Below are 57,148 nucleotides of genomic sequence, written 5' to 3'. Positions count from 1 at the left end.
CGGGGCACGAGGCGCTGGACTCCCGTGCGGATCTCGCCGACGGTCAGCACCGAGAGGTAGATCTGGTGCGTCCGCAGCCCGCGGAGCCAGGTGACGACCTGCTCGTCCGGGCGGGTTCGGACGAGCTCGGAGACGACGTTCGTGTCGAGCAGGTACCTCACGCGTCGGCCCCGAGATCGAGCTCGCGCAGCGGAGTCCGGTCACGAGTGAGGTCGAGGTCGTCCGTCGTGGGTGCCTGAAGGAGGTAGTCGGCGAGCTCCACGCGGACCCCGGCGAGCTCGTGGTAGAGGTCGATCCCGACGACGACGGCGATCTCCTTGCCGTGCCGGGTGATGACCTGTGGACCGTTCTCGGCCTCTCGCAGGACCTCGCTCAGGCGTTGCTTCGCGTCCTGCACCTGCCAGCTCATGGGACCCCCGCTCCTCGTCCTGTCTGGACAGACTAGACAGGACCGCGCTCGGGATCAAGGGTCCTGGCATGCCTGGGAGAATCGACGACGTGAGCGAGACCAGCACGCGAGCCGGCCTGCGGGTCGTGCACGTCACCGACCCCACCGACGACCGCCTCGCGGACTACAACCGCCTGACCGACGTCGCGCTGCGGTCCAAGCACGAGCCGGAGAAGGGGCTGTACATCGCGGAGAGCTCGACGGTGATCCGGCGCGCGCTCGCCGCCGGGCACCGGCCGCGGTCGTTCCTCATGGCCGAGCGCTGGCTCGACGACCTTGCCGACGACATCGCCGCGCTGCCGGTCGACGACGCCCCGGGCGGCACGGGCGAGCAGCTCGCGGTCTACGTCGGCGCACCCGACGTGCTCGAGGGGATCACCGGGTTCCACCTGCACCGCGGGGCGCTCGCGGCCATGCACCGCCCGCCGCTCGCGCCCGTGCACGACCTGCTCTCGGCAGCCCGTGGCGGGACGGGCGCGCGGCGCGTGGCCGTGCTGGAGGACGTCGTCGACCACACCAACGTCGGCGCGGTCTTCCGCTCCGCCGCCGCGCTCGGCGTGGACGCGGTGCTCGTCTCGCCGCGCTGCGCCGACCCGCTCTACCGTCGCTCGGTGCGCGTGAGCATGGGCACGGTGTTCCAGGTGCCGTGGACGCGGTTCGAGACGTGGCCGGGCGGCCTCGACCTGCTGCGCGACGAGGGCTTCGTCGTCGCCGCGCTCGCCCTCGCCGACGACGCGGTGAGCCTCGACGACGTCGTGGCCGACCCGCCCGAGCGGCTCGCGCTCGTGCTCGGCACGGAGGGCGACGGTCTGTCGCGCGGTGCGATCGAGGCGGCGGACCGGGTCGTCACGATCCCCATGGCCGGGGGAGTGGACTCGCTCAACGTCGCCGCGGCGTCGGCCGTCGCGTTCTGGGCGACGCGCCTGCCCTGACCTCCCTGAGGTCCGAGGCGGCGCGGCCGGGAACAACGGAGCGCGGCGACGCGTTTGGGCCCGTGTCCGTACGTCGTACGAGAAGAGGTCCCGTGCCGGTCCAGCCCTCCCCGTCCCTGCCTGACACCACTCCTCCCGACCGCGTCCGCGATGTCGCGACGCATGCCGTCGCCGAGGAGCAGCAGCACCTCGACGCCGCGCTCGCCCGCCGCGCGGAGCTCCTCGCGGAGCTCGACGCGCAGCTCGCCGCTCCTGCCGACGACGTCGCCGACCGGGTCCCGGCCGCGGGTCCGGTCGGGGCCGAGACCGTCGTCGAGCGCGCGCGGCGCGCCGGGCTGCGCCGCCGTCGGACCGAGCTCGAGCGCGCCGGGAGCGGGCTGGTCTTCGGCCGGCTCGACACGGTCGAGGGCGTCACGCGCCGTGTCGGGCGCGTCGGGATCGCCGCGCCCGACGGCGACGCCGACCCGCTCGTCCTGGACTGGCGCGCCGACGGCGCCCGCGCCTTCTACACCGCGACGGCGCGCGAGCCGCAGGGTCTCGCCCGGCGTCGGCACGTGCGGACCACGGGGGAGCGGGTCACCGGCGTGGACGACGAGCCGCTCGACGGCTCGGGGAGCGGGGCGGGCGACGAGGACGGCCTCGTCGGCGAGGGCGCTCTGCTCGCCGCGCTCTCCGAGCGTCGGACCGGCCGCATGGGCACGGCGGTCGCGACGCTCCAGGTCGAGCAGGACGCGATCGTGCGCGCCCCGGCCGAGCAGACGCTCGTCGTGCAGGGCGGCCCGGGGACGGGCAAGACGGTCGTCGCGCTGCACCGCGTCGCGTACCTGCTGTTCACCCACCCGCACCTCGCGGAGCGAGGGGTCCTCCTGCTCGGGCCGTCGTCGCGCTTCCTCGAGTACGTGGCGCAGGTGCTGCCCGCGCTCGGGGAGACGGCGGTCGTCTCGGCGACGTGCGACACGCTCGTGCCCGGCGTCGCGCCGGAGCGGGACGAGGGGCGCGACGTCGCGGAGATCAAGGGGCGCGCGCTGTGGCACGACGTCGTCGCCCGGTACGCGGACGCCTTCGTCCCGGACGCGCGGGACCTGACGGTCCGCCTCGACGGCGAGCCGCTGACGCTCGACGCGGCCCGCGTCGCCGAGGTCCTCCGTGCCGCCCGCGCAGGCGGTCGGAGCGTGCTCGCCGCGCGGGGCCGGGCCGTGGACCTGCTGCTCGACGCGCTCGTGGACGAGGCCGCGGCACGCCACGCCGAGCTGCTCGCCCGCGTCGAGGAGGGGTTCGAGGACGTGCTCGGGAAGCTCGACGCCGGGCTCGCCGCGCGCGACGACCGCGCCCCCACGACGGGGGCGCGCGGCAGCGACGTCGACGGCGAGCTCACCGAGGACGACCTCGACCGGCTGCGGGACGACCTCGCGCGCGACGCCGGGTTCGCGGCCGCCGTCGACGCCTGGTGGCCGGTCGTGGACGCGCGGGGCGCGCTCGCGGACCTCCTGGGCGACGCCGCGCTGCTCGCGCGCCACGCCCCCGACCTGACGGCGGCCGAGGTGCGCCGCGTGACGAGCGAGCCGGCCGCGCTCGCGCCGAGCGACGTGCCGCTGCTCGACGCGCTCGCCGACGCGCTGGGGGCTGCCGACGCACCCGGCGAGCAGGGCGAGTTTCTCGCGCAGCGCGCGGCCGCGCGCCGCGACTGGGTCTACGGGCACGTCGTGGTCGACGAGGCGCAGGAGCTCTCGCCCATGCAGTGGCACATGGTCCTGCGCCGCTGCCCGACGCGGTCCGTGACGGCCGTCGGGGACGTCGACCAGACCGAGGCGCCGCACCGCCACACGGACTGGGCGGACGCCGTCGGCCCGGTCCTCGGGGACCGCTGGCGGCGCGCGGACCTGACCATCTGCTACCGCACGCCGCGCGAGGTCATGGCGCTCGTCGGGCCGGTGCTGCGCGCCGCGGGCAGCCGGAACGACCCGCCGCGCGCGGTGCGGGACGCGGGGGTCGAGCCGCGGGACGTCGTCGTGCCCGGCGGTGCGCCGGGACGACTGGGCGAGACGGTCGCCGCCGAGGTCGCGCGCCTCGCGGCCCGGTACGACGGCGGGACCGTCGGCGTCGTGGCCCCGCTCGCCCGCCTCGCGGCGCTGCGCGCGGCGGTCCGGGACGTGCCCGTCCTCGGGACGTCGGAGGCGAAGGGCCTCGAGTGGGACGCGGTCGTCGTCGTGGACCCCGACGGCGTCGCCGCCGAGCCGCGCGGGTGGAACGGGCTGTACGTGGCGATGACCCGGTGCACGCAGGAGCTCGTGCGCGTCGCGGTGGGCGAGCGCGCCCGCTCAGCCTGAGGGCCGCGCTCAGTCCGCGGGCGCCGACCGGGCGAACCGGTCGACCTCGCGGACCACGACCTCGACGAGCGCCGGGTCGCCGAGCGGGAGGAAGTGCCCGGCGAGCGGCAGCTCGACGTTCCGTCCGCCCTCGAGCCGGCCGGTCTCGGGGATGTGCGGGTCGAAGCGCGGGTAGACGGCCGTGATGCGGGCGTCGACGCCGCGCTCGGCGGCGAGCGCGAGCAGCGCGGCGTCGCGCGGGGAGAACGCGCGCAGGGTGCGGCCGAGGAGGTACTGCGCGTAGCGCGAGCCGTGGAACGGCGTCGCCACGGCGACCATGCCGGCGACGCGCGGCCCGGCGGCCGACAGCATGACGCGCTTGCCGACGAGGCCGCCCTTGCTGTGGGCGACCAGGACGACGTCGTGCAGGGCGGACTGCTCGAGGAACGCCGCCGTGCGGTCGGCCGCCTCGGCGAACGGGCGCCGGTTGTAGCCGAGGCCGGGCACGGCGTGGACCGGGTGCCCGGCCCGGGCCAGGGCCGTGGCGAGCGGCCCGAGGAGCTGCCACGTCTCGTAGACGCCGGGCAGGAGCACGACGGGGCTCGCGCCGCCGGGGCCGGTCGGGACGGGCCGACGCGCGCGCAGGACACCCTGGACCTGGCGCGCGGCGACGTACGCGTAGTCCACCGCGCGGTCGCGCAGCCGCAGGGAGCGGGGCCAGCGGGGCACCCTCACGGCAGGTCCCGGGACAGGTCGTGCGGCAGTCCACCGGCGTCCCGCACGGCCGCGACGATCGCCTCCGGGTCGCCGTCCATCGCGTGGTGGCGTCCCCGGACCTCGCGGAACGTGCCGCGCGGCGCGGCGAGCGCGAGCTCGCGGCACCACCGGCGCGGCGCGATCGGGTCGTGCGCGCCCCGCACGACGACCAGGCGCCCCGGCACGCGCCGCACGACGTCCTCGAGCCGGTGCGCCAGCATGTGCCGGACCTGGCGCGCGTAGTGCGGCAGCGAGCAGCGCAGCACGTAGTCGACGGCGAGCGTCGCGAGTGCGCGCGGCCGCTCGCCCACCGCGTCGCGCACGAGCCGCAGCGCCTGGCGCGGCGCGCTGCGGGCGTGGCGGTCCGCCGTCGGCCCGACGAGCACCCCGGCGGGTGCCTCGCGGGGGTGGTCGGCCATGGCCTGGGCGACGACCTGCGCGCCCATCGAGTGGCCGACGAGCACGACGACGGGGCGCGGGGCGCCGTCGGGCAGGTCGAGCACGTGGCGGCGCACGTGCTCCGCGACGACGGCCGCGTGCTCCTCGATCGACACGTCGCGCGGCGCGCGGGGCGCCGCGCCGAAGCCGGGCAGGTCGATCGCGTGCACCGCGACCCGGGGGAGCGCCTCCGGCCGCAGGAGCGCGCGCCGCACCGGGTCGAACGCGCGCGCCGACGACCCGACGCCGTGCACGAGCACGACGACGACGTCGGGCGCGTCCGCCCCGGACACGTGCACGACGGCGGTGAGGTCGCCGACCGAGCAGCGCACCTCCGCGGTGCCCGCCGACGCCGTCGACGGCGCGGACGACGCGCCGGAGCGGGCCCGGGCGAACCGGACCCGCTCCGTGACGCGCTGGGTGTCGCCGGCCGTGGCCGGCGACGTGCTCCGGGTCGTCAGCTGACGTCTCCTCGCCACGCGCCCGTCTCGGCCCCGCGGGACTCGATGAACTCCTTGAACCGGGCGAGGTCGCCCTTGACGCGGCGCTCGTCGAGCTGGAGGACGTCGCCCACCTTCTCCACGACCCCCTCCGGCGTCCAGTCGAGCTGGACCGTGACGCGGGTCTGCGTGTCGTTCAGCCGGTGGAAGGTCACGACGCCCGCGTGGTCGGGGCCCGACGTGCTGTTCCACGCGACCCGCTCGTCGGGGTGCTGCTCCGTGATCTCCGCGTCGAACTCCCGCTCGACACCGCCGATCTTCGTCTTCCAGTGCGTGTGCGTCGCGTCGAGCTGGCGGATCTCCTCGACGCCCTCCATGAAGCGGGGGAACTCCTCGAACTGGGTCCACTGGTCGTAGGCCGTGCGGACGGGGACGTCGACGTCGATCGACTGGGTGACCGTGCTCATCGGTGAGACCTCCTGTGGTTGGCGGGCGGTACGACCACACCCTTGCCGGGGTCCGTCCCGCTCGCGCGGCGAACGGGGGTCGGGCTCACTCGAGCGCGCTCGACGGGTCCCCGGAGGCCGGCTCGGCCGCGTCGGTGCGCGAGCCCAGGGAGTCGTCGCCCATGTCCTGCGCGTCCACGACGGCGAGCTCGTCGAGGAGGAACAGGAAGGCGCGCGCGTACGGGTTGTCGTCGACGCGCTCCCGGACGTCGGACCAGTCGATCTGCTCGCGCATCGCCCGCGCGACCGGCAGGAGCCGCGAGAAGTCGCAGTAGTGCTCGCCGAGGACGCGCAGCTTCGACGCCATGATCTCGGTCGCGGACAGCACGGGCATGCGGACCGCGAGGACCTCGAGCTCGTCGGTGCGGGCGAGCAGGTCGTCGTCGATCGGCTCGCCGACCATCCGGTACAGGACGTCGATGAGCTCACCCCCGTGGTACGCCTTGAAGAGCCAGTTCTCCGTCGGCTCCGTGATCTCGAGCCCCGCCTCGCGCAGCACCTCGCGCGCACGGTCCACGTCCACCTCGCGGATCGCGAAGTCGGCGTCGTGGCTCGGCTCCGGCGCCCCGCGGGCCCACGCCGCGTAGCCGCCGACGAGCGCGTGCGGGATCTCGGCCTCGGCCAGCGCCGCGGCGGTCATCCGGAGGCCGTCGTGCAGTGCGTCCCTGTCGTCCACCATGCCCAGGGTCTACACCACCCGCGATGCGCTGGCACGTCGCCACGGGGGAGCGGACGCCCGGCCGAGCGCGTGCGGCCCCGGGCCGCGGTCCCCACAATCGGGAGGGTGCGCCTCGCGACGTTCAACATCCTGCACGGGCGGTCGCTCGTCGACGACCGCGTCGACGTCGGCCGCTTCGCCGCTGCCGTCCGCGCCCTCGACGCGGACGTCCTCGCGCTCCAGGAGGTGGACCGGGACCAGCCGCGCTCGCACCGGGCCGACCTCACCGCGGTCGCGGCCGAGGCGGCGGGCGCCGTCGACCACCGGTTCGTCGCGACGCTCGTCGGCGAGCCGGGCGTGTGGACCGCGCCGACGGGCGAGCACCAGCCCGGCCGGGCGGCCTACGGGATCGCCGTCGTGAGCCGGTACCCCGTCACGGCGTGGCGCACCGTCCTGCTGCCCGCGCCCCGCACGCGCGTGCCCGTGCGCTTCCCCGGGCGCCGGCTGCCGACGCTCGTGCGCGACGAGCCGCGCGCGGCCCTCGTCGCGCGCGTCGAGGCGCCGGGCGGGCCGCTGACGGTCGTGTGCACGCACCTGACCTTCGTGCCCGGGCGCAACCTCACGCAGCTCGTGCGGCTCACCCGGGAGCTCGCCGCCGACGTGCCCGACGGCGAGCCCGTCGTCCTGCTCGGGGACCTCAACATCGAGGCGCCGCAGGCCGCGCGCACGAGCGGGTGGCGTGCGCTCGCCTCCGCGCCGACGTTCCCCGTCGGCGAGCCCGCGCGCCAGCTCGACCACGTGCTCGCCCACGGCCCGGTCCGGGCGACGGGGCCCGCCGTCGCGGTCGACACGGGGCTGTCGGACCACCGGGCGCTCACCGTGCCCGTCGCGCCCGGCGGGGAGCGGCACGCGTCCCCGACGCGCGCGCACGCGGCGGACGAGGACCACGCGCCGCCCACCGCGGGCGCGGGAGAGCCGCGACGGCGGGCCGGTCGGGCCGTCGAGGGCTGACCGCGACGCTGTTCGTGAGCCCCGTCACACGCGCGCGAGGGGCTGGTTCCGGGCGGGCGGCATAGATTAGCCTCACCTTTGTGAGTGGAACCTCAGCTGCCTCGGTCGCGCCGGGCCTGCCCGGCGCCCCGGCGCTCGCGGGTCACGACCTGCGGCTGTCCTACGACGACCGCACCGTGGTGCACGGCGCCGCGCTCGAGCTCGCCCCGGGGGCCGTCACGGCCCTCATCGGGCCCAACGGCTCGGGCAAGTCGACCCTCCTGCGCTCGCTCGCGCGCCTGCACCGGCCCGACGCCGGGACCGTCGCCCTGGACGACGAGGCCGACGCGCTCGCGCTCCACGCCAAGGACTTCGCGCGGCGCGTGACGCTCCTGTCGCAGAGCCGGCCCACGCCGTCGGGCGTGAGCGTGCGCGACGTCGTCGCGTACGGGCGCCACCCCTACCGCGGCCGGTTCCGCTCGAACGACCCCGACGGCCCGCGGGCGATCGCGCACGCCATGGACGTCACCGGCATCACGGCGATGGCCGACCGCGGCGTCGACGAGCTCTCCGGCGGCGAGCTGCAGCGCGTGTGGCTCGCGACGTGCCTCGCGCAGGACACGAAGGTGCTCCTGCTCGACGAGCCGACGACGTACCTCGACCTGCGCTACCAGGTCGAGCTGCTCGACCTGGTCCGCGACCTGGCGAGCGAGCACGGCGTGGCCGTGGGCGTCGTCCTGCACGACCTCAACCAGGCCGCCGCGGTGGCCGACCACGTCGTCCTGCTCCACGGCGGCGTCGTGCGCGCCACGGGCCGGGCCGAGGACGTGCTCACCACCGAGCTCCTCACCGAGGTCTACGGCATCCACGTCGACGTCTACACGCACCCCCTCACGGGGCGCACGTGCTGCGAGCCGCTCGGTCGGCACGCGGCCCGGCTGGACGCGGCCGTCCTCGTCTGACCGCTGCGTCCGGCCGCCCGACGCGCCATCTCGCCGTCCCTCTTCTTCGCACCCCTCCGTACCGACCCCGAAGGACACCCATGCGCTCGACCACCCGTTCCCTCGCCGCGGGCGCCGTCGCGCTCGCGACCGCGCTCGCGCTCACCGCGTGCGGCACGACCGAGGAGCCCGCGAACGACGGCACGTCCGACGGCGCGACGACCGACGCCGCGTCCGGCCCCGTCACCGTCACCGACGAGCGCGGCGAGGTCACCCTCGACGCCCCGGCCACCGACATCGTCTCGCTCGAGTGGGGCCTCACGGAGAACCTCGTGGCGCTGGGCGTCGAGCCCGTCGGCCAGGCGGACGTCGAGGGCTACAACACGTGGGACACCGTCGCGCCGATCGACGCGAGCACGCCCGACGTCGGCACGCGCGGCGAGCCCAGCCTCGACGCGATCTCCGCGCTCGAGCCGGACCTCGTCGTGACGACCACGGACCTGCCCGAGAACGTCATCGCGCAGATCGAGGAGGTCGCGCCGGTGCTCGCGCTGCGCGGCTCCGACGGCGAGGACCCCATCGGCTACATGCGCTCCACGGTCGAGACGCTCGGCACCGTGACGGGCCGCGAGGACGAGGCGGCCGCCGCGCTCGAGGAGTACGACGCGAAGATCGCCGAGGCCACCACCGCGCTCGACGAGGCGGGCCTCGCCGGGGCCGAGTTCACGATGGCCGACGGCTGGGTGACGAACGGCGCCGTCTCGATCCGCATGTACACGCCGGGCTCGTTCTTCGGCGCCATCGGTGAGGAGATCGGCCTCGTCAACGCGTGGACCGAGGGCGGGGACCCCGACTACGGCCTCGCGCAGACCGACGTCGAGGGCCTCACCCAGCTCGGTGACGTGAAGTTCCTCTACGTCGCGAGCGACTCCGAGGCGAACCCGTTCGAGGAGGGCCTCGCCGGCAACGCCGTGTGGGAGCAGCTCCCGTTCGTCACGGCCGGTGACGTGCACCGTCTGCCCGACGGCATCTGGATGTTCGGCGGCCCGCTGTCCGCCGCGGCCTACGCCGACGCGGTCGTCGAGGCACTGACGGCCTGACGCGGCCCCCGGGCGCGCACCCCGCCAGGACGACGAGAAGGCTGACGAGACCCACTGTGAGCAGGCGAGAGCAGCGCACGACGCCGGAGCCGGACACCCTCCTCCTGGAGGACCCGGCTCCGGCCGTCGTCCCCGGCGCGGACCTCCCGGAGGGCGGCGTCCCCCCGGGCGCCGACGCTGCCCCGGGCCTGACGGCGACCGCCCCCCGCGCGCGGACGTCGCGCCTCGGGGTCGCGGGCGCGTTCCTCGCGGCGGCCGTCGTCGCGCTCGTGCTCGCCGCCGTGCACCTCACGCAGGGCACCGCCGACGTCGGCCCGCTCGACCTGCTGCGCCTCGCGACCGGGGGAGAAGGGGTCGACCAGACGGTCGCCGTCCTCGTCGCGTCGCGCGTGCCGCGGCTCCTCGCCGGGCTGCTGCTGGGGGTCGCGCTCGGCGTCGCCGGGGCCGTGCTGCAGTCGGTCGCGCGCAACCCGCTCGCGTCGCCCGACACGCTCGCGGTCAACGCGGGCGCCTACCTCACGGTCGTCGGGGTCGCCGCGTTCGGCCTCTCGGTCCCGTTCTACCTCCAGGGCGGCCTCGCGTTCCTCGGCGGGCTCGCCGCGGCCGGGCTCGTGCTCGTCCTGGCGCGCGGCGGCGCCGACGGGCCGACCCGGCTCGTGCTCGCCGGCTCCGCCATCATGCTCGCGCTCCACGCGCTGACGACGGTCCTCCTCGTGCTGTTCGAGCAGGAGACGATGGGCCTGTTCGCGTGGGGGAGCGGCTCGATCGTCCAGTCGGGCACGCGCACCGTCACGCTGGCCACACCCGTCGTCGTGGTCGGCGTCCTCGCGGCGCTCGTCCTGTCGCGCCGGCTCGACCTCCTCGGCCTCGGGGACGACGCCGCGACCGTCCTCGGCGTCGACGTGCGCCGCACGCGCGTCGCCTCGGTGCTCGTCGCCGTCCTGCTCGCCTCGATCGCCGTGACCGTCGCCGGGCCGGTCGGGTTCGTCGGTCTCGCGGCGCCCGTCGTGGCCCGCCTCGTCGCACGTCGCGTGCCCGGGCTCGGGCGGCACGTCCTCCTGCTGCCCTTCGCCGCCCTCGTCGGCGTGGTCGTCGTGCTCGGCGCCGACGTCCTGCTCCGCCTCCTGCTGCCCGGGACGCTCTCGATCGCGGTGCCGACCGGCATCGTCACGACCGTCCTCGGCGCGATCCTGCTCGTGTGGCTCGCGCGCCGCCTGCGCGACTCGGGGCCCGCGTCGTCGCGCGGCGGGCACGGTGCCCTGAGCCGGCCGCGCTCGCGGCGCGCGGTCGTCGTGGTCGTGGTCGTCCTGTCGCTCGCCGTCGCCGCGGCCGCCGTGGCGGGCCTCCTGCTCGGCGACCGGGTCGTGCTGCTGGGCGACGTCGCGAACTGGTGGGCCGGGGTCGCCGGGCGGCACGTGACGTTCGTGCTCGACCAACGCGTCCCGCGTGTGCTCGCGGCCCTCCTCGCAGGTGCCGCGCTCGCGCTCGCCGGCACGATCGTGCAGGCCGTGTGCCGCAACCCGCTCGCGGAGCCGAGCCTGCTCGGCGTGACGTCGGGCGCCGGCCTCGGGGCCGTGACGATGATCCTGCTCGTCCCCGGCGTCGGGATCTGGCCGATGTCCGCCGCCGCGGCGATCGGGGCCTTCGCCGTGTTCGGGCTCGTCTACGGCCTCTCCTACCGCGGCGGTCTGAGCTCGGACCGGCTCGTGCTCATCGGCATCGGTGCCCAGGCCGGGGTGATGGCGATCATCACGCTGCTCGTCGTCGTCGTCGCGCCGTGGGACGTGAACCTCGCGCTCACGTGGCTGTCGGGCTCCACGTACGGGCGCACGCTCGAGCAGCTGATCCCCGTCGCGCTCGCGCTGCTCGTGCTCACCCCGCTCACCGCGGTGTTCCGGCGCGACCTCGACGTCGTGGCGCTCGACGACGACACCCCGCGCGTCCTCGGCGTCGCGCTCGACCGCACGCGGCTGCTCCTGCTCGGCGTCGCCGCGCTGCTCACCGCCGCGGCCGTGTGCGCGATCGGGGCGCTCGCGTTCGTGGGCCTCGTCGCGCCGCACGCCGCCCGTGCGCTCGTCGGCTCCCGGCACTCCCGGGTCGTGCCCGTCGCGATGCTGCTCGGGGCCCTCCTCGTGTCCGTCGCGGACACGCTGGGACGCGTCGTCATCGCGCCGGGGCAGATCCCCGCGGGTCTCGGCACCGCGCTGCTGGGCGCGCCGTACTTCGTCTACCTGCTCTGGCGCAGCCGCGGCCGCGGAGCGTGACGTGTCTCACCCTGCCGGGCGCAGGTCCGCGTCCCGGACGGGTTGACCCCGCCGTGGGCGCGTAGGTTAGCCTCACCTGTGTGAGCCAGACCGTCGTCGCACCCCGCACCCGCGCTCGTCGTCCCGTCGCCCGTGCGACCGCCCCCTGGCGCTTCTTCGACGTCGAGGTGGCGCGGGTCGAGCAGCTCTCGCCGAGCTTCCGCCGCTTCACCTTCACCGGCCCCGAGCTCGACCTCTTCGGCGACCCGGGTCTCGACGTCCGGATCAAGTTCGTGCTCCCCGCGCCCGACGGCGGCTACGAGCACCTCGTGCGCGACGCCGAGTCCTGGTACGCCGCATGGCGCGACCAGCCGGAGGAGCGCCGCAACCCGCTGCGCACCTACACGACCGTCGCGGTGCGCCCCGAGGCGCGCGAGGTCGACGTGGACGTCGTGCTGCACGGCGACGCCGGCCCCGCGTCGCGCTGGGCGCTCGCCGCCGAGGTCGGCACGCCGCTCGTCCTGCTCGGCCCGGACGCCACGTTCGACGGCCCGGCGGGCGGCATCGAGTTCCGCCCGCCCACCCGCCCGCACGCGCTCCTGCTCGCGGGCGACGAGACCGCGCTGCCCGCCATCGCGGCGATCTGCGAGGACCTGCCCGCCGACGCGTGGGGCGAGGTCTACGTCGAGGTCCCGCACGTGGGCGACGCACGCGACCTCGTGACCCCGCCCGGGGTGCGCGTGACGTTCCTCGCGCGCGACGACGTCCCCGGCGGGCCGCACGACGCCCACGGTGCGCGCCTCGTGCCGGCCGTCAAGGAGGCCGCCGCACGCATGCTCGGTGCGGGCGTCCTCGGGACGGACCCGCCCGTCCAGTGCCGCACCGCGGAGGACCTCGAGGACGTCGACGTCGACGCGTCGATCCTCTGGGAGGTCCCCGGGCTCCTCGACGAGGAGACCGTCCTCTACGCGTGGCTCGCGGGCGAGGCGAGCGCCATCAAGACGCTGCGCCGCCACCTCGTCGCCGACCTCGGCGTCGACCGCCGCGCCGTCGCGTTCATGGGCTACTGGCGCGAGGGTCGCGCCGAGAGCTGACGCGTTCCGCGATCCGGTCGAGAGATCCCGTCGAGACGCGAGAAGTGGCCCCGCACCGAGCACGGTGCGGGGCCACTTCTCGCATCTCGGGAGAGCGTCAGCACGGGCCGGCTGCGGCCGGCTGGTCGGCGACCGGGCCGGAGCGTCGCCACCGAGTGCGCCGGCACGACGTCCGGCGACGAGAGAGGGAGGCCTGAGCGGCCTCCCTTTCCAAGGTATAGCGCACGGGGGGTCTTGCGGCAAGGCCCCCTCGGCGGCGCAGAATCTCCGCTCGTGCGCGGGTCGTCGTGGCCCGTGCGTCCCTCCGCAGGACCCGGACCGGAGCTGATGACGTTGCCCGACGCCCCCGTGACCGCCGCCCGCACCACCGACCCGTCCAGCCGTCCGTCGACCCACCCGACCGCGGGCCAGGACCCGCAGCCCGCACCGTTCTTCGAGCTGCCCACCCGCCTGGCCGCGAAGGCCGACCCCGCGCTCGTCGACACCGACGAGCGCCACTTCGCCGCGATCGCGGCGAGCCTCGAGCACTCCGTCGCCGACCTCGCGCAGCGCCTCGACGCGGCCCGTCGCGCACCCGGCGGGAGCGGGACCGAGGCGCTCGAGCGCGACCAGGAGATCCACCGGCTCAGCGGCCGGTTGCGGCTGCTGCAGCGCTACGGCGTCGACCTGTGCCTGGGCCGCATGACGTTCGCCGACGGGTCCGCCCCGGTGTACGTGGGCCGCGTGGGCCTCACCGACCCGGCGGGGGAGCGCCTGCTCGTCGACTGGCGCTCGCCCGCCGCCGAGCCGTACTTCGCGGCCACGCCCGCGCAGCCGCTCGGCCTCGCGGCGCGGCGTCGGTACCGGTGGGCGCGCGGGCGCGTCACCGACTACTGGGACGAGGAGCTCGTGCCCGACGGCGCCGGGTCGAGCGCGGCGCTCGACGACCAGTCGGCGTTCGTCGCGAGCCTCGGCGCGAGCAGGTCCCCGCGGATGCGCGACGTGCTCGGCACGATCCAGGCCGACCAGGACGCGATCGTGCGCGCTGGCTCCCGGGGCGCGCTCGTCGTCGACGGCGGCCCCGGCACGGGCAAGACGGTCGTGGCGCTGCACCGCGCCGCCTACCTGCTGTACGCCGACCCGCACGTGGGCGGCGGGCACGAGAGCGGGCACGGTGGTGGGCGCGGCGGGGTGCTCGTCGTCGGGCCCAGTCGTCCCTACCTCGCGTACGTGGCCGACGTGCTGCCGGGCCTCGGCGAGGAGGGCGTGCAGACCTGCACGCTGCGCGACCTCGTCCCCGAGGGTGCGACGGCGCGTGCCGAGGTCGACCCCGAGGTGGCGCGGCTCAAGGCGTCGGCGGGGCTCGTCGCCGCGATCGAGCCCGCCGTGCGGTTCTCCGAGCGCCCGCCCGCCGAGGGCATGGAGGTCGAGACGCCGTGGGCCGACGTCTGGCTCTCCACCGCCGACTGGGCCGAGGCGTTCGAGTCCGTCGACCCGGGCACCCCGCACAACGAGGCGCGCGACGACGTGTGGGGCGCGCTCGTCGAGATCCTCGTGGACAAGGCCTGCGGGGGAGCCGCGGAGGACGGTGCGGACGTCGAGGCCGACGACGTGCGCCGCGCCCTGCGCGGCCACCGCGGGCTCGGCGCCGCGTTCGACCGCGCGTGGCCGCTCGTCGAGCCGACGGACCTCGTCGCCGACCTGTGGTCCGTGCCCGCCTACCTGCGCCTGTGCGCGCCGTCGCTCACGCCCGAGCAGGTGCGCGCGCTCCAGCGCCCGGACGCGCACGCGTGGACGACGGCGGACCTGCCGCTGCTCGACGCCGCGCGCCGTCGGCTCGGTGACCCGGAGACGTCGCGCCGACGCCGCCGCAACGAGGCCGTCGTCGCGGCGGAGCGCGCGCGCATGGACGACGTCGTCGACCACCTCGTCGCGACCGACGACAGCGAGCTCGGGGTCATGCAGATGCTGCGCGGCCAGGACCTGCGCGACGCGCTCGGGGACGACGGCGCGCTCGTCGTCGCGACCCCGGACCGCCTCGCGGGGCCGTTCGCGCACGTCGTCGTCGACGAGGCGCAGGAGCTCACCGACGCCGAGTGGCAGATGGTCCTCAGCCGCTGCCCGTCGCGCAGCCTCACGGTCGTCGGGGACCGGGCCCAGGCACGCCACGGCTTCCCGGAGAGCTGGCGCGAGCGGCTCGCGGGCGTGGGCTTCGCCCGCGTCGAGGAGGCGTCGCTGAGCGTCAACTACCGCACGCCGCGGGAGATCATGGCCGAGGCGGAGCCCGTCGTCCGGGCCGCGCTCCCGGACGCGAACGTCCCGACGTCGGTGCGCAGCACGGGCGTGCCCGTCACCCACGGGCCGGTCGCGGACCTCGACGCGGTCCTCGACGCGTGGCTCGCCGAGCACGCGGACGGCACGGCGTGCGTCATCGGTGCCACCGAGCCGTCCGGCGCCGGGTCGGACGGCAGGGTCGGTGACGGGTCGGACGGCAAGGTCGGTGACGTCGGTGGCGGGTCCGCGCGGGTGCGGTGGCTCACGCCCGAGACGGCGAAGGGCCTCGAGTTCGACCTCGTGGTGCTCGTGGACCCGCGCGCGTTCGGCGACGGCGTCGAGGGAGCCGTGGACCGCTACGTCGCGATGACGCGCGCGACGCAGCGGCTCGTCGTCCTGGAGGACTGACCGCCGAGCACGACCTGAGGGTCGTCGGGGATGCCCAGGGCGTCTCGGGTCGTGCTCGGAGAGGGGGTGCGTCAGGCCACCGGGACGGCGAGGTCCTCGACGACCTCGACGCCGGGCAGGCGCCCGAGGAGGTCTCCGGGGAGCAGCAGCTTCGAGCGCCGCACGCCGCTCCCGACCAGCGCGAGCGCGCCGTCGGTCACCACGCGGGAGTCGACGAGCACGCGCCACCCCTCGGGCAGCCCGACGGGCGTGATCCCGCCGTACTCCATGCCGGACTCCGCCGTCGCACGGTCGGTCGGCAGGAACGACGCCTTGCGCACGTCGAGCAGCTTGCGGATGCGCGTGTTGACGTCGGCGCGTGTGTGCGCCCGCACGACGGCGGCGGCAACACGCTCGTCGCCCGCCCGGGTGCCGCCCACGACGACGCAGTTCGCCGACGCCTCGACGGGCAGGTCGAACGCGGCGTTGAGCGTCGCGGTGTCGGCGAGGTCGGGGTGGATCTCCGTCACGGCGACGAGCGTCGCGACGTCCGGCTCGGCGTCGGCCCACCGGCGCAGCGCGTCGGCGGTCACGGGGGCGACGAGGTCGAGGTGGTCGAGCGCCGGCTCCCAGGTGAGCGAGCCGAGCGTGGGCAGCGTCGTGCGGGCGTCCATGCCGCCAGCCTGCCACCCCGGCGGGCCGCCGCGCGGAAGAGGCCGGATGCCGAACACGCCCCTCGAACCCGCCGAGCATGCGGTCGCGGCCCGTGCCGCCCGCCGGACGGGCGACAGCCGCATGGTCGGCGGGGGAGGAGGGTCAGGTAGAGGTCGAGGGTTTCGGGCAAGTCTCCAGCGGGGGTCGAGGGTTGGGGTGGGCATCTCGGACGAAGCAGGCGCCTCCGACCTGCGGAGTTGACACCTCGGAGCGGCGGTCGTTCACTGGAAGTGTTCGAACGTCTGTTCGAACGTTCAGCGGGTGCAGCACGCCGCCCGCAGCAGTCGACGCGCGGTGCGCGTCCCGTCCGAGCACCACCCCGGGAGGCGAGATGACCCTTCTCGCCGACCCCGCCGAGCGGGCGGGAGCGTCCGGCCAGACGACGGGAGCGGCCGTCGACAAGGCCGAGCGGGCCCGCGCCGTCCTGCGCCGCGCGGAGGAGCGTACGGGGGTCCGCCGACACCGCCCCGTCGTCGCCCCCGCGCCCCCCGAACCGCTCACGGCCCCGGCGGCACCGGCCGTCGCCCCGCGCACCGAGACCGCCCCGCGCGCCGAAATCGCCCCGCGCGCCGGCACCGCCCTCCTCGCCGAGGTCGCCCCGCTCGCGGACGTCGTCTCGTCGCCGGTCGTCCGGCCCGCCCCTGCCGCGCCGCCCGAACCTCCGGCGCGCGCCCGCACGCGCCACGCCACGGCCTCGGGCGCGAGCCGGGACGTGGGCACGGACGAGCGGTGGTGGCCGGTGCACGACGCGCTCGCGCCGCTCCTCCCGCTCGGCGCCCTGCAGCGCGGCACCGTGCTGGCGGTGCGTGGCTCGACGAGCCTCCTGCTCGCGCTCGTCGCGCGGCCGTCGCGGTCCGGGGCGTGGACCGCCGCCGTCGGGTTCCCCGCCGTGGGGCTGCTCGCGGCCGCCGACGCCGGCGCCGACCTCGGCCGCGTGGTGCTCGTCCCGCGGCCCGGCCCGGACGCGGCGCTCGCGATCTCGGCGCTCGTCGACGGCCTGGACGTCGTGGTCGTCGGGCCCGACGCCGCCCTCACCGACCCCGACCGACGGCGCCTGGCCGCACGGGCGCGCGAGCGCGGGGCGCTGCTCGTCGCCGCGGGGACGTGGCCGGGCGCGCACGTCGCGCTCACCGTGACGGGCGGCGGCTGGTCCGGGGCGGACCGCGGCGCGGGCTGGCTGCGCCGTCGTACCCTCGTCGTCGAGCGCGCGGGCCGCGGGGGAGCCGCGCGCCCCACGCGGGTCGAGGTCGAGCTCCCGCTCGCCCACGACGACTGGCCCGCGTTCCTCGCCGAGGACGCCCGCGGCACCCGGCCGGCGGCCGGGACCGGCGCCACCGCGGCCGAGACCGCCGTGACCGCCCGCACGACCCGCACCGGCCCCGCGCCGGTCGAGGACCCCGACCGGCCCTCCCGGCTCCGGCTCGTCGGATGAGCACGAGCCCGACCCGCACGGCCGCCCTGTGGGTGCCGGACTGGCCGGTGCTCGCGGCGATGGCGGTGCGCGACGTCCCCGCGCACGTCCCCGCCGCGACGCACGACGGCCGCCGCGTCGTCGCCGTCTCCGCGACCGCGCGCGCCCAGGGCGTGCGCCGGGGCATGCGCCGCCGTCGGGCCCGCGAGTGCTGCCCCGAGCTCGAGCTGCTCGACGTCGACGACGCGCGCGACGCCCGCGAGTTCGAGCCCGTCGCGCTCGCGGCCGAGACCGTCGTCGCGGGGCTGGAGATCACCCGGCCCGGCCTGCTGCTCCTGCCCGCCGCCGGGGCGAGCCGCTACCACGGGTCCGACGCCGCGCTCGCGGAGGCGCTCGTCGCGCGCGTCGCCGAGCGCACCGGCCACGAGAGCCAGGTGGGCGTCGCCGACGGCATCCTCGCCGCCGTGCTCGCCGCACGGGACGCCGCCGTCGTCCCGCCCGGCCGCTCCGCCGCGTTCCTCGCGCCCCGGCCGGCGCGCGACCTCGTGCACGTCACCGCCCGCCCGGACGCCGCCGTCGCGGTCGACGAGCTCGTGGACCTCCTGGGCCGGCTCGGCGTGCGGACCCTCGGGGCGCTCGCGGCCCTGCCGCCCGCGACCGTCGAGGGACGCTTCGGCGACCTCGGCGCGTGGGCGCACCGGCTCGCGCGCGGCGAGGACCTGCGCCCGCCCGCGCGGCGCCGCGTCGAGCCCGACGTCGCGGTGAGCGCCGAGCTCGACCCGCCCGCCGAGCGCGTCGACGTCGCGACCTTCGCCGCGCGGCGGCTCTCCGAGGACCTGCACGACCAGCTCGTCGCGCGCTCGCTCGTCGCCGGGCGCCTGCGCATCACCGCGCGGACCGTCGAGGGCGACGACCTCGAGCGCACCTGGCGGCTCGACGGGCCGGGCGCGATGAGCCCGGCGCGCCTCACGGACAAGGTCCGGTGGCAGCTCGAGGGCTGGCTCACCACCACGTCCGTCCGCGCCGGGCGCGCGGCCCGGGCCGCGCGCCGTGGCGGCGAGCACGGCTCGCCCGGCGGGGCCGACGTCGTCCCGGGCGTCGCGCCGCTGGCCCGCCTGTCCCTCACGGCCGAGGAGGTCGTCCCCGCGGGGGCGGAGCAGCCGCGCCTGTGGGGCGCGTCGAGCGGCGAGGACGCACGCGCCCATCGCGCGCTCGGGCGCGTGCAGGGCATCCTCGGCGGCGACGCCGTCCTGCGCGTCCAGGTCCAGGGCGGCCGCGACGCGACCGACCGCGTGCACCTCGTGCCGTTCGGGGAGGACGTCGCGCGCCCGCGCGACCCGGCCCTGCCGTGGCCCGGCGCGCTGCCGAGCCCGGCCCCCGCGCTCGTGCCCGTCGAGCCGCAGGACGTCGTCGTGCTCGACGACGCCGGGCGGCCCGTCGTCGTCGACGCGCGCCTCGCGATGACCGGCGAGCCCGCGACCGTGCGGTGGCCCGCCCCCGCGCCGGAGGAGGGCCCGCGTCGCGCGGCGGCACCCCGGGACGAGACGGCGCTGCCCGGGCCCGGGTCCGCGCGTGCCGTCGTGGACTGGGCCGGGCCGTGGCCGCTCGCCGAGCGCTGGTGGACGCCCGCGCCCCGGCGCCGCGTGCACGTCCAGGTCCTGCTCGACGACGGCCGCGGCCTGCTCCTCGCGAGCGCGCGCGGGCGCTGGACCGTGGAGGGCTTGTATGACTGACCGCACCGCCGGCCCGCGCTACGCCGAGCTCCACGCGCACTCCGCGTTCAGCTTCCTCGACGGCGCGTCCCACCCCGAGGAGCTCGCCGCCGAGGGCGCGCGGCTCGGGCTGTCGGCGCTCGCCGTCACCGACCACGACGGCCTGTACGGCGTCGTACGCTTCGCCGAGGCCGCGCGCAAGGTCGGGCTCCCCACGGTCTTCGGGTCCGAGCTGCACCTGCCCGCGCCGACCGGGACCGGCGCGCCCGTGCTCGACCCGCCCACCGGCGTCCCCGACCCGCGCTCGACCCACCTGCTCGTGCTCGCGCGCGGCACGCAGGGCTACCGCAACCTGTCGCGCGCGATCGCGACCGCGCACCTCGCGACGGGCACCAAGGGTGCCGCCGACTACCGCCTCGAACAGCTCGCGGCGGAGGCCGCCGGGCAGTGGCTCGTGCTCACCGGGTGCCGCAAGGGCGCGGTGCGGCGCGCGCTCGTCACGTCCGGGCGCGCCGCGGCCCGCCGCGAGCTCGACCGCCTCGTGGCCCTCTTCGGCGCCGACAACGTCGCCGTCGAGATCACCACGACCGACGACCCGCGCGACGCCGACCTGCACGCGGCGCTCGCCGACCTCGCCGCCGAGGCCCGGCTGCCGCTCGTGGCGACGACCGCCGCGCACTACGCGCACCCGCGCGACGCCGACCTCGCGGGGGCGCTCGCGGCCGTGCGCGCGCGCTCGTCGCTCGACGACCTCGACGGCTGGCTGCCCGGTGCCCCGACGACGCACCTGCGCTCCGCGGCGGAGATGCTCGCGCGCCACCCCCGGCACCCGCAGGCCGTCGCGACCGCGGCCGCGCTGGGGGACGAGTGCGCGTTCGACCTGCACCTCGTCGCGCCCGACCTGCCGCCCTACCCGGTGCCGGACGGGCACACGGAGGCCACGTGGCTGCGCGAGCTCGTGCGGCGCGGCGGCGAGGGCCGGTACGGGCCGCGCGGCCAGGAGAAGATCAGGGGCGCGTGGGCGCAGATCGACCACGAGCTGCGCGTCATCGAGGACCTGCACTTCCCGGGGTACTTCCTCGTCGTCTACGACCTCGTCGAGTTCTGCCGCAGGAACGGGATCCTCGCCCAGGGCCGCGGGTCGGCCGCGAACTCCGCGGTCTGCTACGCGCTCGGCATCACGGCCGTCGACGCGGTGAAGCACGGCCTGCTGTTCGAGCGCTTCCTCGCGCCCGAGCGCGACGGCCCGCCGGACATCGACATCGACATCGAGTCGGCGCGGCGCGAGGAGGTCATCCAGCACGTCTACGCGACGTTCGGGCGCACGCACGCCGCGCAGGTCGCGAACGTCATCTCCTACCGGCCGAAGTCGGCGGTGCGCGACGCGGCCCGGGCGCTCGGGTACGACGTCGGGCAGGCCGACGCGTGGAGCAAGTCGATCGAGCGATGGGGGTCGCTGCGCGGTCCCGACCCGTCGTCGCCCGCGGCGGACCGGGCGGCGAAGGAGCGGGCGATCGCGGCGAAGACCCCGGGGTCCACCGGCCCGGCCGCCCCGCGGGTCACGACGCGCACCGCCCGGAAGGACGCCGCGACGTCGCGCCTGTGGGGGAGCCGGGACTGGTCGCCCGACCTCACGGGCCGGGGCGCGCGCGTCGTCGACCCGCTCGCGGTGGACGAGGGCGACGTCCTGCGCGCGGACGACACGCACGACGTCGTGCCCGCGCACCGGCCGCCGTCGGCCGCGCAGGAGGGCGAGATCCCGGACGCGGTGCTCGACCTCGCCGACCGGATGCTGCGCCTCCCGCGGCACCTGGGCATCCACTCGGGCGGCATGGTCATGTGCGACCGCCCGGTCATCGAGGTGTGCCCCGTGGAGTGGGCGCGCATGGAGGGCCGCACCGTCCTGCAGTGGGACAAGGAGGACTGCGCGGACGCGGGGCTCGTGAAGTTCGACCTCCTGGGCCTCGGGATGCTCACGGCGCTGCGCATCGGGTTCGACCTCGTGGAACGGCACGAGGGCGGCCCGCGCCTCGCGCTGCACACGCTGCCCGAGGACGACCCGGCGGTGTACGACCTGCTGTGCGCGGCCGACACCGTCGGCGTGTTCCAGGTCGAGTCGCGCGCGCAGATGGCGACGCTCCCGCGCCTGCGACCCCGAAGGTTCTACGACATCGTCATCGAGGTCGCGCTCATCCGCCCCGGGCCCATCCAGGGCGGGTCCGTGCACCCGTACATCAACCGCGCGCGCAAGCGGGAGGAGGTGACGTTCCTGCACCCGCTGCTGGAGAAGTCGCTCGGCAAGACGCTCGGCGTGCCGCTGTTCCAGGAGCAGCTCATGCAGATGGCGATCGACGTCGCGGGCTTCTCCCCGAAGGAGTCCGACCAGCTCCGGCGCGCGATGGGGTCCAAGCGGTCGGTCGAGCGCATGGAGGAGCTGCGGGGGCGGCTCATGGACGGGATGCGGGAGAAGGGCGTCACCGACCCGGCCGTGCGCGAGGAGATCTACGACAAGCTCAAGGCGTTCGCCGACTTCGGGTTCCCCGAGTCGCACGCGTACTCGTTCGCGTTCCTCGTCTACGCGAGCTCGTGGCTCAAGGTGCACCACCCCGCCGCGTTCTACGCGGGGCTGCTCGCGGCGCAGCCCATGGGGTTCTACTCGCCGCAGTCGCTCGTGGCGGACGCGCGCCGCCACGGCGTCACCGTGCTGCGTCCCGACGTCAACGCGTCCGACGTCGAGGCGACGGTCGAGCGGCTGCCCGCCGAGCATGCGGGTGCCGACCCTCAGGACGTCCGGACGGGCAGCGACCGCATGCTCGGCGGGGAGGTGGGGGTCGACACCCGCTACGGGCCGGCGCCTGATCTCGGGCTCGGGGTGCGGCTCGGGCTCGCGAGCGTGCGCGGGCTGGGGAAGGACGCGGCCGAGCGCGTCGTCGCGGCGCGCGAGGCACCGGGGGAAGGGCGGCCCTTCAGCGACCTGCGCGACCTCGTGCGGCGCGTCGACCTCACGACCGCCCAGCTCGAGGGGCTCGCGACCGCCGGCGCGACCGACGGTCTCGGCGTGACACGACGCGAGGCGCTGTGGGCGGCCGGCGCGCTCGCGCAGGAGGGGCCGGGGACGCTGCCGGGCGTGAGCGTCGGCGTCGAGGCGCCGGCGCTGCCCGGCATGACCGACGTCGAGACCGCCGTCGCCGACGTCTGGGCCACGGGCGTGTCCACCGGCTCCTACCCGACGCAGTACGTCCGCGACGGCCTCACCGCGGCCGGGGTGCTCACCGTCGTCGGCGCCGTCGCGGTGTCGCGCGAGATCGAGCAGGTCGACGAGGCGGAGCGCGCCGCGGGCGAGGTGCCGGGCACGCGCCCGCACCCGCCGTCGCGCGTCGCCGTGGGCGGCGTCGTCACGCACCGCCAGCGACCCGGGACCGCGGGGGGCGTGACGTTCCTGTCGCTCGAGGACGAGACGGGCATCCTCAACGTCGTGTGCTCGCCCGGGCTGTGGCAGCGGTTCCGGAAGGTCGCGCGCGGGTCCGCGGCGCTCGTCGTGCGCGGGCGGCTCGAACGGGCCGACGGCGCCACGAACCTCGTCGCGGAGCACCTCGCGCCGCTCTCGCTCCAGGTCGGCACGACCTCGCGCGACTTCCGCTGACGCGCGAGGCGGGACCGCGGCGCCGTGGCCGGCATGGTAGGAACGGACCGGGTACCGCGCGGGCGACGACGCCCCCGGGCCCGCACCGTCTCGCCGACGAGAGGAAGCCCGCGATGCCGCCCCGCCTCACCGCCCGCACGATGCTCTGGACCGGGGTCGGCCTGGCCGTCGGGAGCGCGGTCGTCCAGAACGTCGGCCTCATGAACCTCACCTACGCGTTCGCGGGCACGTGGTTCGTGGGCGTGCTGCTCACCGTGCTGCAGGTCGCGTTCACCGGGGGCGTCGTGCTCGCCGCGGGGTCGTTCGTCGTGCGGGCGCTCCAGCCCGACGACGGCGCCCTGCCCGGGCGGTCGGCTGCCGCGTCGCGGTGGGAGGACCGGGACAACCGGCTGTCCTGACCCGGGGCGCTCGCGGCCGGTGGACGGGCACGGTCGTGCGGGGGGTCGGTCGTGCCGGGGTCGGTCGTGCGGGGGTCGGTCGTGCGGGGGTCGGTCGTGCGGGCGTGGTCGGGCGCGGCCTACGGGCCGACCGGCACCGCGACGCACACCTCGAACGTGTCCCGCGCGCGGCGCAGCAGGTACCGCACCTCCTGCGCCTCCTGCTCGTTCGCGTACTCGTCGCGGTAGCTCCAGCGCGCGTGCGCCCAGACGAGCGCGTCGCCGACCTCCTCGACCCCGACGAGGTGCGCGACCACGCCGACGAGCCCGCGCTCGCGGAACCCCCGGGCGAGCTCGGCCGTCGACGCGCGCACGTCCTCGGGGTCGCCGAGGAGCACCGCATCGGTCGTGCCGACGACGAGCGCCGGGAAGGCGTAGCTCTCGCCGATCGTGTCGAGGTCGCCCGTCGAGAGCGCGACGCCGTAGGTCGTGAGGAACGTGCGGACGTCGTCGGCGTCGAAGGACTCGGTGGAGGGCTCCATGGTCCCGTTCTACCCCCTCCGCCGGGCCGCGGCGCGGGCGGCGCGCGCCCGCGGCCCGGGGCTCACGGCAGCAGGGCAGCGCCGACCTGCTCGAGGAGCGCGAGGTCGGCGAGGATCGTCGCGTGCTCGGCGGCGACCCGGGCCGTGTCGTCGGGGTCCGCCGTCGTGCGCGCCGCGGCGGGGGTGGTCGTGGTGGTCCCCGGCGCGAGGACCGCGAGCCCGTGCTCGACCACCGGGGCGAGGTAGTCGGCGTCGAGCACGATCTCCGAGCGCTCGACGCCGCGGGACGTGCGCACCGCGACCGCGAACCCCGCGGTCGGGTGGGCGCCCGGGTCCAGGAGGAGCAGCCGGACGTCGACACCGCCCAGCCGCGTCGTGGCGACGATCCCGTCCGCCGAGCGCGTCACGACGGGCGGCGACCACGCCGCTCCGGGCGGCGCGTCGACGACGGCGCGCGCGGCCTCGACGACGTGGATGCCGAGGAAGAACAGCCCGTCGCGCTCGTCGTGCGGGTCCGCGGGGCCGGACACCTCGACCGCAGGCCCGAGCTGCGACGCCGGTGCCGTGGGGACGACCGGCGCGACGGGACCTCCGGCAGCGGTCGCGAGGGCGGCGCGCGCCGCCGCGACCTCGGGCGCGAACCGCAGCGCGGACGCCGTCGTCACGGCCGTGCCGTGCGCGCGCGCCACGTCGAGCGTCGCCCGCGCGTCGGCCACCGACGCGGCGAACGGCTTGTCCACGAGCACCGGGACGCCCGCCGCGACGAGCGCACGCGTCGCGGCGCCGTGCCGCCGCCCCGCGCGGTGGGCGACGATCGCGGCGTCGACCCGCCCGACGACGTCCGGCACGGTGGCGTCGGCCGCGTCCAGGGACAGCCCGCCGGCCGCGGCGAGCTCCGCCCGGCGGCCCGGGTCCCCGTCGACGAGCGCCACGAGCCGCACGCCCGGCCAGCGCCGCTCGGCGGCCACGAGCCGCACGTAGTGGTCGGCGTGGGACGAGTCGAGGCCGACGAGGGCGAGGCGCAGCACGCGGTCGATCGTCGCACGCTGCGCGCGGACGGCCGGACGGCCGGACGGCGTCGGCGTGCCCCGGAGTCACCACGCCTGGGCCAGCAGCACCGCGAAGAGCTCGTCCGCGTCCGTCTCGAGCCCGCGCGAGGCGAACCACGTGGCCATGGTGCGGCAGTCGCGCAGGAGGAGCTCGGTGCCGAACGGGTTCGCCACGAGGTCCACGACCTGCGGCAGGTCGATGACGACGATCCGGTCGCCGTCCGCCAGGACGTTGTACGGCGACAGGTCGCCGTGGGCGTAGCCGAGCCGGGCGAGCACGGCCATCGCGTCGCGGACCTGGTCCCACCACGACGCGAGGAGGTCGCGGTCGGGCCGCGTGCGCGCGAGCCGCGGCGCGGCCTCGTGCGAGACGCCGTCGGACGTGCCGACGAACTCCATGAGGATCTCGTCGCCGTCGATCTGGACGGGGTACGGGACGGGCGCACCGGCCGACCACAGCTCGCAGAGCGCGGCGAACTCCGCCGCGGCCCACTGCCCGGCCGCGACCTGGCGCCCGTAGCGCGACTTGCGGTCGAGCGCGCGGCGGTCGCGCGTCCGGCGCACGCGGCGGTCCTCGGTGTAGACGGTGTCGCGCCGGAACGAGCGGTGGTCGAGGTCGCGGTAGCGCTTCGCGGCGAGCAGGCTGCGGCGCGCGGGGTCGCCGGGGACGGCCCGCTCCAGGAGGAAGACGTCCGCCTCCTTGCCGGTCTTGAGCAGGCCGAGCTCGGTGTCGAAGGCGGCGTCGGCCGTCACCACCCAGTCGGGGCGCGGTTCCGGCCCGCGCTGTCCCTTCTCGACGGCAGACCACGTGGACCAGCGCTGGTCGTCGCCGAGCGCCGCGTCGAGGACGCCGGCCTCGGCCTCGGCGTCGGCCAGGTCGGCGAGGCGCCGCAGGCGGCGCGGCGGGGGAGTGCGGGGGTCCCGGGCCAGGGCCGGGGGGAGGGAGAGGTCGGGGTACGGCAGGTCGTGCTCGGGCACGGGGGCTCCTCGGGGGAGGGGAGCGCGCGTCGCCGCGGCCGCCGGGCGGCGGTCGGGGACGGTCGTCGCGAGCGGTCGTGGACCGGTCAGCGGCGGCGGGGGCTCCCGGGGATGGTGGACACGCGAGCGGAGCTCGTCCGGCTCATGGCGTTCCTCCTCTCCTCCGGTGCCCGACGGCGCGGGCGACGTCCTCGGACCGTCCCACCCGGGCGCGGCCCGGCGCAAGGGAATTGCGACGACTACGATCGGGCCCATGACGGCGCCGTCGACGAGGGCTGCGGGACTGACGTCGCAGGACGTCGCGGAACGCGTCGCCGACGGCCGGGTCAACCGGCTGCCGCCCCGTTCGGGGCGCACGACGTGGGACATCGTGCGCGCGAACACCATGACCCGGATCAACGCCGTGCTGGGGGTCCTCCTCGTCCTGGCGCTGAGCACGGGATCGCTCGTCAACAGCCTCTTCGGTCTCGCGATCCTCGCGAACGCCGGCATCGGGATCGTCCAGGAGCTGCGTGCCAAGCGCACGCTGGACGCGCTGGCGATCGTGGGGCGGGCACCCGTGCGCGTGCGCCGCGACGGGGCCGGGACGGAGGTCGACCAGGCGGACGTCGTCGTCGACGACGTGGTCGAGCTCGGCGCCGGCGACCAGGTCGTCGTCGACGGCCGGGTGGTCGAGTCCACCTCGCTCGAGGTCGACGAGTCCCTCCTCACCGGCGAGTCGGACCCGGTCGTCAAGCAGCCCGGGGACCGGCTGCTGTCCGGGAGCTTCGTGGCGGCCGGCTCGGGCGCCTACCGGGCGACGGAGGTCGGCGCCGACGCGTACGCCGCGCGGCTCGCGCACGAGGCGAGCGCGTTCACGCTCGTGCGCTCGGAGCTGCGTGCCGGCATCGACAGGATCCTGCGGGTCATCACCTGGCTGCTGGTCCCCGCGGGCGTCCTCACGGTGGTGAACCAGCTCGTCATCTCGCGGCAGGGGTTCCGGCAGTCCGTCCTCGGCATGGTCGCGGCGCTCGTGCCGATGGTCCCCGAGGGTCTGGTGCTCCTGACGTCCGTGGCCTTCGCGATCGGGGTGGTCCGGCTCGGCCGACGCCGGTGCCTCGTGCAGGAGCTGCCGGCCATCGAGGGGCTGGCGCGCGTCGACGTGGTGTGCGCGGACAAGACGGGCACGCTCACGGAGAACGGGATGCGCCTCGCGCGGGTGGACGTGCTCGACGGCGCCCGGAGCGAGGTGGAGCGCGCCCTGGCGGCGCTCGCCGCCCTGGACCCGCGGCCCAACGCGTCCGTCGCCGCGGTCGCGGAGGCGTTCCCGGAGCCGCCGGCCTGGCGGGCGACCGCCGTCGTCCCGTTCACCTCGGCCGCGAAGTGGTCCGGGATGTCGTTCGCGGACGCCGAGGGTCCCCGCGGGAACTGGGTCCTCGGCGCGGCGGACGTGCTGCTCGACCCCCGGTCCGACGTGGCGCAGCAGGCGACGGACCTCGGCGCCCACGGCCTGCGCGTGCTGCTCGTCGCGTCGACCGACGCGCCGGTCGACGCCACCGCCCCGGGCGGAGGCGCCCCGGGGCACCTCGTCCCGCGGGCGCTCGTCGCGCTCGAGCAACGGGTCCGGGCCGACGCCCGGCAGACCCTGGACTACTTCGACGCCCAGGGCGTCACGGTGAAGGTGATCTCGGGCGACAACCCGGTGTCCGTCGCCGCGGTCGCGCGGTCCCTCGGCCTGGGCGGTCCCGCGACGTCGGTCGACGCCAGGAGCCTGCCCTCCGACCGCGAGGAGCTCGCGACCGTCGTCGAGGGCGCCACGACGTTCGGCCGGGTGCGGCCGGACCAGAAGCGGGCCGTCGTCGGGGCGCTGCAGGCGCGTGGGCACACCGTCGCCATGACGGGCGACGGCGTGAACGACGTGCTCGCGCTCAAGGACGCGGACATCGGCGTGGCCATGGGGTCGGGGAGCCCCGCCGCGCGGTCCGTGGCGCAGCTCGTGCTGCTGGACGACCGCTTCGCGACGCTGCCGTCCGTGGTCGGCGAGGGCCGTCGGGTGATCGGGAACATCGAACGGGTCGCGCACCTCTTCCTCACCAAGACCGTGTATGCGGTGGTGCTCGCCGTCCTGGTGGGCCTCGCGGGGGTCGGTGCGTGGCTCGTCGGCGCCGACCCCGTCTCCTACCCGTTCCTGCCGATCCACGTGACCGTCGCGGCATGGTTCACGATCGGGGTCCCCGCGTTCGTGATGTCCCTGGCGCCCAACGACGAACGGGCCCGGCCCGGCTTCGTGGCGAGGGTGCTCCGGCTCGCGGTGCCCGCGGGGGTGTCGATCGGCGTCCTGACCTTCATGTGCTACCTCGTGGTGGACCCGGGCGCGGGCGGGGCGTCGTTGGGCGGCCCGACGGACACGCTCGCCCCGGAGGAGGTGCAGGCGTCGACCGCGGCCCTGGTCACCCTGCTCGTGGGCGCGCTGTGGGTGCTCGCCGTCGTGGCGCGCCCGTACACGTGGTGGAAGGTGCTCCTGGTCGGCTTCTCGGTGGCCTTCTACGTCGGGCTCTTCAGCGTCCCCGCGCTCCGCGCGCTGCTCTCGCTCGACGTCTCCGACCCCGCGTCGCTCGGTGTCGGCCTGGCGTGCGGCGTGCTCGCGATCCTCCTGACGGAGGTCCTGCGGTGGTCGACGGCGCGCCTGTCCCGCGTCCGCGCCGCGGGCTGAGGTCGTCCTCAGGACCTCGCGGGACGGCTCAGGCGGCCCCGGACGCGAGGAGCTGGATCGCGGCCACCACGCGCTCGTACGTCCCCAGGGTGTCGAAGCCCATCTGGTCGAGCGCCGACCACACGAACCCGACCGTCGCGTACAGCCCGACGGCGGTCGCGAGGATCCACTCGCGCACCGACCCCGTGGAGCCGAGCAGGGGGAGGGCGAAGCTCCCGCTCGGGCGCCACACGTCGTCGACGACGAGCGAGCGCCGCACCCAGCGCGGCGAGCGGATCTTCACCGGCCAGAGCAGGGGAGCGCCGTTGGTCGTGAGCACGTCGCCGAGGATGTGGACCGTGACGCCGAGCCCCACCGCGACGGGCAGCCAGTTCCACTCCTCCGGGGAGAACAGGGCGACGAGCGCGGCGACGGTGAGCGACGTGGCCCACGGCACGAGCCTGCCGCGCCGCGTGAGCTTGAGCGCCTTGAGCGCGAGCGCGACGAGGAGCACCGCGAGCAGCCCGCCGCCGACGTAGACCGTGCCGAAGCTCGCGGTCTCGACCGTGACGAGCCCCGCGAGCCAGGCGAGCGCGGTGAACACCGCGATGCCGAGGAACGAGTGCGTGCCCTGGCGGTGCCCGCCCGCGACCGTCTCGACGGCGTCGGACACCCACTCGCTCACGGGGGGCAGCGAGTGCGCGAACGTGCCGTTGTGGTGGTCAGCGTCGGGCAGGAGCGCGGCCCCGGCGCACACGACCGCACCCGTCATGACCCCGACCGACGACACGGGGTGCCAGCCGAGGGCGAACGGGGCCGTCGACGTCACGGCGATCCACGCCGCCGCGCCGGTCGCGGCGTGGTTGGCACCCATCATGGCGGCGCATCTCCTGTCGTCGGGCCCGCGCGCGGTTCGTCGGCGTCGGGAGGTCTGTCCGGAACGTCCGGAACCCTACCCGGTGCCGCCGACAGTCCCGGTCGATCGCCCGGAAGGCCGAGAACCGTCGCGCCAGCGAGGAGAAAAGTGTGCCAAGCGGCCGAGTATCCGCCGGGGCCGGGGCCGGGGCGGGTCGCCGGAGCCCGACCGGCCGAGCCCTGACGCGGGAGGCGGAGGCCGCGCCCTGCGCGGAGGGCGCGCGGGGAGCCGGGGGTGCCACGGGGGGCGGAGAGCGGGCGACCTCGTCTGCGGTGAGGAAAGGCCGGCAGGCGGGATATCCGGGTGGTGCGCGGGCCTCGGTCGAAGATTCTCCGACGAATTCGAGAAATGGGGTTGTGCGGTTCGGGAAAGGCGCGTACGGTCTACCTCGGTCGACGACATTCCGGTGCGTGGACCACCCGACATGACCGAGAGGAGCAGTGCCGTGCGCGAACCCGTCCAGCAGGACCGGCGACGTCCCGTGCTGCCCTGCGAGCAGCCGCACGTCACGCTGCCCGTGGCGTATCTCAGCGTGTCTTCGTTCCCCGCCGGCGGCTCCGGCGGTCCTGTCGTCTGACCACAGCGTCGTCACGACAGGCCGTCCCGGGACATCGCCGGGGCGGCTTTTTTCTTGTGCGGGAATGCGCCCTGGCCGGGTGCGTCTTTCGTGCTGCCATTCCCATTCTCCGCCGTCGGTGCGCATTTGTCGTGCGCCCGCGGTGAAACGCACTGCCTTCGTGGTCCAACGGACACGACGCCGCTCTACGGAAGCGGAGACGGGGGTTCGACTCCCTCCGAGGGCACCTGGACGCCTCGCGTCCCGTCTGCTCGACGTTAAGGAGCACCAGCGCGCGTAGCTCAGCGGACAGAGCGCCGGCTTCCGGAGCCGGGCGTCGGGGGTTCGAGTCCTCCCGTGCGCACCTCGCCGCCCCGCCCGGGGCGGCGTCATGATCGTCAGGACGACCCGAGGAGGTCAGCACCGTGAGCACCGAGGCCCACGCGTTCCCCGTCCCGCTGTCGGGTGCGAAGGCACCCACCCTCATGTGGGCGCACGAGCACGCCGTCGAGCCCGCCGCGCTCCAGCAGCTGCGCAACATCGCGGCGCTGCCGTGGGTCGAGGGCGTGCGCGTCATGCCCGACGTCCACCTCGGCAAGGGCGCGACCGTCGGCTCGGTCATCGCGATGCGCGACGCCGTGTCGCCCAACGCCGTCGGCGTCGACATCGGGTGCGGCATGATCGGCGTCCGCACGTCGCTCACGGCGGAGGACCTGCCCGACGACCTCGGCCCGGTCCGCGCGCGCATCGAGGCCGCGATCCCCGTCGGGTTCCACGCGCACGACGAGCCGGTCGACCCGCACCGGCTGCGCTCGATCTCCGGGCGCGGCCCGGCCGAGGTCGCGCGCGGCGCGGACGCGTTCTGGTCGCGGTTCTCCGGGCTGCACGGGCGCGTGTCGGACATCGAGGGCCGCGCCCGCCGTCAGCTGGGGACGCTGGGCGGGGGCAACCACTTCGTCGAGCTCTGCACGGACACCGACGGGCAGGTCTGGCTCCAGCTGCACTCCGGGTCGCGCAACATCGGCAAGACGCTCGCGGAGCAGCACGTCGCGGTCGCGAAGCGGCTGGAGCACAACCAGGGGCTCGTCGACCGCGAGCTCGCCGTGTTCCTCGGCGGCACGCCGGAGATGGACGCCTACCTCGCCGACCTGTGGTGGGCGCAGGAGTACGCGGCGCGCTCGCGCGCGGTCATGATGACGCTCGTCGTCGACGCCGTGCGCGCGTCGTTCCCCGGCCGCGAGATCGCGTTCGACGAGGCCGTGAACGTCCACCACAACTACGTCGCGGTCGAGCACGTCGACGGCCAGGAGCTCGTCGTGACCCGCAAGGGCGCGATCCGGGCCGGGAAGGGCGACCTCGGGCTCATCCCGGGGTCCATGGGCACCGGGTCGTACATCGTGCGCGGGCTCGGCAACCCGGAGTCCTACTGGTCGGCGTCGCACGGCGCGGGCCGCCGCATGTCGCGCACGAAGGCGAAGAAGACCTTCACGCTCGACGACCTCGCCGCCCAGACGGTCGGCGTGGAGTGCCGCAAGGACGCCGGGGTGCTCGACGAGATCCCGGCCGCCTACAAGGACCTCGACGAGGTCGTCCGCGCCCAGTCCGACCTCGTCGAGGTCGTCGCCCGGCTCACGACGCTCCTCTGCGTCAAGGGCTGACCAGGCGGTCCTGGCGCGGCGAGCAGGTGGTCCCGGCGCGTCCCGATCTCCGGACGAGCCAGGACCGCCTGCTCGGCGCGGGAGGGGTGGGAGGGGTGGGAGGGGCGTCAGGGGGGAGGGGCTTCACGGGTGGTCGCGGGGGAGGCGGACCGCGACGGTGGTGCCGGTGGGGCCGGGCTCGTCGGCCGTCGTGGAGGTCACGGTGATCGTGCCGCCGTGGGCGGTGACGATCGCGTCGACGATCGCGAGCCCGAGGCCGGTCGAGCCGCCGGTGCGGTTGCGGGCGTCGTCGCCGCGCGTGAAGCGACGGAAGAGCGCCGGCCGCAGGGCCGCGGGGATGCCGGGGCCGTCGTCGGAGACGACGAGCGCGACGGCGTCGGCGTCCGTCGTGACCCGGACGTCCACGTGGGTGCCCGGCGGGGTGTGCCTGCTGGCGTTGGCGAGGAGGTTCGCCAGGACCTGGCGCAGGCTCGCCTCGTCGCCCGTCACCTCCAGGTCGACGGCGTCGTCCGGCAGGTCGTCCGGGGCGCCGGACGCCGGGTCGACGTCGAGGTCGTCCGCGCCGGGCAGGTCGAGCGCCCAGTCGTGGTCGGGGCCGGCGGCGTGCGCGTCGGTGACGGCGTCGACGGCGAGCGCCGCGAGGTCGACGGGCGCGCGGTCGAGGGGGCGGCCGGCGTCGAGCCGGGCGAGGAGCAGCAGGTCCTCGACGAGCCCGGTCATGCGGACCGCCTCGGCCTCGATGCGGTCGAGCGAGCGCGCGGTCGCGGGCGGCACGTCGTCGGGGGAGCGGCGCACGAGCTCCGCGTACCCGCGGATCGAGGCGAGCGGGGTGCGCAGCTCGTGGCTCGCGTCGGCGACGAACCGCCGCACCTGGGTCTCGGAGTCGTGGCGCGCCTGGAGCGAGGTCTCGACGTTCTCGAGCATGCGGTTGAGCGCGGCGCCCACCTGGCCGACCTCGGTGCGCTCGTCGGTGAGGTCGGCCGGGACACGGGGGATGGCGCCGATCTCGCCCTGCGCGAGCTCGAGCTCGGAGACGCGGCCCGCGGCGGCGGCGACGTCGTCGAGCGGGCGCAGCGAGCGTCGCACGAGCCAGGTGCCGAGGAGCACGGCCGCGAGGACCCCGGCGGCGCCGAGCGCGGCCTCGACGAGCAGGTACCTCTCGACGGTCGCGTCGACCTGGGCCGTGCTCGACGCGACGACGACGGGCTGCCCGTCCGCGGTGGTGCGGTGCACGGCACGGAACGACCCGAGCTCGGGGAGTTCGACGTCGTGCGCGGCGCCGTCGGCGGGGACGTCCTCGAGCGCCGCGACCTGGGCGTCGTCGAGCGCCACGCGCTGGAGGTCCGGGGTGACGTACTCCGCGAGGACGAGCGCGCCGCCGTCGTACCGCAGCACGGCGCTGCCGGGGCCGGTGCCCGCGGGGAAGCGTGACGGGTCGTCGGGACCGCCGGGCTCCGGCCCGGACGCGTCGCCGGTGCTGTCCGGGGGCTGCGCGGGGCCGTGGGCGAGCCGGTCGCTCGCCTGGCGCAGCTCGTGGTCGACCTGGGCGACGAGCTGGGTGCGCAGGGCGACGGCGGACGCGACGGCGAGCCCGACGGTGACGAGCAGGACGACGGCCGCGAGCACGAGCACGAGGCGTCGGCGCAGGGCGGTGGGCCGACGCTCCGGCCCTGTGGCCACCGGCCCGGTGGGGCCCGGGTCAGGCACGGACGCTCTCCGCGTCGGGGGCGGGCTTGAGCACGTACCCGACGCCGCGCAGCGTGTGGATCATCGGGGCGCGCCCCTTGTCGATCTTGCGGCGCAGGTAGGAGATGTAGAGCTCGACGATGTTGGCCTGGCCGCCGAAGTCGTAGTTCCAGACGCGGTCGAGGATCTGCGCCTTGGACAGCACGCGGCGCGGGTTGCGCATGAGGTACCGCAGGAGCTCGAACTCGGTCGCGGTGAGCCGGACCTCCTCGCCCCCGCGCCGTACCTCGTGCGCGTCCTCGTCGAGCTCGAGGTCGCCGACGACGAGCACGGAGTCCTCGCGTCGGGCGTTCGCACCGCCGCGGCGCAGCAGCCCGCGCAGCCGGGCGACGACCTCTTCCAGGCTGAACGGCTTGGTCACGTAGTCGTCGCCGCCCGCGGTGAGCCCGGCGACGCGGTCCTCGACGGCGTCGCGCGCGGTGAGGAAGAGCACGGGCACGTCGGGGTCGCGCTCGCGCAGGCGGCGCAGGACGGTGAGCCCGTCCATGTCGGGGAGCATGACGTCGAGCACGACGACGTCCGGCCCGGTCTCCCGCGCGGTGCGGATCGCGCCGTGCCCGTCGAGCGCGGTGGAGACGTCCCAGCCCTCGTACCGCAGCGCCGAGGTGAGCAGCTCCGCGAGGTTCGGCTCGTCGTCGACCACGAGCACGCGGACGGGGGAGCCGTCCGGCCGCGTGAGGCGCGGCTGGTCCGGGCGGCCGACGGGGGCGGTGGCTGCGGTCATGCTCTCAGGGTCGCGCGCGACGCGGAGGTGTGCCTGTGGTGACCCTGTGCGCTCGCTGTGTCCCGACGCCGGCCCGGTCGACGCGCGGTCGCCCGCCGGGGGACGGGTGAGAAACCGCGTCCCCGAGTCGTTGAAACCTTGACTTTTGTGCGCCTGCCGTCAAAACTCGCTGCATCGGCAGCAGCCGACGTCCACGCACGCAGGAGTGCGCGCGTCGCCCCGTGGGGTCGCCGTCGGCGACCCTCCGGCTCGCGCTCTCGACGACGAGGGAGAAGCACGCATGGATTTGTTCAGCGGCATGACGTTCCGGCGGGCGGTGGCTGCGGCTGCCGCGCTGCCGCTCGTGGGCGGTGCCACGCTCATGACCGCGGGCCCGGCGGCCGCCGACGAGGAGGACTACAAGATCCTCGTCGTCGGTGAGACGCTCGGCTTCCGCCACTCGCACATCGACGACACCACGCGCGCGCTCATCGAGCTCGGCGCCGACAACGGCTTCACGGTCGACGTGTGGGACCCGCCGAACAGCTCGGCGGGGTGGTGGGGCAGCGGGTCGCCCGGCCAGCCCGACCTGACGATGGACTCCTCGCCGTTCACGAGCGCCGAGGACCTCGCGCAGTACGCGACCATCGTCTTCGCGTCGCCCGTCGACAACACGAACTCCCTCAACCCGGCCACGCCGCGCCTCCTGGACGACGCCGAGCTCGCCGCGTTCCAGGGCTACATCCGGGGCGGCGGCGGGTTCGTGGGCCTGCACGCGGCGACGGACACGATGCACACCGTGCCCTGGTACAGCCAGCTCACGGGCGGCGGCGCACGGTTCGCCAGCCACCCGCAGCAGCAGACGGCGACGATGCGCGTCGAGAGCCCGGGCCACCCCTCGACGGCGCACCTGCCCGCCGTGTGGGAGCGGTTCGACGAGTGGTACAACTACACGACCAACCCGCGCGAGGACGTCCACGTCCTCATCACGCTCGACGAGTCGACGTACAGCCCGGGCAACAACGCGATGGGTGAGGACCACCCGATCGCGTGGTGCCAGAACTTCGAGGGCGGTCGCTCCTGGTACGAGGGCGCCGGGCACACCGACGCCTCCTGGACCGACCCGCTGTTCCTCGAGCACGTCCTCAAGGGCGTCGAGTGGACCGCGGGCGTCGTCGAGGGCGGCGGCAACTGCGTCACGTTCGGCGAGGTGGACGAGCTCGTGGCGGGCCTGAACACCTCCGCGGTGGGCGACGGCGTCATCGCCGGCGCGATCTCGTCGCTGCTCGGCAGCGCGCGCACCGCGGCCGACGCGGACGACCCCGCGACGGCGGTGCAGGTGCTCGGCGGCGCGCGCTCGCTCGTCGACCACCTGTCGGCGGCGGCGGGCGACCGCGCGCTGCTCGGCACGAAGATCGACGACCTCGTCGACTGGCAGTCCGCGCTCGTCGACGACGGCCCCGCGCTCGACCTCTCGGCCGAGGCCGAGCTGCGCACCATGGGCGGCAAGCAGTACCTCGCCGTCCGGGTGGTCAACCAGGACGACACGGCCGTGGACCTCGCGGTCACCACGCCGTACGGGACCAAGGAGTTCGCGGCCGTCGCGCCGACCAAGAACGCCTACCAGGCCTTCGCGACGCGCCTCGTCGAGGTGCCCGCGGGGCAGGTGACGGTCACCGCCACCGCCGAGCGCGACGGCGAGACGGTCACCGAGGAGCTCGTGGTCGACTTCGCCGGCACGGCCTGACACCTCCCCGGCACAGCACGCACGACGCCCGTCGCACCCCGGTGCGGCGGGCGTCGTGCGCGCTCCGGCGGGTACGTCGCCGGGCGTCCGCGGCTCGTCAGGCGAGCTGGAGCGTCGTGAGGCAGGTCGGGTCGTCGTCGCGGGTCGAGACGGTCGTGGTGCCGACCCGGCCGTCGTGCTCGACGCGCAGCTCCGCGTCGACGTCGCGCGGGAGCCAGTAGCCGACGAAGCCGTTGGCCCCGAGCGTCGTGTCCTCCTCGACGAGCACGTCGCCGGTGGCCGCGTCGACGACGGTCACGGAGACCGGCTCGCCGGCGAGCTCGCCCTGGCACGTGGTGAGCGAGTGGTAGAAGCACTCGTGCGTCTGGTCCACGAAGGGAGCGACCGAGAGGTAGAACGTGTCCTCGGGCAGCGGGACCGTGGTCTCGTACGACTCGTCGGCGAGCACGAGCTCCGCCGCGCGGACGGAGGCCACGAGGTCGGTCGGCCGGTCGGCGGTCTCGAGCCCTTCCAGGCGGTCGACGACCTCCTGGCCGGTGAGCCCGGCGAGGTCGTGGCGGTCGAGCAGGGCGTCCAGCGCGGAGGGCTCCGGGGACCCGCCGGAGCAGCCGGCGAGCACGAGGGCGGTGGCGGCCACGGCGGCCACGAGGGTCGGGAGGGCACGTCGTCTCATGCGCCGATCCTCTCAGAGCACGACGCCGTGACCAGGGCCGGAGGTCCCGGGCGCGCCGACGGCCGGGACCCTGGCGGGCCCCGGCCGTGCGGGTGGCGGACGGCGTCGCGTCACGCGGTGAGCATCGCCACCGGGTTGTCGTGCGTGAGGCGCGCGAGCACGTCGCGCGGCACGCCGCGCGCCGCGAGCATCTCGGTGAACACCGTCGGGACGTAGGCGAACCCGTTGCCGCCGTGCTGCACCCACATCTGCTTGAGGAACACGTCGTGGCTGAGCAGCACCTGGCCCGCGTGACCGGCCTCGACGAGGCGCTGCACCGCGGTCGCGGTCGTGTGCGGGTCGGGGGACACCCCCTCCTTCGGGAAGGTGATGTCCATGCCGACCATGTCGAACTCGAGCCAGACGCCGCGCTCGGCCACGGACCGCTGGTAGTCCGGGTCGTCGGCGGACGGGTCCATGTGGCACAGCACGACCTTCTCGGGGCGCACGCCCACCTCGTCGAGCACGAGGTCGAGCACCTCGTGCGCGCGGCGCTGCCACCCGGGCAGGTGCACCTGGAGCGCGACGTGCGGGTGCTCGCGCTGGGCGAGGGCCGCCGCGCGCAGCGACGCGGCCTCGCCCGCGGTGAACGACGGCGAGACGCCGATCTCGCCGATGATGCCGGGTCGCACGCCCGTCCCACCGATCCCGTCGGCGAGCTCCGCGACGATCGCGGACGCCTGGGCGTCCACGGCCGCGGCGGCGATGCGGTCACCCTCGAACTTCTCGAGGTACGCGCCGCAGCCCGCGACCACGTGCAGGCCCGTGCGGCGCGCGACCTCCGCGAGGCGCTCGGGGTTGCGCCCGATCGCGGCGCTCGACGTCGCGTCGACGATCGTGCGCCCGCCCAGCGCGGCGAAGCTCTCGAGCTCCGCCGCGACCGCGGCGACCGGCTTGTCGGCGATGTTGTCCGCGCAGCAGTACGGGTCCTGGCGCAGCGCCCACGCGACCGACGCGGAGACCGGCGCCTCGACGACCGCCTCCGAGAAGCGGTAGCTCGGCGGGTCGAGCACCCCGGACAGGTCGTTGAAGAGGTGCTCGTGGGGGAGCGTGAGGCCGAGGTCCGCGGCCGCGGCACGGCCGGTGACCGTCTGGACGTGGCCGGCGGGCGTGACGCTCATCGCGCGCTCGTCTCGCCGGCCTCGCCGCCCGCGACGGCCGCCGCGACACCCGCGTCGGGTCCGTCGGGGCCGGTGGCGTCCGGGCCGTCGGCGTGCGCCGTCTTGCCGGACGGGATCATGCCGATCCCGGCGGCGACGAGCGCGATGACCGTGCCGATGACGGTCGCGACGTGCACGGTGTGGCCGAGCGCGGGGATCGCGGCGTCGAGGACGAGCGAGCCGACGAGCTGGCCCGCGACCGAGGCGAGGCCGAGCAGGAGCAGCCCGAGGCCGCGCACGAGGAGCGCCATGAGCGCGATCGACAGCAGGCCGAGCGGGCCGCCCAGGTACATCCACCACTCGCTCGGGAGCTGGAAGTCGACGCCGCCCACCGCCGCGCGCACCAGGTAGGCGATCAGCAGTGCGGTGAAGCCGACGAGGAAGTTCCAGCCGATCGAGACGAGCATCGACCCGGTGACGTCGGCGACGGCCGCGTTCCCGGCGGGCTGCCAGCCCGCGAGCAGACCGCCCACGAACGGCATGATCGCGAGCACGATCGTGTGCGGCACGGAGAAGCTCGGGGAGATGACGACGACGGTCGCCGCGATGGCGAGCGCCGCGCCGAGGAGGCGCGTCGTGGTGAGCGGCTGCTTGACCGACGCCGTGACGCCGAGGCGGTCGCAGATGACGCCCGAGATGACGAGGCCCGAGATGAGCGAGATCTGGAACGTCGCGACGCCGAGGACGCCGACCGTGACGCCCTCGGACAGGACGATGACGGCGCCGCACAGGCCCGCGAGGTAGTTCCACCACGGGATGGTGCGCGAGCGGATCAGGCCGGGGATCGCGAGCGCCTCCCGTCGGGTCGCAGGACGCGCGAACACGACGACGAACATGAGGACCAGGCCGGTCCCGAACGAGATGAGGGCGGCGGCGTGCCCGTCGCCGATCGTCTTGCCCAGCTGGCCGTTGACGGCCGCCTGCATGGGGCCGAGGGCCCCCGCGAGGACGGTCGCGACGACGAGCAGGGCGGTCGCGGTGTCCTTGACCCTGCTGCGGCGGGCTGACGAGCTCACAGCACCTCCCTGAGTGCCGGACGGGGAACCGGTGGTCGCCGGCGTGGTGTGCTTCATTGCGTGACCGTGCCTTCCTCCGACGGTACGTCGGACTTGGCTGTGGAGCGGAATCCTGGTGCCCTCGGGGGCCAGGTCGGTGGCGCGCGGCAGGGAGTCGACGGCGCCGTGGCGGGTGGTGGTGGAGGCGGCGACGCGCGCCGCCCAGCGGGCGGACTCGACGAGGTCGCCGCCGTGGAGGAGGCCGTCCGCGAGCGCCGCGCAGAACGAGTCGCCGGCGGCGGTCGTGTCGACGGCGTCAACGCGCTCCGCCGGGACGGTGACGGGTGCGCCTCCTGCGGGGACGACGAGCGCGCCGTCGGCCCCGAGGGTGACGACGACGTCCCCGGGGTGGTCGAGCGCCCGCACCATGGCGAGCACGGCGTCGGTGCCGACGGGCTCGTCGCGCGCGCCGACGAGGGTCGCGAGCTCGAACCGGTTGGGCACGAGCACGCGGAACGCGGCGCGCACGTGGGCGGGCAGCGGCACGGCGGGCGCCGGGTTGAGCACGGTGGTCCCCGCCGCGGTGGCGGCGACGGCGCGCAGGGCGCCGAGCGGCGTCTCGCACTGGCACAGGACTGCTGCCGCGTCGCGCACGAGGTCGGCGCGCTCGGTGACGAACGCCTCGTCGACGACGGCGTTCGCGCCAGGCTCGATGACGATCGTCGACTCGGGCTGCTCCCACAGCACGACGGCGACCCCGGTGGGGCGGTCCGCCGTCGCGAGGCCGTCGAGGACGAGGCCCTCGACGGCGAGGCGGCGGCGGATCGCGCGGCCGTCGTCGTCGTCCCCGACGGCGCCGACCATGGCGACGCGGCGGCCGAGCCGGGCGGCGGCGACCGCCTGGTTGGCGCCCTTGCCGCCGGGGGAGCGGACGAGGCCCGTCGCGGAGACGGTCTCGCCCGAGCGGGGCAGGCGGTCGACGGTCAGCCTGAGGTCCATGTTCAAGCTGCCGACGACCACCACCTCGGGCGTCATCAGCCCGCGAGCCAGGTGACGGCCTGGCCGAACAGCGGGCCGTAGCCGGCCCAGTCCATGAACTCGCGCGGGGCCCAGTGCGGGGAGATGTCGGAGGCGAACGCGAGCGTGCGCCCCTCGCCCTCCGTGCGGACGGCGACGAGCGGACGGCCCTCGATGGTGGCGAGGACGGTCGCGTCGGCCTTGGCGGTGAGGCGCTGGTAGCCGAGGAGGATCGGCCACTCGCGGTCGAGGCCGGCGGTGACGGGGTGCTCGACGTCGGTCAGGGTGCCGCCGATGCCCTCCGGGGTCTCCTCGCGGTCGTCGTACGGGAGGATGTCGACGGGCAGGACGGCCTCGACCGCGGTGCCGTGGTAGTTCGCCTTGGCCTGGAACCCCTGGAAGCTGAGGTACCCGCCGGCCATCATGAGGCCGCCCCCGCGGCGGACCCACTCGGCGAGGAGCTTGAGCCGGTTCGGGAACGGGCGTCCCTGGGAGAACACGACCGGGGGCAGCAGGAGCGAGTTGGCGCCGATGTCGGACAGGATCACGACGTCGTAGGCGTCGAGCTCGTCGAGCGTGGAGGGGAAGTCCTCGGCGACGAGGTGCGAGGGCAGGTGCGTGACCTCGTGGCCCTCGGCGGCCAGCGCCTCGAGCAGGCGCGCGCACCCGATCTCGAGCTGGGCGTGGGGGAACGCGTCGTACCCCTTGTAGTCGGTGGTCGCGTTGATCCACGACTCCCCGGCGAGCAGAACCCGGCTCATCCCGGCCTCCTTGCGGTCAGGTCGCGCGGCGACGTCCTCGACGACGTTGCGCAACGTTGTGTAGCGTTGCGCAAGACCGTAGGGGGCGAGCGGCGCGGCTGTCAACACCGTGCGCGGCCCGACGCCCCCGGTAGAGTGCAGGGAATCTGGGGGACCGCCCCGAGGAAGGGGAGTCATGACGCTCACGCGTGTTGCGCAACGTGCCGGCGTGTCGGCCTCGACGGCGTCGCGCTACCTGCGCGGGCAGCTCAACGTCCAGCCGGAGACGGCGGCGCGGATCGACGCCGCGGTCCGCGAGGTCGGGTACGTCGTCCCCGCACCCGGTCCCGCCCCGCGCGAGGACGAGCGCCGCACCGGGGTGGTCGCGCTCGTCGTGCCCGACTTCGTCAACCCCTTCTTCACCGCCCTCGCCGAGGAGGTCGCGCGCCTCGCGGGCGACCGCCGCGTCCCGCTCGTCGTCGCGCTGTCGACGCGGCACGGCGACGCCGAGTCCGGCCTCGGCCAGCTCCTCGCGAGCGACGGGTCGCTCGGCGGCATCGTCTACGTGGGGATGTCCCGGACCGACGACCGGCTCGCGCGCGCCGTCGCGGACGGCCTGCCCGTCGTCGTCATCGACGAGGAGGTCGACCTCGACCTGCCCGTCGAGACGATCACCGTCGACAACTACGGCGGCGCCTACCAGGCCACGAGCTACCTCGTGCAGCAGGGGCACCGGCGCATCGCCCACGTCGCCGGGCCCGCCGAGCTGTCCACGACCCAGGACCGCCTGCGCGGGTACGTCGACGCGATGCACGACGCCGGCCTCGACGTCGACCCGGACCTCGTGCGCCACGGCCCGTACACCGAGCAGTTCGGCGCCTCGACGTTCCCCTACCTCACGCGGCCCGGGAGCGCGCCCACGGCCGTCTTCGTCGGCAGCGACATCGTCGCCGTCGGGATGCTGGGTGCGGCCGAGCTGCACGGCATCTCCATCCCCGAGGACCTCTCGGTCGTCGGGTGCGACGGCATCCGCGTCGGCCAGTGGCTGCGGCCCAAGCTCACGACGCTCGAGCAGCCCGTCGCGGCGCTGGCGCTCGCCGCGATGGACGCGATCGAGCGCTCGATGACCGGCACCCGCCCCGCGGACCCGCCCGCGCGCACCGTGCTGCCGCTGCACCTCGTCGTGCGCGGCTCGGTCGCCCGGCCCGCGGACGCGTAGCGCGGCGGATCGCGCGCAGGCGGTCGCGAGCGGGCGCTACGCCACGCGCGCGTCCGCGGCCCGGCGGGTCCAGCGCATCACGACGTACAGCGCCGCGCCGACGGCGAGCAGGATCCCCGCGCGCAGCCACGTCACGGCGTCCTGCTGCGTGAGGAGCAGGACGCACGACGCCACGCCGAGCACCGGCACGACCGTCGCGACACGGAAGTGCGGGGCGTCGACGGGGTCGCGCCGCAGCACGAGGACCGCGACGTTCGTCGAGGCGAACACGAGCAGCAGGAGCAGCACGACGGTCTCGGCGAGGCCCGCGACGTCGCCCGTGAACACGAGCCCCATCGCGACCACGGTCGTCACGACGATCGCGACCCACGGCGTGCGGCGGCGGGGGAGCACGCGCCCGAGCGTGGCCGGGAGCAGGCCCTGCTCGGCCATGCCGTACGCGAGCCGGCTCGCCATGATCATCGTGAGCAGCGCCCCGTTCGCGACGGCGATCAGCGCGACGAGCGAGAACACCCACGCGGGCACCGAGCCCTCGGCGTCGACGACCTCGAGCAGCGGACCGGTCGAGCCGGCGAGCGTCTCGGGGTCCACGACCGCGACGGCGGCGACGCCCACCGCGACGTACACGACGCCCGCCGTGACGAGCGCGCCGAACAGGGCGCGCGGGTAGGTGCGGCGCACGTCGCGCACCTCCTCGGCGAGGTTGGCCGACGTCTCGAACCCGACGAACGAGTAGTACGCGAGGATGGCGGCCGCGAGGACGGCGAGCGCCGGCGTCGTGCCCTCCGCGAACTGCGTGACGCGGCCCGGCGACCCCTCGCCCCGCCCCAGCACGACGGCGGCGAGCACGACGACGAGCACGAGCCCGGACAGCTCGATCGCGGTCATCGCGACGTTGGCGCGCAGCGACTCCTTGATGCCGCGCGCGTTGAGCGCCGCGACGACGGCGAGGAACAGCACGGCCACGAGCCGGTCGGGCGCGTCGACGAACGTCGCGAAGTAGTCGCCGGCGAAGGCCAGGGAGAGGCCCGCGGCGCTCGTCACGCCCGCGGCGAGCATGGAGAACCCGACGAGGAACGACACGAGCGGGCTGTGGAACGCGCGGTCCGCGAACACGGCCGCGCCGCCCGCCTGCGGGTACTTCGTCACGAGCTCGGCGTACGACCCGGCGGTCAGCAGGGCGAGGCCGAGGGCGACGAGGAGCGGCAGCCAGACGGCGCCGCCCACCTCGCCGGCCATCTCGCCGACGAGCGCGTAGACGCCCGCGCCGAGCACGTCGCCGAGGATGAAGAGGTACAGGAGCCGTCCCCCGACCGAGCGGGACAGCTTCGTGTCCGGGTCGGTGGCCTGCTGCTGGGGTGCGGTCGGTGCGCTCATCGCGTCACCGTGCCACGACCCCGGGTCGCTCGCGCCGCGGGCCACCGTGCGAGCCCGCAGGAGGCGTGTGAGCGTGGGGTCTCCGGGTCCAGCCACGAGCCCGTCCGCACGAGCGCGACCGGCGGGACGGATCTGACGGATCGTCCCCGCGGGCCTGCGTCGCGCTCCGTCGCGAGGAGACGAGCATGAGCGACACCCCGGAGACTGCGAGCGCGGCCCGGATCGTGCGGCGCGCGGTCGTGCTGGGCGGTGCCGGCTTCGTGGGCAGCCACGTGTGCGAGGCGCTGGTGGGCCAGGGCGTCGAGGTCGTGTGCGTCGACGACCTGTCGACCGGGCAGGTGCGCAACCTCGACGCGCTGCGCGACGACGCGCGGTTCCGGTTCGTCGAGGGCGACGTCAGCGCCGGGATCGAGGTGCCCGACCCGGAGCGGGTCGACCTCGTGCTGCACCTCGCGTCGCCCGCCTCGCCCGTGGACTACCTCCGGCTCCCGCTCGAGACCCTGCTCGTGGGGTCGGCGGGGACGCGTCACGGCCTCGAGCTGGCCGACCGGGCCGGGGCGCGGTTCGTGCTCGCCTCCACGTCCGAGGTCTACGGCGACCCGGAGGTGCACCCGCAGCGCGAGGACTACTGGGGCCACGTGAACCCCGTCGGCCCGCGCAGCGTCTACGACGAGTCCAAGCGGTTCGCGGAGGCGACCACCGCCGCGTACCGGCGCAGCCGGGGCGTGGACACGGGGATCGTGCGGATCTTCAACACGTACGGGCCGCGGATGCGCGGGCACGACGGCCGCATGGTCCCGACGTTCGTGCGGCAGGCGCTCGCGGGTGAGCCGCTGACCGTCGCGGGCGACGGGTCGCAGACCCGGTCCGTGTGCTTCGTGGACGACCTCGTCGAGGGCATCCTCGCGTTCGCGCGCACCGACCACCCGGGCCCGGTGAACCTCGGCGACCCGACGGAGCTCACGGTCGAGCGCGTCGCGCGCGACGTGCTCGCGGCGACGGGGAGCGACGCGGGGATCGTGCACGTCGACCTGCCCGAGGACGACCCGCGCCGCCGTCGGCCGGACACGGGCCTCGCGGAGCGCACCCTCGGCTGGCGGGCCCGCACGCCGTGGACCGAGGGCCTGGCCCGGACGGTCGAGTGGTTCCGCGCCGACGGCGGCGAGACGCCCGTCGCGGTCGGGGCGGCGCGTGGCGCCGCCGCGGACGAGGGAGGGGACCCGGCATGAGGGTCTCCGTGCACGGCTGCGGCTACCTCGGCGCGGTCCACGCGGCGGCCCTCGCGCGCCTGGGCCACGAGGTGGTCGGCATCGACGTCGACCCGGCCCGCGTCGCGGCGCTCGCCGAGGGTCGGGCCCCGTTCTTCGAGCCGGGTCTCGCCGCGCTCCTCGCCGACCCGGGCGGGGCGGGGTCGCTCACGTTCTCGACCGACGTCGCGCACGCGGGCGTCGCCGACGTCCACTTCCTGTGCGTCGGCACGCCGCAGTCGGCGGGCAGCGGCGTCGCGGACCTGCAGCAGCTCGAGGCCGCGCTCGCGGCGCTGCGCCCGCACCTGCGCCCGGGGTCGGTGGTGGTCGGCAAGTCGACCGTCCCCGTCGGCACGGCCGCCCGGCTCGCGGACGACCTGCCCGACGGCGTCCGGCTGGCCTGGAACCCCGAGTTCCTGCGCGAGGGGCACGCGGTCGCGGACACGCTGCACCCGGACCGGCTCGTCTACGGCGTGCCCGACGACGGCGACGCGCTCGTCGAGCGTCTCGACGCCGTCTACGCGCGGCTGCTCGACGACGGCGTGCCCCGCCTCGTGACCGACCTCGCGACCGCGGAGCTCGCGAAGGTGGCCGCCAACGCGTTCCTCGCGACGAAGATCTCGTTCGCCAACGCGGTCGCGGAGGTGTGCGAGGCCGCGGGCGGCGACGCGGTCGCGCTCGTCGGCACCATGGCGCTCGACCGCCGGATCGGCGGCGAGTACCTCGGCGTGGGCCTCGGGTTCGGCGGCGGGTGCCTGCCCAAGGACATCCGCGCGTTCGCGGCTCGGGCGCGCGAGCTCGGCGTCGGCCCGGCCGTGTCGTTCCTCGACGAGGTCGACGCCATCAACGACCGCTGCCGGGAGCGCGCCGTCGCGCTCGCGCGCACCGCGTGCGGCGGCTCCCTCGCTGGGCGACGCGTGGCGGTGCTCGGCGCCGCGTTCAAGCCGGACAGCGACGACGTGCGCAGCTCGCCCGCCCTCGCGCTGGCCCGGGCGCTCGCCGCGGAGGGAGCGGACGTCGTCGTCACCGACCCGCAGGCGCTCGCGCTCGCGCAGGCGGCCGCCCCCGAGCTCGGGTACGCGGCGGACGCGCGCGAGGCGGCGGCCGGGGCCGACGTCGTGGTCCTCGCGACCGAGTGGGACGAGTACCGCGACCTCGACCCCGGCGCCCTGGCCGCCGTGGTGCGGGCGCCACGCCTCGTGGACGCGCGCAACGCCGTCGACGGCGCGCGGTGGCGCGCGGCCGGGTGGCACGTGCGCGCGCTCGGGGTCGCCGCGCCGAGCGCGGCACGACCTCAGTCGAGCAGCCCCACGGCGTAGCCCACGAAGAACAGGGCCGTCACGACGGCGACCACGCCGACGACCCCGATCCAGACCCACGGCACCGCCCGGTGCGGGCCGTGCTCCTCGTGGCCCTGCGGCGCGCTCACCTGGTCCTCCGCGGGCGGGGTCTCGCCGGGCTGCACGTCACCGCTCGCCGAGAAGTCGGCCGCGGACGAGCGGTGCGAGGCGTCCAGCGGGTCGGGGTCGGGGGAGGCGGGTCCGGTCATGGTGCGGTCCTTCCGTCGGTGCGGGGGTCCAGATCGGGGGAGGTCATGCCTCGACGCTCAGGGCCTCGTCGCCCGCACGCATCTCGGCGGGGTCCTGGGGCCCGGCGAGCAGCGACCGCGCGGCCGCGGCGACCTCCTCGACGGTGATGCGGTCGAGCGCCGGGTCGAGGTCGGCGGCGTGCGGGTCGCCGCGGTACCCGCCGGGCGCCCGGTCGGGCGCGTGCGCCGGCCCCTGCTCCGTGTCGCCGTGCCAGAGCACCGCGTGCCGCTCCGGGTCCACGGCGGGCCCCCACGTGGCGGGCGGCGTGGGGCCGAACAGCACCACCGACGGGGTGCCGTACGCGGTCGCCAGGTGGGCCACGCCCGTGTCCCCGCAGACGACGAGCCGGGCCGTCGCGACGACGTCGGCGAGCGCCGGCAGGTCGAGCGTGCCCGCGGTGTCGGTCACGCTGCCGGTCCCGTCCGGCGCGCCCGCGAGGCCGCCGAGGGCGGCGACGGCGTCGGCCACCACCCGCGCGCACAGGTCGCGCTCGTCGGGGCCGCCCGTGACGACGACGTCGCGGCCGGCGCCCGCGAGGTCGCGCGCGACCGCGGCGAAGCGGTCCGCGGGCCAGCGGCGCGCGCCGGACGCCGCGCCGGGATGCACGACGACGTGCCGCCCCCGCGACCCCGGCGGGTCGAGCCGCAGGTCCTCGCGCGAGCACGCGCCGCCCGCCGCGGTGACGAGCCGGCACCAGCGGTCGACCTCGTGCTCGTCCGGGTCCCAGCCCGGCCCGTCGATCCCCGCGTCGCCCGACGCGAACGCGACCACCCGCTCCGGGGCGGTGTCGAGCAGCACCCGGTGGCTCTCGGGGCCGCTGCCGTGCAGGTTCACCGCCACGTGCCCGACGGGGTCCGCGCCGGTGAGCGTCCGCGACTCCTGCGCCCAGACGAGCGGCTCGAGGCCGCGCGTCGGCACGACGCCGTCGACGAGGCCGAGGTCGCGCAGCCAGCTGCCGACCTCCGCGGGCGCGGCGAGGAGGACGCGCCGGCCCGGCCACGCGCGCCGCACGCCCCGCAGCGCGGGCATGGCGGTCAGCGCGTCCCCGAGCCCGAGCGCGCGCAGCACGAGGACCGTCCCCTCGTCCTGCCCCGCGAGCCCCGGCAGTTCGGGCGCCGGCTCCGTCGCGCCCGCCGTCACGGCCACGACGTCTCGCCGGACGCCATGACGAGCATCTCGCGGATCTCGCAGCCCACGGGCTGGTGCAGCGCCGTCACGACGGCGGCCGCGGTCGCGCGCGGGTCGTTGAGGTCGGCGTCCGGCCCCGGCTTGTACTGCTCGGTGCGGCCGTCGAAGAACGCGGTACGCATCCCGCCGGGCACGAGGCACGTGACGCCGACGCGGCCCGCGAGCTCCGCCGCGAGAGCCTGGGAGAACCCTCGCACGGCGAACTTCGACGCGCAGTAGGCGGTCGCGTCCGAGACGCCCTTGAGGCCGAGCGTCGACGCGACCGTGACGACCGTGCCGCGGCGCTCCTCGAGGAACGGCAGCGCGGCGCGCACGACGGCGACCGTCCCGAACAGGTTGACGCGCACGACGCGCTCCCACGTCTCGACGTCGATCTCGTCGAGGCGCCCGCACGCGTCGGTGCCGGCGGCCGTCACGACGGCGTCGGGCGGCCCGACCTCGAGCGCGAGCCGCTCGACCGCGGCGGCCGCGGCGGCGGAGTCGGACAGGTCGACGACCGCGTGCGGCACGCCGTCGGCGGGCGCGACGCGGTCCAGGACGACCGGCTTGCCGCCCGCTGCCGTCACCGCCTCGACGAGCGCGGCCCCCAGGCCGCTCGCGCCCCCGGTGACGTAGACGGTGCCGAGCTCGCGGGGTGCCAGGGCGTCGGTCCGTTGGGCGGACGTGGTGGTGGTCATGCGGTGGTCTCCTCCGTGAGGGTGGGGACCCCGGGCGCGAACCGCCCGGAGCGTTCGAGGATCGAGGTCGTGGAACGGCCGTCGACGTAGGGCAGGACGACGACCCGGCCGCCGTGGCGCCGGACCGTCTCCGCCTCGGGGAGCGTCTCCTCGGTGTAGTCGCCGCCCTTCGCCCAGACGTCGGGGCGCAGGCGGTCGAGCACGGCGCGCGGGTCGTCCTCGTCGAACAGGACGACGGCGGCCACGCAGTCGAGCGCGGCGAGGACCCGGGCCCGGTCGGACTGCCCGACGACGGGGCGCTGCGGTCCCTTGAGCCGCCGCACGGATGCGTCGCCGTTGAGCAGCACGACGAGGTGGTCGCCCAGGCGCGCGGCCGCCTCGAGCGTCGCGACGTGCCCGGCGTGCAGGATGTCGAAGCAGCCGCCCGTGGCGACGACGGTGCCGCCCCCCGCGCGCAGCCGGGCGGCCACGGCCTCGGGCCCGACGGAGCCCGGCGCAGGGTCGCGACCTGGCGCGCCGGAGGTCCCGGCGACGTCGGCCGCGCTGTCCGGCACCGGGTCCGGACCACGGCCCGGCCCGCGCTCCCGCGCCGCACCCGGCGCGCGGCCGACGGGGGAGTCCGCCCGGCGCCGGTAACCCTCCGCGCCGCCCGCCGCGACCCAGGCCGAGGCCGAGGCGACGGCGGCGACGACCGCCGGGACGAGCCCGTCGCCCCGCGCGAGCGCGACCGCGACCGTCGAGGCGAAGCGGTCGCCCGCGCCGCACGGGTCGCCGTGCGCGACGGTCGCGGGCACGTACGCCGGCTCCCCGTCGGCGCGCGCGACGAACGCCCCGCGGTCGCCCGCCGTGACGCACACGGCGCCCACCTCCCACGCGGCCGCGAGCGACCGCGCGAGACCCCCGGGGTCGTCGGGCGACGCGTCCAGGCCGAGCGCCTCGGCCGCGTCGAGCGCCTCCGCGAGGTTGGGCGTCACGAGCGCCGTCCCGGGGACCGGGGCGCCTCCGCGCGGGTGCGGGTCCCACACGACCGTCCCGGTGCGGGCCGCGTGCGCGAGCGCGTCGCGGACCGGTCCGGCGTGGGTCGTCCCCGCGCCGTAGTCGGACACGAGCACGACGTCCGCGCCCGCGAGCGCCGCCCGCGCCGCGCGCTCCGGCAGGTTGCCGGGCCGGGCGGGGCCGCCGTCGTCGACGCGCACGACGGTCTGCCCGCCGGAGCGCACGCGGGTCTTGCGTCGCGTCGTGCCGACCTGCGGCAGGGCGACGACGTCGAGGTGCGGGCGCAGCAGGGCCCGCAGCTCCGCGCCCGCGTCGTCGTCGCCGAACGGCGCGACGAGGCGCACGCTCGCGCCGTCGGCGGCGAGGAGCGCGGTCAGCCCCGCGCCGCCCGGGCTGCGCCGGACGCCGAGCGTGTCGACGACGGGCACCGGGCCGTCGGGAGAGAAGCGGGTGACCTGGCCGTCGACGTCACGGTCGAGGAGCACGTCCCCGACGACGACGACCTGCGGTCCGGTCGCCGCCGCGGAGGCCGGCGCGGGTGCCGGGGCGGGTCGTTCCTCGGCCGACCCGGCGCCCGGGAGGTCCGCCGCGGCGCGCGCCTCGCGGTGGCGGACGTGCGCGTCGAGCGCGGCGCACAGCGCGTGCACGACGACGAGGTGCAGCTCCTGCACGGACGACGTCGACGCGCCGCGCAGGGCGAGCACGTCGTCGCACGCCGTGGCGAGCGCGCAGTCCCGCGGGCCCGTGAGCGCCCACGTCGTGAGGCCGAGCTTGCGCGCCCGGCGGGCCGCCGCGACGACGTTCTCGCTCTCGCCGGAGGTCGACAGGAGCACGAGCACGTCGCCGGGGCGCCCGTGCGCGGCGACCTGGCGCGCGTACATCTCCGCGATGCCGTAGTCGTTGACGATCGCCGTGAGGCTCGACGTCTCCGCGTGCAGGCTGATCGCGGACAACGGGGTCCGCTCGCCGTCGAATCGGCCCACGAGCTCGGCGGTGAGGTGCTGCGCCTCGGCGGCGCTGCCCCCGTTGCCCGCGACGAGGAGCCGTCCGCCCGCGAGCACGGTGTCGGCGAGCCGCGCGCCCCACGCGTCGATCCGGCCCGCCTCGGCGGTGAGCAGGTCGAGGCCGTCGTGCAGGTCGTCGGCGTGCGCGCGCAGCCAGCGGCGCGCGGCGTCGTGCGGTCCGGCACCGTTCGCGTCCGCGGACCCCTCCGGGTGCCCGTCCGCGGGCCTGGTCCACGGCGCGGTCACGGTGCGCTCACCGCCCGCAGGGCGGTGCGCCCGGCCGCGACGGGCCGGGACCGGCCGCGCTCGGTGCGCCGCGTCGCGGCGACGCGCTCGTAGGACTCGACGGTGCGCTCGGCGACCGTGACCCAGCCGTACAGGTGCTCGGCGCGCAGCCGCGCGGCCGAGCCGAGGCGCTCCGCGAACGCCGGGTCGTCGGAGAGGCGGCGCAGCGCGGCGGCGAGCGCGCCGACGTCGCGCGGCGGGACGAGCAGGCCCGTGCGTCCGTCGACGACCGAGTCGAGCAGCCCGCCCACGGCGGCGCCCACGACCGGGCGCCCGCACGCGGCGGCCTCCAGCGGGACGATCCCGAAGGGCTCGTACCAGGGGTCGCACACGACGGCGTCGGCGGCGTGCATGAGGTCGCGCACGTCGTCCTGCGTCACGCTGCCCACGAACCGCACGCGGTCCGCGACGCCGACCGCGACCGCGACGGCGCGCAGCCGCAGGACCTCGGGATCCTCGTCGAGCGCGCCCGGCGCGGGGCCGCCCGCGACGACGAGCTCCGCGCCCGGCAGCTCCGCGAGCGCCTCGATGACCGTGTCGACGCCCTTGCGCTCGACGAGGCGGCCCACCGAGAGCAGGCGCAGCGTGCCGGGCTCGCGGTGCAGGTGCTCGGTGCGGTCCGGGTCGGGCAGGAAGCGGCCGAGGTCCACGCCGCACGGCACGACGTCGATGCGGTCCGGGTCGGCGCCGAGCGCGACGAGCTCGGCGACCTCGTCGGCGCACGTCGCGACGATCCGGTCGACCGCGCGGCACAGCAGGCGCTCGCGGGCCACGCGCTCGGCGGGGCTCGTGTCGTGCGCGCCCTGGTGGCGGCGCTTGACGGACCCGAGCGCGTGGAAGGTCTGCACGAGCGGGACGCCGAGCGCGGGAGCGGACAGCAGGCCCGCGATCCCGGACATCCAGAAGTGGGCGTGCACGACGTCGGGCCGGGGCCCGGGCTCGATCCACCGCCGCAGGAGGTCGGCGCCGAAGGCGTCCATGTGGGGCAGGAGGTCGTCCTTGGGCACGGGCACGGGCGGACCGGCGTCCACGTGCACGACCTCGACGCCGCGCGCGAGCGGGACGCGCTCCGGGAGGGACGCGTCGTCGCGGCGCGTGAACACCTCCACGCGGTGGCCCTGCGCGCCGAGCCGCGTGGCGAGCGACGCGACGTGCACGTTCTGCCCGCCCGCGTCGACGCCGCCCAGGGCGGCGAGGGGGCTGGCGTGCTCCGAGATCATCGCGATCTTCATGAGGTCACCTCCGTCAGGACCGTGTCCCAGCGCCGCAGGAACGCGGCGTGGGAGTAGTGCTCGAGCACGTGGGCGCGGGCCGCCCGCCCGTGCTCGCGGGCGTCGTCGGGGTCGGCGAGCCAGCGCCGCGCGGTCGCGGCGAGCTCGTCGGGACGGGAGCTGAGGAGCCCTGCGGCCGGGGGCACCGCGACGGGCGCCTCGGTGGTCGGCAGCGCGAGCACCGGCATCCCGAGCGCCATCGCCTCCAGCAGGGAGAGCCCGAGGCTCGTCCAGCGGTAGGGGTGCAGGTAGGCGCGCGACGTCGCGAGCCGCGCGTGCATCGCGGCCTGGGGGACGTCGTCGTGCAGGCCGTGCGGGAGGTCGTGCGGCAGGTCGTGCGGCGCGGCGCCGGGCGCCGCGAGGTGCTCGGCGAGCTTGCCGACGCCCATGCCGTAGACGTCGAGCGGCACGTGACGCCCCAGCGCGACGAGCACGTCGGTCCCGGCGACGCGCCAGCGCCGCACGGGCTCGTTGACGACGGCCCCGACGCTCGCCCGCTCCCCGGTGTACAGCGGGCCGGGGTCGGGGATGCCGTGGTCGACGACGAGCGTGCGCGCGTCGCCCGTGTCCCACATGAGCGCGTTGAACGCCGTGACGTGCACGACCGGCACGAGGCCCTCCTCGACGACGTCGAGGTCGGCGAGCGGGTGCCGGGTCGCGGCCGCGTGGCCGGTCGGGGCGTTGTGCTCGACGTAGACGGCGGGCACGTCGCGGCCGGGCACGAGCCCGGTCCAGCGCCGCAGGAGCTCGAGCTCCTCGGGGCGCTGGAGCACCACGACGTCGATCGCGCGGTCCGCCGCGAGGTCGGCGAGCTCGTCCGGCGCGACCTCGCGCGCCCCGGGCGGCCAGTCCCAGGTGCGTGCGCGACCGCGGCCGTCCGGCCCGCGGTCGGGGACGACCGGGACGAGGTACTCGTGGCCGCCGGCGACGAACGACGTCGCCCACGACCCGTGCACGTGCCACACGAGGATCCTCATCGGGTCACCCCCACGGCCCGCGGCAGGGCGGCGCCAGGCTCGGGCGTCCCCGCGACGTGCGGGGAGGCGAGCCGGTCGACGGCCGCGACGACGTCGGCCGGGTCGACGTCGAGGCAGGGGTGGCCGGGCACCGGGCACAGCCGGGCCCGCGTGCCGCGGCACGCGGCCTCCGGGTCGCCGAGCAGGACGGCCGGCACGCCCCACGGCGCCCACCGCTCCGCGGGGACCACGGGGGCGAAGAGCGACACGACGGGCGTGCCGACCGCGGCGGCCAGGTGCGCGGGCCCCGTGTTGCCGACGACGACGCACCGGGCGCCCGCGAGCACCGCCGCGAGACCCGCGAGGTCCGTGCGCCCCGACAGGTCCCGGGCGCGCCCGGCCGCGACGTGCGCCGCGAGGTCGGTCTCGCCCGGTCCGCCCGTGACGACCACCTCGTGACCCGCGCGCACCAGCGCCGCGACGACGTCGCGCGCACGGCCGGGCGCGGGTGCCCGCGCCGGGACGGACGCGCCGGGGTGCACGACGACGTAGGGCCCCGCGGGCACGAGCGACGACACGTCGGGCAGCGGCCCGCGCACGCGCAGCCGGTCGCCGTCGGGCGGCGTGCCGAACCCCGCGGCGCGGGCCAGGTCGAGCGCGGCCTCGACCTCGTGCAGGCCGTCGGGGCGGGTGTGCCGCACGTCGAGGAGCGAGCCCGGGTAGTCCTCGCTCACGGCGGCGACGCGCCCGACGCCCGCGACCTTGAGCAGCATCGCCGCGGGCAGCGGACTCTGGTGGAACGAGGTGAAGACGACCGCGGCGGCGTAGCGCCGCGCGGCGAGCGTCGCGACGAGGTCGAGCACGCTCCCGCGGTCGACGGGAGGGGGCCGGTAGCCGGACCAGGGGGCGTCGAAGACGAGCACGTCGCGCACGTCCGGGAGCAGCAGCGCCGCCGCCCGCCCGGCGGGGGCCGCCAGGACGTCCACCCGGCCGCCGTCGCGCGCGGCCGCGTGCGCCATCGCCCGGATCGCGGGGCCCGTGAGCAGGACGTCGCCGTCGCTGTCGAGGCGCACGGCGAGCACGTCGGCGCTCATGCCGCACGCTCCTCGTCCGGCGTCGCCGCGGACGCGCCGGGGGAGGACCCGGCGTCGTGCGCCGGGGACGCGCCGGGCAGGCGGTCGTCGAGCGCGTGGACCGCGGCGGCGAGGTCCGACGCGACGCACGGGGCGGCGGCGACCTCCTCGGCGCGCGTCACGGGCGTCGGCACGAGGACCGGGGTCGCGCCCGCGGCGAGCGCGGCGCCCACGTCGGCACCGATGTCGCCCACGACGGCGCACCGCCACGGCTCGACGCCGAGGTCGGCCGCCGCGGCGAGCACGAGGCCGGGACCGGGCTTGCGGCACGCGCAGGCGTCGTCCGGCGCGTGCGGGCACACCTGCCACGTGTCGAACGGGCCGAGCAGCTCCTCGACGCGCGCGTTCACGGCGTCGACCTGCGCGCGCGTGAGCAGCCCGCGCCCGACGCCGGACTGGTTGGACACCACGCCGAGCCGGACCCCGCGGGCGCGCAGGTCGTCGAGCACGGCGCGGGCACCGGCCAGGGGGCGCACCGCCGCCGGGTCGCCGTTGTACGGGACGTCGTGCACGAGCGTGCCGTCGCGGTCGAGCAGGACCGCCGCGAGCGGCGGGGGCCACGGCTCGAGCCCGCGCCGGGCGGCGACCGCGCCCGCGACGCGGTGCCGCACCGCCGCGAACGGGATGGCGGCGCTCGTCCAGGCCATGCGCCGCAGCTCGGGCCCGAACACGTCGTCTCCCGGTCGCGGCCCCGGCGCGAGGCGGCGCCCGAGGAACTGCGCGGTGAGGGCCGCCCACCCGAGCGCGCCGAGCACCGCGACGCGCGGGCGCCGCGCGACGACCCCGCCGACGCCGACCGCGGCGGCAGCGACGGTCGCGACGTGCCACGCGAGGCGACCGCGGCCGGTCTCGGCGCGCTCGCGCCACCTCGCTCCGTGCAGGGCGCGGAACGTCGCGTCGTCGCGCGTCCCGGCCTGCACGCGCAGGCTCACCGCGTCGTCCGCGGGGCGCACGGGGTGGGTCGTCGTGCGCGTGCCGCGCACGAGCTCCCAGCCCGCCTCGCGCACGCGCAGCGCGAGGTCCGCGTCCTCGCGGTAGGCGCGGGGGAAGCGCTCGTCGAACCCGCCGACCTGCTCGAGCGCGGCGCGCCGGTACGCCATGTCGGCGGTGGCCCACGCCGCGCGCTCGAGCCCGGCGGTGCCGCGCTCCCAGTCCGTCGGACGGCGGTGCGCGGGCAGCGGGACGTGCAGGCGGCCCTGCACGCCGCCGGTGCGGGGCGTCGCCGCCGCGAGGTCCTGCGCGAGCAGGCGCGCCCACCCGGCGGGGAGCTCGACGTCGTCGTCGAGGAGCACGACCCACGGCGCGGTCGTCGAGCGCCACCCGGCGTTGCGCGCGGCGGCGGGCCCCCGGCCCCCGGTGCGCACGACGCGCGCGCCGAGCGCGCGGCCGGCGTCCCCGAGGTCGAGCGGGTCGGGCACCGGGTCGGTCGTGCCGGGCAGCGGCAGCCGCCGGTCGTCCGCGACGACGACCTCGGCCGGCCCGGGGGAGCCCGGACCGGGGGCGCCCGGCCCGTCGAGCTGGGCGACCAGCGTCTGCAGGAGCCGGTCGAGCGACGGGCGGCCGATCGAGGGCACGACGACGGCGTACGGCACCGGGGGTGCGGGGCGGCCCGCGGGCGCGCTCACGCCGTCCCCCCGGACGGAGCGGCGAACACGTCGGGGCGGCGCACGAGGTGCGGGCCGAGCACGAGCGCGTCCACGGGGGCGGACCCGAAGAGCTCGAGCGCGTCGCGCGGGTCGTCGACCATCGGGCGGCCCGCGGTGTTGAGGCTCGTGTTGACGACGACCGGCAGCCCGGTCAGCTCCTTGAACGCCCGGATCGTCGCCTGCAGGCGCGGGGTCGAGTCGTCGACGGTCTGGATGCGCGCGGTCCCGTCGACGTGCACGACGGCCGCGATCCGGTCGCGCCACGCGGGCGCCACCTCGTGCACGAACAGCATGTACGGGCTCGGGACGGGGCCGCCGGAGAAGATCTCCGCGGCGTCCTCCAGCAGGACCATCGGCGCGACGGGTCGGAACTGCTCGCGGCCCTTGACGTCGTTGAGGCGCTCCAGGTTCTCCACCGGTCCCGGGTGCGCGAGCAGGGAGCGGTGCCCCAGCGCCCGCGGTCCGAGCTCGGCGCGGCCGTCGAACCACGCCACGACGCCGTTGTCGGCGAGGATGCGTCCGACCTCGGCGGGCAGGTCGTCGGGCGTCGTGAACGGCACCTGCGCGGTGCGCAGCCACCGGGCGAGCGCCTCGTCGCCCCAGGCGCGGCCGAGCGCCGCCGAGCCCATCGGCTCGACGGTGTCGCCCGCCTCCGCGGCGAGCTGGAGCGCAGCGCCCAGCGCCGTGCCGGAGTCGCCCGCCGCGGGCTGGACCCAGACCTCCTCGAACGGCGACTCGCGCCAGACCCGCGAGTTCGCGACGCAGTTCAGCGCCGTGCCGCCCGCCATGGTCAGCACGCGGTCGCCCGTCTGCCCGTGGAGCCACGTGGCGAGGTCGACGAGCACCTCCTCGAGCCGCGCCTGCACCGACGCCGCGAGGTCGGCGTGCTCGGCCCGGCCGCCGTGCGCGGTGCCCCACGTGCCGTCGTCCGTGCGGCGCGGCGCCCAGCGCTCCCAGTCGGGCACCTCGGCGACGAAGCCGCCGTCGCCCGTCGCGTGGAGCACCTCGCGCAGGTCGTCGAGGAAGCGCGGCTCGCCGTACGACGCGAGCGCCATGACCTTGTACTCGTCGCTCGACCGCAGGAAGCCCAGGTGCTCGGTGAGGGACTCGTAGACCAGCCCGAGCGAGTGCGGCAGCTCCTGGCTCGCGAGCACCTCGAGGCGGCCGTGGTCGTAGCGGCCCGCGAGGTGGGACGAGCGCTCCCCGCGGCCGTCGAGCGACAGGACGCTCGCGACCGGGAACGGCGACGCCAGCGCGGCCGACGCCGCGTGCGCGACCTCGTGCGGCACGAACCGCACCGTCGAGGGGGACAGGCCCGGCAGCGCGGTGGCGAGGAACTGCGGCGCGCGCTCGGCGTACTGCACGCGCAGCCAGTCCCACGGGTCCGGCAGGCCCATCTCCTCGGCGGGCTTGGCGAGAGCCGGGTCGAACGAGTACGCGACGGCGTCCAGGTCCTGGGGGCGCAGCCCGCCCTCCTCGAGGCACCAGGCCATCGCCTTCTCCGGGAGCTCCCACGCCGCGAACGGCAGCGGGCGCTTGCCGTGCTTGCGCCGGGAGAAGCGTTCCTCCTCCGCGGCGGCGACCACCCGGCCGTCGACGACGAGGGCGGCGGACGGGTCGTGGAACAGGGCGTTGACTCCGAGGACGCGCATGGGCTGCGAGCCTTCCTCGTTCGGGTCAGGCTCGTGGTGCGCCTCGAGAAAGGGGGCACTCGACCTGGCACGTGCGGGTCGGCTCTGCTGCAACCCGACTTCACCCTGACCCGGAGAAGCGGTTCTCGCACGCCGACGTCGCACCGACGGGTGTTTCTCTTCGTGCGACCCCGGGAGGCCTGCATGACCACGACCACCGCACCCACCACCCAGCCCGACCCGTCCGCGCCGGACGCGGGCGAGCGCCGCCTCGAGCGGGCCGACCCGGCCACGGGCGGGCCCGCCGCCCCGGTCCGCTGCGCGGGCGCCGACGAGGTCGACGCCGCGGCTGTCTCTTATACACCTCTGACGCTGCCGACGATGCCAACT

46 protein-coding genes and 2 tRNA genes (1 of these 48 cut by a window edge) are annotated in these 57,148 nt (G+C 76.5%); 21 read left to right on the top strand and 27 right to left on the bottom strand.

Going from position 1 to position 57,148, the window contains the following annotated elements:
* Both AC3WT4_RS14585 and AC3WT4_RS14580 read right to left on the bottom strand, forming a co-directional pair.
* Positions 1 to 161 carry the start of a type II toxin-antitoxin system VapC family toxin gene (locus AC3WT4_RS14585; RefSeq protein ID WP_492315776.1) on the bottom strand. Its footprint begins 253 nt before the window's first position, so the window shows 161 of its 414 coding nt (coding positions 1–161); its start codon is at positions 159 to 161; its stop codon lies off the left edge, out of view.
* A complete protein-coding gene (locus tag AC3WT4_RS14580; protein ID WP_492315775.1) occupies positions 158 to 409 on the bottom strand; it encodes a type II toxin-antitoxin system Phd/YefM family antitoxin in 252 nt (83 codons plus the stop codon). The genes AC3WT4_RS14585 and AC3WT4_RS14580 overlap by 4 nt, the downstream gene beginning before the upstream one ends.
* Positions 410 to 498: 89 nt before the next feature.
* Between AC3WT4_RS14580 and AC3WT4_RS14575 the strand changes: the two genes are divergently transcribed.
* Positions 499 to 1,380 carry a TrmH family RNA methyltransferase gene (locus AC3WT4_RS14575; protein WP_492315774.1) on the top strand — a complete coding sequence of 294 codons (882 nt, stop codon included), beginning with the start codon at positions 499 to 501 and terminating at the stop codon, positions 1,378 to 1,380.
* A 92-nt stretch (positions 1,381 to 1,472) separates the two neighbouring features.
* Positions 1,473 to 3,707, top strand: coding sequence for a HelD family protein (locus tag AC3WT4_RS14570; RefSeq protein WP_492315773.1), 2,235 nt, complete (start codon positions 1,473 to 1,475; stop codon positions 3,705 to 3,707).
* A gap of 9 nt (positions 3,708 to 3,716) precedes the next feature.
* On the opposite strand, the gene AC3WT4_RS14565 is transcribed toward AC3WT4_RS14570, so the two are convergent.
* From AC3WT4_RS14565 to AC3WT4_RS14550, 4 genes are all read right to left on the bottom strand, one after another.
* On the bottom strand, positions 3,717 to 4,421 hold the full coding sequence (locus AC3WT4_RS14565; protein WP_492315772.1) for an esterase/lipase family protein: 705 nt from the start codon (positions 4,419 to 4,421) through the stop codon (positions 3,717 to 3,719).
* Positions 4,418 to 5,359, bottom strand: a complete 942-nt coding sequence (locus AC3WT4_RS14560) for an alpha/beta fold hydrolase (protein WP_492315771.1) — start codon at positions 5,357 to 5,359, stop codon at positions 4,418 to 4,420. The genes AC3WT4_RS14565 and AC3WT4_RS14560 overlap by 4 nt, the downstream gene beginning before the upstream one ends.
* On the bottom strand, positions 5,338 to 5,787 hold the full coding sequence (locus AC3WT4_RS14555; protein WP_021483430.1) for an SRPBCC family protein: 450 nt from the start codon (positions 5,785 to 5,787) through the stop codon (positions 5,338 to 5,340). Before AC3WT4_RS14555 ends, AC3WT4_RS14560 begins: the two co-directional genes overlap by 22 nt.
* An 85-nt stretch (positions 5,788 to 5,872) precedes the next feature.
* The gene (locus tag AC3WT4_RS14550) at positions 5,873 to 6,505 is read right to left on the bottom strand and encodes a nucleotidyltransferase family protein (RefSeq protein ID WP_076404711.1); all 633 of its coding nucleotides are present in this window, start codon (positions 6,503 to 6,505) and stop codon (positions 5,873 to 5,875) included.
* Positions 6,506 to 6,610: 105 nt separating this feature from the next.
* Here AC3WT4_RS14550 and AC3WT4_RS14545 point away from each other — a divergent pair, with 105 nt between their 5' ends.
* From AC3WT4_RS14545 to helR, 6 genes are all read left to right on the top strand, one after another.
* Entirely contained in the window at positions 6,611 to 7,495 is an 885-nt protein-coding gene (locus tag AC3WT4_RS14545) for an endonuclease/exonuclease/phosphatase family protein (RefSeq protein WP_492315770.1), read from the top strand.
* 80 nt (positions 7,496 to 7,575) lie between these two features.
* A complete protein-coding gene (locus AC3WT4_RS14540) occupies positions 7,576 to 8,436 on the top strand; it encodes an ABC transporter ATP-binding protein (protein WP_286185956.1) in 861 nt (286 codons plus the stop codon).
* 80 nt (positions 8,437 to 8,516) lie between these two features.
* Positions 8,517 to 9,515 (top strand): ABC transporter substrate-binding protein, encoded by a 999-nt coding sequence (locus AC3WT4_RS14535; RefSeq protein WP_492315769.1) that lies wholly within the window; start codon positions 8,517 to 8,519, stop codon positions 9,513 to 9,515.
* 104 nt (positions 9,516 to 9,619) lie between these two features.
* Entirely contained in the window at positions 9,620 to 11,779 is a 2,160-nt protein-coding gene (locus AC3WT4_RS14530; protein WP_492315805.1) for an iron ABC transporter permease, read from the top strand.
* 80 nt (positions 11,780 to 11,859) lie between these two features.
* A complete protein-coding gene (locus tag AC3WT4_RS14525) occupies positions 11,860 to 12,852 on the top strand; it encodes a siderophore-interacting protein (RefSeq protein WP_043656901.1) in 993 nt (330 codons plus the stop codon).
* A gap of 327 nt (positions 12,853 to 13,179) precedes the next feature.
* A complete protein-coding gene (helR, locus tag AC3WT4_RS14520) occupies positions 13,180 to 15,513 on the top strand; it encodes an RNA polymerase recycling motor ATPase HelR (protein WP_492315768.1) in 2,334 nt (777 codons plus the stop codon).
* A 71-nt stretch (positions 15,514 to 15,584) separates the two neighbouring features.
* Here the strand turns inward: helR and AC3WT4_RS14515 are convergent, their stop codons facing one another.
* Positions 15,585 to 16,166 (bottom strand): YbaK/EbsC family protein, encoded by a 582-nt coding sequence (locus AC3WT4_RS14515; RefSeq protein WP_492315767.1) that lies wholly within the window; start codon positions 16,164 to 16,166, stop codon positions 15,585 to 15,587.
* Between the two features lie 371 nt (positions 16,167 to 16,537).
* On the opposite strand from AC3WT4_RS14515, the gene imuA' reads away from it, so the two are divergent.
* The 4 genes from imuA' to AC3WT4_RS14495 all read left to right on the top strand — a co-directional run bounded on the left by imuA' (position 16,538) and on the right by AC3WT4_RS14495 (position 23,370).
* Entirely contained in the window at positions 16,538 to 17,638 is a 1,101-nt protein-coding gene (gene imuA' / locus AC3WT4_RS14510; protein WP_492315766.1) for a DnaE2-dependent mutagenesis accessory factor ImuA', read from the top strand.
* Positions 17,635 to 19,350, top strand: a complete 1,716-nt coding sequence (locus AC3WT4_RS14505; RefSeq protein ID WP_492315765.1) for a DNA polymerase Y family protein — start codon at positions 17,635 to 17,637, stop codon at positions 19,348 to 19,350. Before imuA' ends, AC3WT4_RS14505 begins: the two co-directional genes overlap by 4 nt.
* The gene (locus AC3WT4_RS14500) at positions 19,343 to 22,972 is read left to right on the top strand and encodes an error-prone DNA polymerase (RefSeq protein ID WP_492315764.1); all 3,630 of its coding nucleotides are present in this window, start codon (positions 19,343 to 19,345) and stop codon (positions 22,970 to 22,972) included. Before AC3WT4_RS14505 ends, AC3WT4_RS14500 begins: the two co-directional genes overlap by 8 nt.
* 113 nt (positions 22,973 to 23,085) lie before the next feature.
* A complete protein-coding gene (locus tag AC3WT4_RS14495) occupies positions 23,086 to 23,370 on the top strand; it encodes a hypothetical protein (protein WP_074806975.1) in 285 nt (94 codons plus the stop codon).
* 119 nt (positions 23,371 to 23,489) lie between these two features.
* Here the strand turns inward: AC3WT4_RS14495 and AC3WT4_RS14490 are convergent, their stop codons facing one another.
* From AC3WT4_RS14490 to AC3WT4_RS14480, 3 genes are all read right to left on the bottom strand, one after another.
* Positions 23,490 to 23,891 carry a DUF6841 family protein gene (locus tag AC3WT4_RS14490; protein ID WP_074806972.1) on the bottom strand — a complete coding sequence of 134 codons (402 nt, stop codon included), beginning with the start codon at positions 23,889 to 23,891 and terminating at the stop codon, positions 23,490 to 23,492.
* A gap of 62 nt (positions 23,892 to 23,953) precedes the next feature.
* The gene (locus AC3WT4_RS14485; protein ID WP_108046799.1) at positions 23,954 to 24,919 is read right to left on the bottom strand and encodes a Gfo/Idh/MocA family oxidoreductase; all 966 of its coding nucleotides are present in this window, start codon (positions 24,917 to 24,919) and stop codon (positions 23,954 to 23,956) included.
* A 66-nt stretch (positions 24,920 to 24,985) separates the two neighbouring features.
* Positions 24,986 to 25,816 carry a serine protein kinase RIO gene (locus tag AC3WT4_RS14480; RefSeq protein WP_492315804.1) on the bottom strand — a complete coding sequence of 277 codons (831 nt, stop codon included), beginning with the start codon at positions 25,814 to 25,816 and terminating at the stop codon, positions 24,986 to 24,988.
* Positions 25,817 to 26,171: 355 nt separating this feature from the next.
* On the opposite strand from AC3WT4_RS14480, the gene AC3WT4_RS14475 reads away from it, so the two are divergent.
* Complete coding sequence (locus AC3WT4_RS14475; RefSeq protein WP_108046801.1) at positions 26,172 to 28,610, top strand: HAD-IC family P-type ATPase; 2,439 nt, start codon at positions 26,172 to 26,174, stop codon at positions 28,608 to 28,610.
* Positions 28,611 to 28,638: 28 nt separating this feature from the next.
* On the opposite strand, the gene AC3WT4_RS14470 is transcribed toward AC3WT4_RS14475, so the two are convergent.
* On the bottom strand, positions 28,639 to 29,466 hold the full coding sequence (locus AC3WT4_RS14470; protein WP_492315763.1) for a metal-dependent hydrolase: 828 nt from the start codon (positions 29,464 to 29,466) through the stop codon (positions 28,639 to 28,641).
* Positions 29,467 to 30,236: 770 nt separating this feature from the next.
* On the opposite strand from AC3WT4_RS14470, the gene AC3WT4_RS14465 reads away from it, so the two are divergent.
* The 3 genes from AC3WT4_RS14465 to AC3WT4_RS14455 all read left to right on the top strand — a co-directional run bounded on the left by AC3WT4_RS14465 (position 30,237) and on the right by AC3WT4_RS14455 (position 31,719).
* Positions 30,237 to 30,308, top strand: a tRNA-Arg gene (locus tag AC3WT4_RS14465).
* A 44-nt stretch (positions 30,309 to 30,352) separates the two neighbouring features.
* Positions 30,353 to 30,425: transfer RNA gene (locus tag AC3WT4_RS14460), tRNA-Arg, on the top strand.
* A 121-nt stretch (positions 30,426 to 30,546) separates the two neighbouring features.
* The gene (locus tag AC3WT4_RS14455; RefSeq protein WP_400111348.1) at positions 30,547 to 31,719 is read left to right on the top strand and encodes an RtcB family protein; all 1,173 of its coding nucleotides are present in this window, start codon (positions 30,547 to 30,549) and stop codon (positions 31,717 to 31,719) included.
* Positions 31,720 to 31,842: 123 nt separating this feature from the next.
* Here AC3WT4_RS14455 and AC3WT4_RS14450 read toward each other — a convergent pair whose 3' ends face one another.
* Positions 31,843 to 33,426, bottom strand: coding sequence for a sensor histidine kinase (locus AC3WT4_RS14450; RefSeq protein WP_492315762.1), 1,584 nt, complete (start codon positions 33,424 to 33,426; stop codon positions 31,843 to 31,845).
* On the bottom strand, positions 33,419 to 34,189 hold the full coding sequence (locus AC3WT4_RS14445; RefSeq protein ID WP_492315761.1) for a response regulator transcription factor: 771 nt from the start codon (positions 34,187 to 34,189) through the stop codon (positions 33,419 to 33,421). Before AC3WT4_RS14445 ends, AC3WT4_RS14450 begins: the two co-directional genes overlap by 8 nt.
* A 280-nt stretch (positions 34,190 to 34,469) precedes the next feature.
* On the opposite strand from AC3WT4_RS14445, the gene AC3WT4_RS14440 reads away from it, so the two are divergent.
* Positions 34,470 to 35,915, top strand: coding sequence for a ThuA domain-containing protein (locus AC3WT4_RS14440; protein WP_492315760.1), 1,446 nt, complete (start codon positions 34,470 to 34,472; stop codon positions 35,913 to 35,915).
* A 97-nt stretch (positions 35,916 to 36,012) separates the two neighbouring features.
* On the opposite strand, the gene AC3WT4_RS14435 is transcribed toward AC3WT4_RS14440, so the two are convergent.
* From AC3WT4_RS14435 to AC3WT4_RS14420, 4 genes are all read right to left on the bottom strand, one after another.
* Positions 36,013 to 36,588 carry a CueP family metal-binding protein gene (locus AC3WT4_RS14435; protein ID WP_492315759.1) on the bottom strand — a complete coding sequence of 192 codons (576 nt, stop codon included), beginning with the start codon at positions 36,586 to 36,588 and terminating at the stop codon, positions 36,013 to 36,015.
* Between the two features lie 110 nt (positions 36,589 to 36,698).
* Positions 36,699 to 37,748, bottom strand: a complete 1,050-nt coding sequence (locus AC3WT4_RS14430) for a phosphotriesterase family protein (RefSeq protein WP_074806950.1) — start codon at positions 37,746 to 37,748, stop codon at positions 36,699 to 36,701.
* Positions 37,745 to 39,817: a PfkB family carbohydrate kinase gene (locus tag AC3WT4_RS14425; RefSeq protein ID WP_492315758.1), complete on the bottom strand. Its 2,073-nt coding sequence runs from the start codon at positions 39,815 to 39,817 to the stop codon at positions 37,745 to 37,747. The genes AC3WT4_RS14430 and AC3WT4_RS14425 overlap by 4 nt, the downstream gene beginning before the upstream one ends.
* The gene (locus AC3WT4_RS14420) at positions 39,817 to 40,560 is read right to left on the bottom strand and encodes a glutamine amidotransferase (protein WP_074806944.1); all 744 of its coding nucleotides are present in this window, start codon (positions 40,558 to 40,560) and stop codon (positions 39,817 to 39,819) included. Before AC3WT4_RS14420 ends, AC3WT4_RS14425 begins: the two co-directional genes overlap by 1 nt.
* Before the next feature lie 175 nt (positions 40,561 to 40,735).
* Between AC3WT4_RS14420 and AC3WT4_RS14415 the strand changes: the two genes are divergently transcribed.
* Positions 40,736 to 41,758 (top strand): LacI family DNA-binding transcriptional regulator, encoded by a 1,023-nt coding sequence (locus tag AC3WT4_RS14415; RefSeq protein ID WP_074806943.1) that lies wholly within the window; start codon positions 40,736 to 40,738, stop codon positions 41,756 to 41,758.
* Positions 41,759 to 41,794: 36 nt separating this feature from the next.
* Here AC3WT4_RS14415 and AC3WT4_RS14410 read toward each other — a convergent pair whose 3' ends face one another.
* Complete coding sequence (locus tag AC3WT4_RS14410) at positions 41,795 to 43,135, bottom strand: APC family permease (protein ID WP_108046829.1); 1,341 nt, start codon at positions 43,133 to 43,135, stop codon at positions 41,795 to 41,797.
* Between the two features lie 185 nt (positions 43,136 to 43,320).
* Here AC3WT4_RS14410 and AC3WT4_RS14405 point away from each other — a divergent pair, with 185 nt between their 5' ends.
* Both AC3WT4_RS14405 and AC3WT4_RS14400 read left to right on the top strand, forming a co-directional pair.
* Positions 43,321 to 44,364: an NAD-dependent epimerase/dehydratase family protein gene (locus AC3WT4_RS14405; RefSeq protein WP_257419411.1), complete on the top strand. Its 1,044-nt coding sequence runs from the start codon at positions 43,321 to 43,323 to the stop codon at positions 44,362 to 44,364.
* A complete protein-coding gene (locus AC3WT4_RS14400) occupies positions 44,361 to 45,701 on the top strand; it encodes a UDP-glucose dehydrogenase family protein (protein WP_492315757.1) in 1,341 nt (446 codons plus the stop codon). The genes AC3WT4_RS14405 and AC3WT4_RS14400 overlap by 4 nt, the downstream gene beginning before the upstream one ends.
* On the opposite strand, the gene AC3WT4_RS14395 is transcribed toward AC3WT4_RS14400, so the two are convergent.
* The 9 genes from AC3WT4_RS14395 to AC3WT4_RS14355 are packed head-to-tail and all read right to left on the bottom strand — an operon-like array spanning position 45,677 to position 56,779.
* The gene (locus AC3WT4_RS14395; RefSeq protein ID WP_043654002.1) at positions 45,677 to 45,931 is read right to left on the bottom strand and encodes a DUF6480 family protein; all 255 of its coding nucleotides are present in this window, start codon (positions 45,929 to 45,931) and stop codon (positions 45,677 to 45,679) included. The two genes, AC3WT4_RS14400 and AC3WT4_RS14395, sit on opposite strands and share 25 nt — an antisense overlap.
* A 43-nt stretch (positions 45,932 to 45,974) precedes the next feature.
* Positions 45,975 to 47,117 (bottom strand): glycosyltransferase family 9 protein, encoded by a 1,143-nt coding sequence (locus AC3WT4_RS14390; RefSeq protein ID WP_492315756.1) that lies wholly within the window; start codon positions 47,115 to 47,117, stop codon positions 45,975 to 45,977.
* Positions 47,108 to 47,836 (bottom strand): SDR family oxidoreductase, encoded by a 729-nt coding sequence (locus AC3WT4_RS14385; RefSeq protein ID WP_492315755.1) that lies wholly within the window; start codon positions 47,834 to 47,836, stop codon positions 47,108 to 47,110. The genes AC3WT4_RS14390 and AC3WT4_RS14385 overlap by 10 nt, the downstream gene beginning before the upstream one ends.
* A complete protein-coding gene (locus tag AC3WT4_RS14380; RefSeq protein WP_492315754.1) occupies positions 47,833 to 50,082 on the bottom strand; it encodes a PfkB family carbohydrate kinase in 2,250 nt (749 codons plus the stop codon). Before AC3WT4_RS14380 ends, AC3WT4_RS14385 begins: the two co-directional genes overlap by 4 nt.
* Positions 50,079 to 51,353 carry a glycosyltransferase gene (locus AC3WT4_RS14375; protein WP_492315753.1) on the bottom strand — a complete coding sequence of 425 codons (1,275 nt, stop codon included), beginning with the start codon at positions 51,351 to 51,353 and terminating at the stop codon, positions 50,079 to 50,081. The genes AC3WT4_RS14380 and AC3WT4_RS14375 overlap by 4 nt, the downstream gene beginning before the upstream one ends.
* Complete coding sequence (locus AC3WT4_RS14370) at positions 51,350 to 52,369, bottom strand: glycosyltransferase (RefSeq protein WP_492315752.1); 1,020 nt, start codon at positions 52,367 to 52,369, stop codon at positions 51,350 to 51,352. The genes AC3WT4_RS14375 and AC3WT4_RS14370 overlap by 4 nt, the downstream gene beginning before the upstream one ends.
* A complete protein-coding gene (locus AC3WT4_RS14365; RefSeq protein WP_492315751.1) occupies positions 52,366 to 53,442 on the bottom strand; it encodes a glycosyltransferase family 9 protein in 1,077 nt (358 codons plus the stop codon). The genes AC3WT4_RS14370 and AC3WT4_RS14365 overlap by 4 nt, the downstream gene beginning before the upstream one ends.
* On the bottom strand, positions 53,439 to 55,106 hold the full coding sequence (locus AC3WT4_RS14360) for an HAD-IIIA family hydrolase (protein WP_492315750.1): 1,668 nt from the start codon (positions 55,104 to 55,106) through the stop codon (positions 53,439 to 53,441). The genes AC3WT4_RS14365 and AC3WT4_RS14360 overlap by 4 nt, the downstream gene beginning before the upstream one ends.
* On the bottom strand, positions 55,103 to 56,779 hold the full coding sequence (locus tag AC3WT4_RS14355) for a carbamoyltransferase family protein (RefSeq protein ID WP_492315749.1): 1,677 nt from the start codon (positions 56,777 to 56,779) through the stop codon (positions 55,103 to 55,105). Before AC3WT4_RS14355 ends, AC3WT4_RS14360 begins: the two co-directional genes overlap by 4 nt.
* Positions 56,780 to 56,962: 183 nt before the next feature.
* Here AC3WT4_RS14355 and AC3WT4_RS14350 point away from each other — a divergent pair.
* On the top strand, positions 56,963 to 57,148 hold a 186-nt coding region (locus AC3WT4_RS14350; protein WP_492315748.1), incomplete at its 3' end, for a hypothetical protein.

The organism is Cellulosimicrobium sp. EB106-03-01-XG111, assembly GCF_058792115.1.
This window is presented reverse-complemented; position numbering and strand designations above follow the sequence as displayed.

Coding starts and splice junctions, on each gene's coding strand:
- AC3WT4_RS14580 (WP_492315775.1), bottom strand. CDS start 409: ATGAGCTGGCAGGTGCAGGACGCGAAGCAACGCCTGAGCGAGGTCCTG.
- AC3WT4_RS14555 (WP_021483430.1), bottom strand. CDS start 5,787: ATGAGCACGGTCACCCAGTCGATCGACGTCGACGTCCCCGTCCGCACG.
- AC3WT4_RS14550 (WP_076404711.1), bottom strand. CDS start 6,505: ATGGTGGACGACAGGGACGCACTGCACGACGGCCTCCGGATGACCGCC.
- AC3WT4_RS14535 (WP_492315769.1), top strand. CDS start 8,517: ATGCGCTCGACCACCCGTTCCCTCGCCGCGGGCGCCGTCGCGCTCGCG.
- helR (WP_492315768.1), top strand. CDS start 13,180: ATGACGTTGCCCGACGCCCCCGTGACCGCCGCCCGCACCACCGACCCG.
- AC3WT4_RS14515 (WP_492315767.1), bottom strand. CDS start 16,166: ATGGACGCCCGCACGACGCTGCCCACGCTCGGCTCGCTCACCTGGGAG.
- imuA' (WP_492315766.1), top strand. CDS start 16,538: ATGACCCTTCTCGCCGACCCCGCCGAGCGGGCGGGAGCGTCCGGCCAG.
- AC3WT4_RS14505 (WP_492315765.1), top strand. CDS start 17,635: ATGAGCACGAGCCCGACCCGCACGGCCGCCCTGTGGGTGCCGGACTGG.
- AC3WT4_RS14500 (WP_492315764.1), top strand. CDS start 19,343: ATGACTGACCGCACCGCCGGCCCGCGCTACGCCGAGCTCCACGCGCAC.
- AC3WT4_RS14495 (WP_074806975.1), top strand. CDS start 23,086: ATGCCGCCCCGCCTCACCGCCCGCACGATGCTCTGGACCGGGGTCGGC.
- AC3WT4_RS14490 (WP_074806972.1), bottom strand. CDS start 23,891: ATGGAGCCCTCCACCGAGTCCTTCGACGCCGACGACGTCCGCACGTTC.
- AC3WT4_RS14475 (WP_108046801.1), top strand. CDS start 26,172: ATGACGGCGCCGTCGACGAGGGCTGCGGGACTGACGTCGCAGGACGTC.
- AC3WT4_RS14470 (WP_492315763.1), bottom strand. CDS start 29,466: ATGATGGGTGCCAACCACGCCGCGACCGGCGCGGCGGCGTGGATCGCC.
- AC3WT4_RS14455 (WP_400111348.1), top strand. CDS start 30,547: ATGTGGGCGCACGAGCACGCCGTCGAGCCCGCCGCGCTCCAGCAGCTG.
- AC3WT4_RS14445 (WP_492315761.1), bottom strand. CDS start 34,189: ATGACCGCAGCCACCGCCCCCGTCGGCCGCCCGGACCAGCCGCGCCTC.
- AC3WT4_RS14440 (WP_492315760.1), top strand. CDS start 34,470: ATGGATTTGTTCAGCGGCATGACGTTCCGGCGGGCGGTGGCTGCGGCT.
- AC3WT4_RS14435 (WP_492315759.1), bottom strand. CDS start 36,588: ATGAGACGACGTGCCCTCCCGACCCTCGTGGCCGCCGTGGCCGCCACC.
- AC3WT4_RS14430 (WP_074806950.1), bottom strand. CDS start 37,748: ATGAGCGTCACGCCCGCCGGCCACGTCCAGACGGTCACCGGCCGTGCC.
- AC3WT4_RS14425 (WP_492315758.1), bottom strand. CDS start 39,817: ATGACGCCCGAGGTGGTGGTCGTCGGCAGCTTGAACATGGACCTCAGG.
- AC3WT4_RS14420 (WP_074806944.1), bottom strand. CDS start 40,560: ATGAGCCGGGTTCTGCTCGCCGGGGAGTCGTGGATCAACGCGACCACC.
- AC3WT4_RS14415 (WP_074806943.1), top strand. CDS start 40,736: ATGACGCTCACGCGTGTTGCGCAACGTGCCGGCGTGTCGGCCTCGACG.
- AC3WT4_RS14410 (WP_108046829.1), bottom strand. CDS start 43,135: ATGAGCGCACCGACCGCACCCCAGCAGCAGGCCACCGACCCGGACACG.
- AC3WT4_RS14405 (WP_257419411.1), top strand. CDS start 43,321: ATGAGCGACACCCCGGAGACTGCGAGCGCGGCCCGGATCGTGCGGCGC.
- AC3WT4_RS14400 (WP_492315757.1), top strand. CDS start 44,361: ATGAGGGTCTCCGTGCACGGCTGCGGCTACCTCGGCGCGGTCCACGCG.
- AC3WT4_RS14395 (WP_043654002.1), bottom strand. CDS start 45,931: ATGACCGGACCCGCCTCCCCCGACCCCGACCCGCTGGACGCCTCGCAC.
- AC3WT4_RS14385 (WP_492315755.1), bottom strand. CDS start 47,836: ATGACCACCACCACGTCCGCCCAACGGACCGACGCCCTGGCACCCCGC.
- AC3WT4_RS14375 (WP_492315753.1), bottom strand. CDS start 51,353: ATGAAGATCGCGATGATCTCGGAGCACGCCAGCCCCCTCGCCGCCCTG.
- AC3WT4_RS14370 (WP_492315752.1), bottom strand. CDS start 52,369: ATGAGGATCCTCGTGTGGCACGTGCACGGGTCGTGGGCGACGTCGTTC.
- AC3WT4_RS14365 (WP_492315751.1), bottom strand. CDS start 53,442: ATGAGCGCCGACGTGCTCGCCGTGCGCCTCGACAGCGACGGCGACGTC.
- AC3WT4_RS14355 (WP_492315749.1), bottom strand. CDS start 56,779: ATGCGCGTCCTCGGAGTCAACGCCCTGTTCCACGACCCGTCCGCCGCC.